Annotated in this window: 44 protein-coding genes, 10 tRNA genes, 3 rRNA genes and 1 riboswitch (1 of these 58 running past the window's edge); of the genes, 39 read left to right on the plus strand and 18 right to left on the minus strand. The window is 45.4% G+C overall.

Annotated features, from left to right (window positions below):
* Positions 1-100 precede the first annotated feature (100 nt).
* From dnaA to JKJ11_RS00025, 5 genes are all read left to right on the plus strand, one after another.
* Positions 101-1,507: a chromosomal replication initiator protein DnaA gene (gene dnaA / locus JKJ11_RS00005; protein ID WP_038224178.1), complete on the plus strand. Its 1,407-nt coding sequence runs from the start codon at positions 101-103 to the stop codon at positions 1,505-1,507.
* A gap of 87 nt (positions 1,508-1,594) precedes the next feature.
* Positions 1,595-2,695: a DNA polymerase III subunit beta gene (gene dnaN / locus JKJ11_RS00010; RefSeq protein ID WP_031493149.1), complete on the plus strand. Its 1,101-nt coding sequence runs from the start codon at positions 1,595-1,597 to the stop codon at positions 2,693-2,695.
* 15 nt (positions 2,696-2,710) lie between these two features.
* Positions 2,711-3,793, plus strand: a complete 1,083-nt coding sequence (gene recF / locus JKJ11_RS00015; protein WP_252038592.1) for a DNA replication/repair protein RecF — start codon at positions 2,711-2,713, stop codon at positions 3,791-3,793.
* 12 nt (positions 3,794-3,805) lie between these two features.
* Positions 3,806-6,223 (plus strand): DNA topoisomerase (ATP-hydrolyzing) subunit B, encoded by a 2,418-nt coding sequence (gyrB, locus tag JKJ11_RS00020; RefSeq protein WP_006075096.1) that lies wholly within the window; start codon positions 3,806-3,808, stop codon positions 6,221-6,223.
* A 344-nt stretch (positions 6,224-6,567) separates the two neighbouring features.
* Entirely contained in the window at positions 6,568-7,002 is a 435-nt protein-coding gene (locus JKJ11_RS00025; RefSeq protein ID WP_006075097.1) for an Hsp20 family protein, read from the plus strand.
* Positions 7,003-7,068: 66 nt separating this feature from the next.
* Here the strand turns inward: JKJ11_RS00025 and JKJ11_RS00030 are convergent, their stop codons facing one another.
* The 3 genes from JKJ11_RS00030 to glyQ form a co-directional block, all read right to left on the minus strand.
* Positions 7,069-8,319, minus strand: a complete 1,251-nt coding sequence (locus JKJ11_RS00030) for a valine--pyruvate transaminase (protein ID WP_252038593.1) — start codon at positions 8,317-8,319, stop codon at positions 7,069-7,071.
* 175 nt (positions 8,320-8,494) lie between these two features.
* Positions 8,495-10,561 (minus strand): glycine--tRNA ligase subunit beta, encoded by a 2,067-nt coding sequence (gene glyS, locus JKJ11_RS00035; RefSeq protein ID WP_006075099.1) that lies wholly within the window; start codon positions 10,559-10,561, stop codon positions 8,495-8,497.
* Positions 10,562-10,579: 18 nt separating this feature from the next.
* Positions 10,580-11,488 carry a glycine--tRNA ligase subunit alpha gene (glyQ, locus tag JKJ11_RS00040; RefSeq protein ID WP_006075100.1) on the minus strand — a complete coding sequence of 303 codons (909 nt, stop codon included), beginning with the start codon at positions 11,486-11,488 and terminating at the stop codon, positions 10,580-10,582.
* 199 nt (positions 11,489-11,687) lie between these two features.
* A riboswitch (yybP-ykoY riboswitch) is annotated at positions 11,688-11,799 on the plus strand.
* Positions 11,800-11,891: 92 nt separating this feature from the next.
* Between glyQ and JKJ11_RS00045 the strand changes: the two genes are divergently transcribed.
* Together JKJ11_RS00045 and JKJ11_RS00050 are read left to right on the plus strand one after the other, a co-directional pair.
* Positions 11,892-12,446: a TMEM165/GDT1 family protein gene (locus JKJ11_RS00045; protein ID WP_006075101.1), complete on the plus strand. Its 555-nt coding sequence runs from the start codon at positions 11,892-11,894 to the stop codon at positions 12,444-12,446.
* Between the two features lie 141 nt (positions 12,447-12,587).
* On the plus strand, positions 12,588-12,848 hold the full coding sequence (locus JKJ11_RS00050; RefSeq protein WP_006075102.1) for a hypothetical protein: 261 nt from the start codon (positions 12,588-12,590) through the stop codon (positions 12,846-12,848).
* A 35-nt stretch (positions 12,849-12,883) separates the two neighbouring features.
* Here the strand turns inward: JKJ11_RS00050 and tusA are convergent, their stop codons facing one another.
* On the minus strand, positions 12,884-13,132 hold the full coding sequence (gene tusA / locus JKJ11_RS00055; RefSeq protein ID WP_006075103.1) for a sulfurtransferase TusA: 249 nt from the start codon (positions 13,130-13,132) through the stop codon (positions 12,884-12,886).
* A 133-nt stretch (positions 13,133-13,265) separates the two neighbouring features.
* Here tusA and JKJ11_RS00060 point away from each other — a divergent pair, with 133 nt between their 5' ends.
* From JKJ11_RS00060 to JKJ11_RS00075, 4 genes are all read left to right on the plus strand, one after another.
* The gene (locus tag JKJ11_RS00060; RefSeq protein WP_006075104.1) at positions 13,266-13,451 is read left to right on the plus strand and encodes a hypothetical protein; all 186 of its coding nucleotides are present in this window, start codon (positions 13,266-13,268) and stop codon (positions 13,449-13,451) included.
* Between the two features lie 171 nt (positions 13,452-13,622).
* Entirely contained in the window at positions 13,623-14,564 is a 942-nt protein-coding gene (locus JKJ11_RS00065) for a LysR family transcriptional regulator (RefSeq protein ID WP_006075105.1), read from the plus strand.
* A gap of 84 nt (positions 14,565-14,648) precedes the next feature.
* Positions 14,649-15,260 carry a c-type cytochrome gene (locus tag JKJ11_RS00070; protein WP_006075106.1) on the plus strand — a complete coding sequence of 204 codons (612 nt, stop codon included), beginning with the start codon at positions 14,649-14,651 and terminating at the stop codon, positions 15,258-15,260.
* The gene (locus tag JKJ11_RS00075; RefSeq protein ID WP_252038595.1) at positions 15,257-16,183 is read left to right on the plus strand and encodes a c-type cytochrome; all 927 of its coding nucleotides are present in this window, start codon (positions 15,257-15,259) and stop codon (positions 16,181-16,183) included. The genes JKJ11_RS00070 and JKJ11_RS00075 overlap by 4 nt, the downstream gene beginning before the upstream one ends.
* Positions 16,184-16,234: 51 nt before the next feature.
* Here the strand turns inward: JKJ11_RS00075 and acuI are convergent, their stop codons facing one another.
* From acuI to fadB, 3 genes are all read right to left on the minus strand, one after another.
* On the minus strand, positions 16,235-17,215 hold the full coding sequence (gene acuI, locus JKJ11_RS00080; RefSeq protein WP_038224188.1) for an acrylyl-CoA reductase (NADPH): 981 nt from the start codon (positions 17,213-17,215) through the stop codon (positions 16,235-16,237).
* A gap of 151 nt (positions 17,216-17,366) precedes the next feature.
* Entirely contained in the window at positions 17,367-18,530 is a 1,164-nt protein-coding gene (gene fadA / locus JKJ11_RS00085) for an acetyl-CoA C-acyltransferase FadA (protein ID WP_006075109.1), read from the minus strand.
* A 26-nt stretch (positions 18,531-18,556) separates the two neighbouring features.
* A complete protein-coding gene (fadB, locus tag JKJ11_RS00090; RefSeq protein ID WP_252038597.1) occupies positions 18,557-20,725 on the minus strand; it encodes a fatty acid oxidation complex subunit alpha FadB in 2,169 nt (722 codons plus the stop codon).
* Positions 20,726-20,945: 220 nt separating this feature from the next.
* Between fadB and JKJ11_RS00095 the strand changes: the two genes are divergently transcribed.
* From JKJ11_RS00095 to JKJ11_RS00145, 11 genes are all read left to right on the plus strand, one after another.
* Entirely contained in the window at positions 20,946-21,569 is a 624-nt protein-coding gene (locus tag JKJ11_RS00095) for a YigZ family protein (RefSeq protein WP_006075111.1), read from the plus strand.
* Between the two features lie 32 nt (positions 21,570-21,601).
* Entirely contained in the window at positions 21,602-23,059 is a 1,458-nt protein-coding gene (locus JKJ11_RS00100) for a TrkH family potassium uptake protein (RefSeq protein ID WP_006075112.1), read from the plus strand.
* A gap of 28 nt (positions 23,060-23,087) precedes the next feature.
* Positions 23,088-23,618: a menaquinone-dependent protoporphyrinogen IX dehydrogenase gene (gene hemG / locus JKJ11_RS00105; RefSeq protein ID WP_373682918.1), complete on the plus strand. Its 531-nt coding sequence runs from the start codon at positions 23,088-23,090 to the stop codon at positions 23,616-23,618.
* A 463-nt stretch (positions 23,619-24,081) separates the two neighbouring features.
* A 16S ribosomal RNA gene (locus tag JKJ11_RS00110) occupies positions 24,082-25,634 on the plus strand.
* 122 nt (positions 25,635-25,756) lie between these two features.
* Positions 25,757-25,832, plus strand: a tRNA-Glu gene (locus tag JKJ11_RS00115).
* A gap of 2 nt (positions 25,833-25,834) precedes the next feature.
* Positions 25,835-25,910: transfer RNA gene (locus JKJ11_RS00120), tRNA-Lys, on the plus strand.
* A gap of 66 nt (positions 25,911-25,976) precedes the next feature.
* Positions 25,977-26,052: transfer RNA gene (locus JKJ11_RS00125), tRNA-Val, on the plus strand.
* Positions 26,053-26,379: 327 nt separating this feature from the next.
* A 23S ribosomal RNA gene (locus JKJ11_RS00130) occupies positions 26,380-29,266 on the plus strand.
* An 88-nt stretch (positions 29,267-29,354) separates the two neighbouring features.
* Positions 29,355-29,470, plus strand: a 5S ribosomal RNA gene (rrf, locus tag JKJ11_RS00135).
* Together the 16S, 23S and 5S rRNA genes with 5 tRNA genes alongside form the textbook arrangement of a ribosomal RNA operon.
* Before the next feature lie 56 nt (positions 29,471-29,526).
* Positions 29,527-29,603 (plus strand) — tRNA-Asp (locus JKJ11_RS00140).
* A gap of 89 nt (positions 29,604-29,692) precedes the next feature.
* A tRNA-Trp gene (locus tag JKJ11_RS00145) sits at positions 29,693-29,769 on the plus strand.
* 270 nt (positions 29,770-30,039) lie between these two features.
* Here the strand turns inward: JKJ11_RS00145 and ilvY are convergent.
* Positions 30,040-30,930: an HTH-type transcriptional activator IlvY gene (ilvY, locus tag JKJ11_RS00150; RefSeq protein ID WP_038223308.1), complete on the minus strand. Its 891-nt coding sequence runs from the start codon at positions 30,928-30,930 to the stop codon at positions 30,040-30,042.
* 145 nt (positions 30,931-31,075) lie between these two features.
* Here ilvY and ilvC point away from each other — a divergent pair, with 145 nt between their 5' ends.
* Positions 31,076-32,560, plus strand: coding sequence for a ketol-acid reductoisomerase (gene ilvC, locus JKJ11_RS00155; protein WP_252038598.1), 1,485 nt, complete (start codon positions 31,076-31,078; stop codon positions 32,558-32,560).
* A 122-nt stretch (positions 32,561-32,682) separates the two neighbouring features.
* Here the strand turns inward: ilvC and ubiK are convergent, their stop codons facing one another.
* The 4 genes from ubiK to JKJ11_RS00175 form a co-directional block, all read right to left on the minus strand.
* Positions 32,683-32,934: a ubiquinone biosynthesis accessory factor UbiK gene (gene ubiK / locus JKJ11_RS00160; RefSeq protein ID WP_006075379.1), complete on the minus strand. Its 252-nt coding sequence runs from the start codon at positions 32,932-32,934 to the stop codon at positions 32,683-32,685.
* Between the two features lie 113 nt (positions 32,935-33,047).
* The gene (locus tag JKJ11_RS00165) at positions 33,048-36,164 is read right to left on the minus strand and encodes a multidrug efflux RND transporter permease subunit (RefSeq protein WP_031493888.1); all 3,117 of its coding nucleotides are present in this window, start codon (positions 36,162-36,164) and stop codon (positions 33,048-33,050) included.
* An 11-nt stretch (positions 36,165-36,175) separates the two neighbouring features.
* Positions 36,176-37,282 carry an efflux RND transporter periplasmic adaptor subunit gene (locus JKJ11_RS00170; protein ID WP_006075383.1) on the minus strand — a complete coding sequence of 369 codons (1,107 nt, stop codon included), beginning with the start codon at positions 37,280-37,282 and terminating at the stop codon, positions 36,176-36,178.
* A gap of 18 nt (positions 37,283-37,300) precedes the next feature.
* Positions 37,301-37,882 carry a TetR/AcrR family transcriptional regulator gene (locus JKJ11_RS00175; protein ID WP_198558546.1) on the minus strand — a complete coding sequence of 194 codons (582 nt, stop codon included), beginning with the start codon at positions 37,880-37,882 and terminating at the stop codon, positions 37,301-37,303.
* Between the two features lie 177 nt (positions 37,883-38,059).
* Between JKJ11_RS00175 and rep the strand changes: the two genes are divergently transcribed.
* The gene (rep, locus tag JKJ11_RS00180; protein ID WP_038228634.1) at positions 38,060-40,078 is read left to right on the plus strand and encodes a DNA helicase Rep; all 2,019 of its coding nucleotides are present in this window, start codon (positions 38,060-38,062) and stop codon (positions 40,076-40,078) included.
* A 53-nt stretch (positions 40,079-40,131) separates the two neighbouring features.
* On the opposite strand, the gene JKJ11_RS00185 is transcribed toward rep, so the two are convergent.
* Positions 40,132-40,545, minus strand: a complete 414-nt coding sequence (locus JKJ11_RS00185; RefSeq protein WP_031493886.1) for a c-type cytochrome — start codon at positions 40,543-40,545, stop codon at positions 40,132-40,134.
* A gap of 295 nt (positions 40,546-40,840) precedes the next feature.
* Here JKJ11_RS00185 and JKJ11_RS00190 point away from each other — a divergent pair.
* The 5 genes from JKJ11_RS00190 (at position 40,841) to JKJ11_RS00210 (ending at position 41,419) form a co-directional block, all read left to right on the plus strand.
* Positions 40,841-40,917: transfer RNA gene (locus JKJ11_RS00190), tRNA-Arg, on the plus strand.
* A gap of 29 nt (positions 40,918-40,946) precedes the next feature.
* A tRNA-His gene (locus tag JKJ11_RS00195) sits at positions 40,947-41,022 on the plus strand.
* Between the two features lie 68 nt (positions 41,023-41,090).
* Positions 41,091-41,167: transfer RNA gene (locus JKJ11_RS00200), tRNA-Pro, on the plus strand.
* 44 nt (positions 41,168-41,211) lie between these two features.
* Positions 41,212-41,287, plus strand: a tRNA-His gene (locus JKJ11_RS00205).
* Positions 41,288-41,342: 55 nt separating this feature from the next.
* Positions 41,343-41,419 (plus strand) — tRNA-Pro (locus tag JKJ11_RS00210).
* 275 nt (positions 41,420-41,694) lie between these two features.
* Here JKJ11_RS00210 and JKJ11_RS00215 read toward each other — a convergent pair.
* A complete protein-coding gene (locus JKJ11_RS00215) occupies positions 41,695-42,282 on the minus strand; it encodes a porin family protein (RefSeq protein WP_252038599.1) in 588 nt (195 codons plus the stop codon).
* Positions 42,283-42,399: 117 nt separating this feature from the next.
* A complete protein-coding gene (locus JKJ11_RS00220; protein WP_124940475.1) occupies positions 42,400-43,254 on the minus strand; it encodes a LysR family transcriptional regulator in 855 nt (284 codons plus the stop codon).
* Positions 43,255-43,413: 159 nt separating this feature from the next.
* Between JKJ11_RS00220 and JKJ11_RS00225 the strand changes: the two genes are divergently transcribed.
* The 10 genes from JKJ11_RS00225 (at position 43,414) to JKJ11_RS00270 (ending at position 54,462) form a co-directional block, all read left to right on the plus strand.
* Positions 43,414-44,292 carry a LysR family transcriptional regulator gene (locus tag JKJ11_RS00225; RefSeq protein WP_252038601.1) on the plus strand — a complete coding sequence of 293 codons (879 nt, stop codon included), beginning with the start codon at positions 43,414-43,416 and terminating at the stop codon, positions 44,290-44,292.
* Between the two features lies 1 nt (position 44,293).
* Complete coding sequence (locus JKJ11_RS00230) at positions 44,294-45,121, plus strand: LysR family transcriptional regulator (RefSeq protein ID WP_252038603.1); 828 nt, start codon at positions 44,294-44,296, stop codon at positions 45,119-45,121.
* 17 nt (positions 45,122-45,138) lie between these two features.
* Positions 45,139-45,681, plus strand: coding sequence for a hypothetical protein (locus JKJ11_RS00235; RefSeq protein WP_252038605.1), 543 nt, complete (start codon positions 45,139-45,141; stop codon positions 45,679-45,681).
* Positions 45,682-45,741: 60 nt separating this feature from the next.
* The gene (locus tag JKJ11_RS00240; RefSeq protein WP_006072058.1) at positions 45,742-46,767 is read left to right on the plus strand and encodes a dimethylarginine dimethylaminohydrolase family protein; all 1,026 of its coding nucleotides are present in this window, start codon (positions 45,742-45,744) and stop codon (positions 46,765-46,767) included.
* A 60-nt stretch (positions 46,768-46,827) separates the two neighbouring features.
* Positions 46,828-47,346: a transporter suffix domain-containing protein gene (locus JKJ11_RS00245; RefSeq protein WP_031494526.1), complete on the plus strand. Its 519-nt coding sequence runs from the start codon at positions 46,828-46,830 to the stop codon at positions 47,344-47,346.
* A 662-nt stretch (positions 47,347-48,008) separates the two neighbouring features.
* Positions 48,009-49,727 (plus strand): dipeptide ABC transporter ATP-binding protein, encoded by a 1,719-nt coding sequence (locus tag JKJ11_RS00250; RefSeq protein WP_006072061.1) that lies wholly within the window; start codon positions 48,009-48,011, stop codon positions 49,725-49,727.
* An 85-nt stretch (positions 49,728-49,812) separates the two neighbouring features.
* Complete coding sequence (locus JKJ11_RS00255) at positions 49,813-51,366, plus strand: ABC transporter substrate-binding protein (protein WP_006072063.1); 1,554 nt, start codon at positions 49,813-49,815, stop codon at positions 51,364-51,366.
* A gap of 144 nt (positions 51,367-51,510) precedes the next feature.
* On the plus strand, positions 51,511-52,488 hold the full coding sequence (locus JKJ11_RS00260; protein ID WP_006072065.1) for an ABC transporter permease: 978 nt from the start codon (positions 51,511-51,513) through the stop codon (positions 52,486-52,488).
* A gap of 2 nt (positions 52,489-52,490) precedes the next feature.
* Entirely contained in the window at positions 52,491-53,435 is a 945-nt protein-coding gene (locus tag JKJ11_RS00265; RefSeq protein WP_006072067.1) for an ABC transporter permease, read from the plus strand.
* A 115-nt stretch (positions 53,436-53,550) separates the two neighbouring features.
* Positions 53,551-54,462 (plus strand): SPOR domain-containing protein, encoded by a 912-nt coding sequence (locus tag JKJ11_RS00270; RefSeq protein WP_252038606.1) that lies wholly within the window; start codon positions 53,551-53,553, stop codon positions 54,460-54,462.
* 3 nt (positions 54,463-54,465) lie between these two features.
* Here the strand turns inward: JKJ11_RS00270 and JKJ11_RS00275 are convergent, their stop codons facing one another.
* From JKJ11_RS00275 to gorA, 3 genes are all read right to left on the minus strand, one after another.
* A complete protein-coding gene (locus JKJ11_RS00275) occupies positions 54,466-55,482 on the minus strand; it encodes an acyltransferase (protein WP_171393516.1) in 1,017 nt (338 codons plus the stop codon).
* A 115-nt stretch (positions 55,483-55,597) separates the two neighbouring features.
* Positions 55,598-57,076, minus strand: a complete 1,479-nt coding sequence (locus tag JKJ11_RS00280; RefSeq protein ID WP_503060904.1) for a glycoside hydrolase family 19 protein — start codon at positions 57,074-57,076, stop codon at positions 55,598-55,600.
* 287 nt (positions 57,077-57,363) lie between these two features.
* Positions 57,364-57,671: the 3' end of a glutathione-disulfide reductase gene (gene gorA / locus JKJ11_RS00285; protein ID WP_006072074.1), read on the minus strand. It continues 1,048 nt past the right edge of the window; 308 of the gene's 1,356 nt are visible here — the last part of the coding sequence; its start codon lies beyond the right edge, outside the window; its stop codon occupies positions 57,364-57,366.

The following is a 57,671-nucleotide window of genomic DNA, read 5'->3' on the forward strand; positions in this document are numbered from 1 at the left end:
ATCTTATTCACTGGATCACTGATCATTTACTGGCGATCTTGGTTATCAACAGGTAAAATTACCAATCTTTTCCAATTCAAATAAATAGAGTGAGAGCACCGTGTCATCTTCGCTTTGGTTGCAATGTTCGCAACGACTACAAGAAGAGCTACCCGCTACCGAATTCAGCATGTGGGTCAGACCATTACAAGCTGAACTTAATGACAACACCCTAACTCTATTTGCGCCTAATCGCTTTGTATTAGATTGGGTACGTGACAGATACTTAAACAGCATCAACCGTTTACTCAAAGAGTATTGCGGTAATGACGTACCTAACTTACGATTTGAAGTGGGTAGTAAACCGGTTTCTGCGCCACCAGCGCCTAAGCCTGTTAAGACGGCCGCTGATGTAGCGGCAGAATCTTCAGCACCAGCACAGCTGCAAGCACGTCAGCCTGTGCATAAAACGTGGGACGATGAAGCAGAAGTCTCAGATATCAATCATCGCTCGAACGTTAATATCAAGCATAAATTCAATAATTTCGTTGAAGGTAAGTCGAACCAACTTGGCTTAGCTGCTGCACGTCAAGTTGCGGATAACCCTGGTGCGGCATACAACCCGCTGTTTTTGTACGGCGGTACTGGTCTGGGTAAAACCCACTTGTTGCATGCGGTAGGCAATGCGATTGTTGATAACAAGCCGAACGCGAAAGTTGTGTACATGCACTCTGAACGTTTTGTTCAAGACATGGTAAAAGCACTACAAAACAATGCGATTGAAGAGTTTAAACGTTACTATCGTAGCGTTGATGCATTGCTTATCGATGATATTCAGTTCTTTGCAAATAAAGAACGTTCTCAAGAAGAATTCTTTCATACCTTTAATGCTCTATTAGAAGGTAACCAACAGATCATCCTTACCTCTGATCGCTACCCTAAAGAGATAAATGGGGTAGAGGATCGTCTAAAATCCCGTTTCGGTTGGGGTTTGACGGTTGCGATCGAGCCACCAGAGCTTGAAACCCGCGTGGCAATTTTGATGAAGAAAGCAGAAGATCATCAAATTCACCTTGCTGATGAGGTGGCGTTCTTTATTGCTAAGCGTTTACGTTCTAATGTTCGTGAGTTGGAAGGGGCACTTAACCGTGTTATCGCCAACGCGAACTTTACTGGCCGTCCTATCACTATCGACTTTGTTCGAGAGGCGCTGCGCGATCTATTAGCACTACAAGAGAAGCTAGTCACTATAGACAACATTCAAAAGACCGTTGCTGAGTACTACAAGATTAAAGTGGCTGACTTATTGTCCAAACGTCGCTCTCGTTCGGTTGCGCGTCCTCGCCAGTTGGCGATGGCTTTGGCGAAAGAGCTTACCAACCACAGTCTTCCAGAAATTGGCGATGCATTTGGTGGTCGTGACCACACGACAGTGCTTCATGCTTGTCGTAAGATTGCTCAACTACGCGAAGAAAGTCACGATATTAAAGAAGACTATTCGAACTTAATTCGTACGCTTTCTTCATAATAATGGCATAATCGCTATAATTAGCATTCAAGTTATTGTATTTCGCATATAAGTGGCATGGATTGCCAGCTTTACGAAGAGTTATCTATGAAATTTACTATCGAACGTCATCACTTATTAAAGCCGTTACAACAAGTCTCTGGTGCACTGGGTGGACGACCAACATTACCTATTTTGGGCAATTTGCTGTTGAAGGTTGAAGAAGGGGTGCTTTCTCTTACTGCAACCGACTTAGAAGTTGAGCTAGTAAGTAAAGTGACGCTAGAGAGTGAGTTTGAAGCGGGTAGTGTGACGGTACCTTCACGCAAGTTCCTAGATATTTGTCGTGGACTGCCGGATGACTCTACTATCACTATCGTGTTAGAAGGCGATCGTGTACAAGTACGTTCTGGACGCAGTCGTTTCTCGCTATCGACTTTACCAGCCAGTGATTTCCCAAATATTGAAGATTGGCAACAAGAAGTGGCGGTGACCGTTACTCAAGCTGAACTTAAATCACTGATAGAAAAAACACAATTTTCAATGGCGAACCAAGACGTTCGTTATTATCTCAACGGTATGCTGTTTGAGTTAGACCAAAACACGCTTCGTTCTGTTGCCACTGATGGCCACCGTATGGCTGTTGCTTTGGTGTCACTTGAAGGCAGCTTTGATAACAAACAAATTATCGTACCGCGTAAAGGTGTGCAGGAACTGTCTAAGTTATTAGATGCTCCTGAGCAACCTGTGACGCTGCAAATTGGCAGCTCTAATATCCGTGCGGAAGTGAATAACTTTGTCTTTACTTCTAAGCTCGTTGATGGTCGTTTCCCGGATTATCGCCGTGTTTTGCCGCAAAATACCGATAAAACATTGGAAGCCAATTGCGACGAACTACGACAAGCATTCTCACGCGCCGCCATTCTTTCCAATGAGAAGTTCCGTGGTGTGCGAGTTAATCTCGACCAAAATGAAATGCGCATTACCGCGAATAACCCTGAACAGGAAGAAGCGGAAGAAATGTTAGACGTCGAATTCCAAGGCGATGCATTAGAAATTGGTTTCAATGTGTCATACGTTTTGGATGTACTGAACACGCTTCGTTGCGATCAGGTTCGTATTTCTATGTCGAATGCCAATGCGAGTGCGTTGATTGAAAATAGCGAAGATGACAGTGCCATGTATGTGGTGATGCCGATTCGTCTCTAAGCTAGGCATGATGTTATGCCGCTTACGCGCTTAATCGTACAGCAATTTCGTAATATTAAAGCCTGTGATATAGAACTATCTACAGGCTTTAACTTTATTATTGGCCCCAATGGCAGTGGCAAAACCAGCGTATTGGAAGCCATATATTTGCTCGGTCATGGACGCTCTTTTAAGAGTTCTTTGACAGGACGAGTCATTCAAAATGACTGCCAAGAACTGTTCGTTCATGGCCGTTTTTTGAACTCGGATCAATTTGAGATACCCGTTGGCATTAATAAGCAGCGTGATGGCTCAACTGAGGTTAAAATAGGCGGTCAATCTGGGCAAAAATTGGCTCAGCTTGCCAAGGTGTTACCGCTGCAACTAATTCACCCTGAAGGGTTTGAATTACTGACGGATGGACCTAAGTTTCGTCGCGCTTTTATCGATTGGGGTGTGTTTCACTCTGAACCAGGCTTTCATGAAGCTTGGGGACGATTTAAGCGTTTAAGTAAGCAGCGTAATGCTCTGCTTAAGACTGCAACCAGTTATCGAGAACTGAGCTATTGGGATCGTGATTTGGCCCAACTGGCAGAACAAATTGATGATTGGCGTCGGTGTTATGTCGAACAGATGCAACCTCTTGCTGAGGAAATGTGTCAGTCGTTTTTGCCCGAGTTTGAAATCAAACTTGGCTACTACCGTGGTTGGGAAAAAGATGCGCCCTATGCTGAGCTATTAGAGCGCAACTTTGAACGAGACCAGAGCTTAGGGTACACCTTTAGTGGACCTAATAAAGCCGACTTAAGAATTAAAGTGAACAACACACCAGTTGAGGATGTGTTGTCTCGAGGTCAGCTAAAACTGATGATGTGTGCATTGCGTTTAGCGCAGGGACAGCATCTCGCCGAGTTGACCGGTAAGCAGTGCATTTATTTAATAGATGACTTTGCTTCCGAATTAGATAGCCTTCGTCGTAAACGCCTAGCGGATTACCTAAAACAGACGAATGCTCAAGTTTTTGTAAGTTCTATTACCCAAAGCCAAGTCGCCGATATGATTGACGAAAATGGCAAGATGTTTCATGTGGAACATGGCACAATAGAACCAGGTAAATAGTGAGAGAAACTCATGTCAGAAAATTACGATTCATCGAGTATTAAGGTACTAAAGGGTCTGGATGCGGTACGTAAGCGTCCGGGAATGTACATTGGTGACACGGACGATGGAACCGGTCTGCACCACATGGTTTTTGAGGTGGTTGATAACTCAATTGATGAAGCGTTGGCTGGTCACTGTAACGACATTATTGTGACAATCCATGAGGACAACTCTGTTTCTGTTAGCGATGATGGTCGTGGTATCCCGACTGAAATGCACCCAGAAGAGCAGGTTTCTGCTGCAGAAGTTATCATGACGGTACTTCACGCGGGTGGTAAGTTTGATGACAACTCGTACAAAGTATCGGGTGGTCTGCACGGTGTAGGTGTTTCGGTAGTAAACGCATTGTCGAAAAAAGTGACGCTAACCATTCATCGTGGCGGTCAAATTCATACGCAAACCTATCACCATGGTGAGCCAGAAGCGCCACTTACAGTCATTGGTGATACGGATAAAACGGGTACGGAAATCCGTTTCTGGCCAAGTGAAGAAACCTTCACTAACATTGAATTCCATTACGATATCTTAGCAAAACGTCTTCGTGAGCTATCGTTCCTAAACTCTGGTGTATCTATCAAGCTGATTGATAAGCGCGAAGAAGACAAAATGGATCACTTCATGTTTGAAGGCGGTATCCAAGCGTTTGTTGAGCACCTAAACACCAATAAAACACCAATCATCCAAAAAATCTTCCACTTCGATAACGAACGTGATGATGGTATTACTGTCGAAGTGGCGATGCAGTGGAACGATGGTTACCAAGAAAACATCTATTGCTTTACCAACAACATCCCTCAACGTGATGGTGGTACTCACCTTGCTGGCTTCCGTGCGGCGTTAACGCGTACGCTGAACACGTTTATGGATAAAGAAGGCTTTTCTAAGAAAGCGAAAACTGCGACATCAGGTGATGATGCGCGTGAAGGTCTAACCGCTATCGTTTCGGTGAAAGTGCCTGATCCTAAGTTCTCAAGCCAAACCAAAGACAAGTTGGTTTCATCGGAAGTGAAATCAGCGGTTGAGTCTGCGATGGGTGAGAAACTGTCTGAGTTCCTTGTTGAGAACCCAGGTGAAGCGAAGATTGTTTGTACCAAGATCATCGACGCTGCTCGTGCTCGTGACGCAGCACGTAAAGCTCGTGAGATGACGCGTCGTAAAGGTGCACTAGATTTAGCCGGTCTACCAGGCAAACTGGCAGACTGCCAAGAGAAAGACCCAGCGCTTTCTGAACTATACATAGTGGAGGGTGACTCTGCAGGCGGTAGTGCTAAGCAGGGTCGTAACCGTAAGAACCAAGCGATTCTTCCACTTAAAGGTAAAATCCTTAATGTAGAAAAAGCGCGCTTCGATAAGATGCTTTCTTCACAAGAAGTGGCAACGCTTATCACGGCACTTGGCTGTGGTATTGGTCGTGATGAATATAACCCAGACAAACTGCGTTATCACAACATCATTATCATGACCGATGCGGACGTGGATGGTTCTCACATTCGTACGCTGCTATTAACGTTCTTCTACCGTCAAATGCCAGAGCTTATTGAGCGTGGCTACGTATATATTGCTCAGCCACCACTTTACAAAGTGAAGAAAGGCAAGCAAGAGCAGTATATTAAAGATGAAGATGCCATGAACCAGTATCAAGTATCTCTGGCTCTAGATAACGCGGCACTGCATGTTAATTCTGAAGCACCTGCACTGGCTGGCGAAGCACTTGAGAAGCTAGTTCAGCAATACAACGCTGCAGTTAAAACGGTTGATCGCATGAGTCGTCGTTATCCACATGCTATGGTTGGCGAGTTCATGTATGTACCACGTCTAACGGCTGAGCAATGTCATGACGCTGCGGCGGTGGAAGCATGGTCTAAACAGCTTGTTGAGCAGCTAAACAACAAAGAAGTGGGCGCAAGCCAATACAGCTTTGAAGTAGAACAGCACGCTGAACTGGGTGTAAACCTACCTAAAGTTGTGGTTCGTACCCATGGTGTGACTCATGAGCACGTTATCAGTGTTGATCTACTCAACTCGAAAGAGTATCGCCAATTGGCAGATACGTCAGAAGCGTTAGACGGTCTGATTGAAGAGGGTGCTTACATCAAACGTGGTGAGCGTACTCAAGAAGTTACAAACTTCGTTGATGCTCTTGAGTGGTTAATCAAAGAGTCACGTCGTGGTTTAAGCCTACAACGCTATAAAGGTCTTGGTGAGATGAACCCTGATCAGCTGTGGGAAACAACCATGGATCCAGAGACTCGTCGTATGATGCAGGTGACGATTGAAGACGCGGTTGGCGCTGATCAACTGTTTACCACGTTGATGGGTGACCAAGTAGAACCTCGTCGTAACTTCATCGAAGAAAACGCACTGAAAGTTGCCAACCTAGACGTATAGACGGGTTGTTCTGCTAAATAAAAACGCTGCCTTAGGGTGGCGTTTTTTATTACTCGCGTATTCTTATTGTTGCTAGTGAGTGTTCGATTATAGAAAAAAGAGTAGGGCTCTCTTGAATATGGAGTGTATCGTCCCTATATAAGGTAATGAAGAGGATGCCAACTTATGGGCCTCAGAAATAGCTGATCCCTTATTGCTCAAGAGAGGATAACGGTGGCAGCACACTATTTAGATTGATTCCAACTTATGTCCCGTTTATAGACAAACATCAGGGAATAAGCCATGAATCCCCTTAGATCTTATGAATAAAGAGCTAAGACTATTGCTTAACTGAGGATAGTATTATGAGAACTGTAGATTTCACTCCTTTATACCGCAACGCAATCGGCTTCGATCGTCTATTTAATATGATGGAAGCGAACACCGCGAAAAATGCTTCAGGCGGTTACCCTCCGTATAACATCGAACAACAAGACGAGAACCACTTCCGTATCACTATGGCTGTGGCTGGCTTTGCTGAAGAGCAGCTCGATCTTACTCAAAAAGAGAACCTATTGATTGTTAAGGGCGAGCGTAAAGCTGAAGAAGGTAAAAACTATGTTTACCAAGGCATCGCAGAGCGCGATTTTGAGCGTAAGTTCCAACTAGCAGACTATGTGAAAGTGGTCGGTGCAAGCATGGAGAATGGTTTGCTTCACGTTGACCTAGAACGTGAAATACCAGAAGCGATGAAACCGCGTAAAATTGAGATCGGTGGTAATAAACTGATCGAAGGCTAATATTTGCCTTGAAACAATACTCGGAAATAAAGAGTGAAAGAGCGCCATAAGGCGCTCTTTTTAGTGTTAGGCTTCTGCGTAGGCTCTTGCTACCTCTTCTGCAATGATAGCGATGCCTTGCTGCATCTTGTCATCGTCTTGCACGTAGTTCATGCGCAAACACTGATGAGCATGATCCCATTCGTCTTCTTGACCAATAAAGAAGTATTCACCAGGAACAATTAATACACCACGGTCTTTCAGTCGTTGGTAAAGCTCCATGGTAGTAATCGGTAATTCATCAAACCAAAGCCATAAGAAAATTGCACCCTCTGGTTTGTGAATTCTAAAACGTGGGTCGGTTATGGCTGATTGCAGTAGTTCTACCGCACGCAATGATTTCTGTTGATAGAAAGGCTTAATGACATTCGAGCTTAAATCCAGCAGATCACCTTTTTCAATCATATGATTGGCAAGCGCAGGGCCAAAGCTCCCAGGAGCAAGACTAATGATGCCATTCATATTGGTCATCGCTTGCGTGACTTCTTCACTCGCAATGACAATGCCGCAGCGTAAGCCAGGTAACCCTAGTTTGGATAAACTCATACATAGGATGGTGTTTTCATTCCAAAATGGCTCTACATCTTCAAAAATGATGTTTGGGAATGGCAGACCATAAGCATTATCAATAATCAGTGGGATATTGTTAGCACGAGCCAGTTTATCGAGCTTGTGGATCTCTTCGTCAGTTAGCACGTTACCCGTCGGGTTGGTTGGACGCGACGCACAGATAGCGGCAACAGAGTCATCGATTTTCAGGTGCTCAAAATCCACATGATATTTGAATAAACCACCGTCGAGTAATTCAATTTCTGGGTGATAAGAGACGAAGATATTTTCGTCAATGCCCGCATCGCCATAGCCAATGTACTCGGGAGCAATAGGCAATAGAATCTTCTTGTGCGAGCCATCGGATTGCTTACCTGCAAGCAAATTGAACAAATAGAAAAAGCCGCTTTGACTACCATTGGTTAGGCTGATGTTCTTTTCTGTGATTGCCCAGCCATAGGTTTCACGCAGCAGCTTAGCAAGCGCTTTAACAAAGGCATCTTTACCTTGTGGGCCATCGTAGTTAGCCATAGCTGCGACGAGATCGCCGTTGGCAAGCATATCTGCACTGGCTTGGTGAAAGTACTCGAGCATTGCTGGAATAGCGGCTGGGTTGCCACCTCCGAGCATAATGGCACCTGGAGTGCGGAGGCCATCATTGAGATCATCCATTAATTGGGTAATACCTGAGTAACGATTAAATTTTTCACCAAACTTAGAAAATTGCATTGCTGTACCTAGTTCATTGTGTTCACTTGTTATATTTTTTCGGTTTTTTATCCTGCTGATGGCAAGATTAATGTTTGAACATACATTAATGAAACTGTGAGGCAAAGCACTATTTGTGGTGGGAATAAAAAAAAGCCCAGTTAGGTAACTGGGCTTTTGCTGTTTTTCTAGAAAATTACTTTTGAATCAGTGATATATCAGCAATTTGCAAGAATAGGTTACGTAGGTTGTTCAGCAGTGTTAGGCGGTTTTTCTTCAACGCTTCATCGTCTGCCATTACCATTACGTTGTCGAAGAAAGCATCAACCGGTTCACGAAGATCTGCTAGCTTGCTTAGCGCTTCTTGGTAGTTACCTGTAGCGAAAGCAGGCTCTAGTGCTTCTGTCATGACTTCTACATTTTCTGCCAGTACTTTTTCTGCATCTTCTTGTAGAAGTGCAAGGTCGATATCGGCGGCGAGTTCACCATCAAACTTCGCTAGGATATTGCCCACACGCTTGTTTGCTGCAGCAAGTGATTCTGCCGCTTCCAGTTCGCGGAAGTGAGATACTGCTTTCACACGCTGGTCAAAGTCTGCAGGTTTAGTCGGACGACGTGCTAACACCGCCTGGATAATGTCTACGCTGAAGCCTTCGTCTTTGTACCATGCATTGAAACGACCAAGCATAAACTCAAGTACGTCTTCTTCAACATTTGCATTGGTTAGCTTGTCGCCAAATAGTGACTTCGCTTTTGCGATAAGATCTGTAAGGTCTAAGCTGTAGCCGTTTTCTACGATGATACGCAACACACCTAGCGATGCACGACGAAGTGCAAATGGGTCAGAGCCCTTAGGTGCTTGACCAATACCGAAGATACCAACAATAGTATCTAGCTTGTCTGCCATCGCGACAGCGGATGAGATACCAGTGCTTGGTAGGTCATCGCCTGCAAAACGAGGCATGTATTGTTCGTATAGTGCTAGCGCTACTTGCTCATCTTCACCGTCGTGCGTGGCATAATGCATCCCCATCACACCTTGAGTATCAGTAAATTCAAATACCATAGATGTCATTAGGTCACATTTAGCCAATAGGCCTGCACGCTTAGACTTTTCAACATCAGCATCGATTTGCTCAGCGATGTAGCCAGCAAGTTCAGTGATGCGATCCGTCTTGTCTTTGATAGTACCAAGCTGCTTCTGGAAGATAGCTTGCTCTAGTTCAGGTAGACGGTCGATAAGCGGGCGCTTGCGATCTGTATTAAAGAAGAACTCGGCATCGGCTAGGCGAGGACGCACAACCTTCTCGTTACCTTCGATAACGTAGCGAGGCTCTTTCGATTCGATATTAGAAACGAAGATGAAGTTTGGTAGTAGCTTCTTGTTCTCGTCATAAACTGGGAAGTATTTTTGGTCACCCTTCATGGTGTAAACCAACGCTTCAGAAGGTACTTTTAGGAATTCTTCTTCAAACTTCGCAGTGAGTACTACTGGCCATTCAACCAGGGACGTCACTTCTTCTACTAAGTCATCTTCGAGATCAGCTACACCGCCAACCGCTGCCGCTGCTTTTTGAGAGTCCGCTAGGATGATGGCTTTACGTGCGTCATAATCAGCCATCACTTTACCGCGTTCTTCGAGGATCGCTGGGTATTGCTCTGCTGATTCGATAGTGAACTCTTGCTCACCCATAAAGCGGTGACCACGGATAGTTCGATCAGACGCTACGCCTAGGATTTCGCCTTCTATAAGGTCAGAACCCATTAGCATCGTCAGCGTTTTAACTGGGCGGATAAATTGAGTGGTTTTATCACCCCAACGCATTGGCTTAGCGATAGGTAGATTAGCGAGTGCTTTGGCTGCAAGTTCAACGATGATCTCAGACGTTGCCTGACCTTTCACCTCTTGTTTGAATAGCAGCCATTCACCTTTGTCAGTCACTAGACGTTCTGCTTGGTCAACAGTAATACCGTTACCACGAGCCCAGCCTTGTGCTGCTTTAGTTGCATTGCCATCAGCATCAAATGCTACCGATACTGCTGGGCCGCGCTTTTCAACCACTTTGTCAGCTTGACCTTCAGCCAGCGCTGAAACCTTAAGTGCTAAGCGACGAGGTGCGGCATACCACTTCACACCTTCGTGTGCTAGGTCTGCATCTTTAAGTTCAGACTCAAAGTTTGCTGCAAATGCTTCAGCAAGAGTGCGAAGTTGTGTTGGTGGTAGCTCTTCAGTACCTAGTTCAATTAGAAATTCTTTTGCCATGTTTACTGTCTCCTCGCCTTATTTCTTACACATTGGGAAGCCAAGTGCTTCACGTGATGCGTAGTATGCTTCTGCTACTGACTTAGTCAGGTTGCGGATGCGAAGAATGTAACGTTGGCGCTCTGTTACAGAGATAGCTTTGCGAGCATCAAGCAAGTTGAACGCGTGAGCGGCTTTTAGAATGCGCTCGTAAGCTGGAAGAGGAAGAGGTTTCTCTAGTTCCAGTAGCTCCTTAGTTTCTTTCTCACATTGATCGAAATATGAGAATAGGAAGTCTACGTCAGCGTGCTCGAAGTTGTATGTAGATTGCTCAACTTCGTTTTGGTGGAAGATATCACCATAAGTCACTTTGCTTCCGTCTGGTGCAATGTTCCAAACTAGGTCGTAAACAGAGTCTACTTCTTGGATATACATAGCAAGGCGCTCGATACCATAAGTGATCTCGCCGGTTACTGGCTTACACTCAAGACCACCCACTTGCTGGAAATAAGTAAACTGAGTGACTTCCATACCGTTTAGCCATACTTCCCAACCAAGACCCCAAGCACCGAGTGTCGGGTTTTCCCAGTTGTCTTCTACGAAGCGAATGTCATGCACTAGTGGGTCGATACCAAGTACTTCTAGTGAGCCTAGATATAACTCCTGAATGTTGTCTGGAGATGGCTTTAGCGCTACCTGAAATTGATAGTAGTGCTGTAGTCGGTTCGGGTTTTCACCATAGCGGCCGTCAGTCGGACGACGAGATGGTTGGACATAAGCTGTCGACATTGGCTCAGGGCCAAGTGCGCGCAAACATGTCATTGGGTGAGAGGTGCCCGCACCTACTTCCATATCTAGAGGTTGTACAATGGTACAGCCATTTTGTGCCCAATAATCCTGCAGCGCGAGGATCATTCCCTGGAAGGTTTTGATATCGTATTTTTGCATAGTCAATTCGCGCGATTCTTTATCTGAAAAAGGTAAAAATAACGATCAAGTATACCCAGTAATTCCTTGGGGGAGTAGGGGTAAAAGTGGTTAATTAATCGTCATTATGCGAAAAAAGGTCAGTTTTTTGCATTTCTCGCTCAACTGCGGCTTAAGGGACAGTGTTATTGTTGAATTTGATGGTTAGTGTGATTACAATACCGCCATCTTTGGGGAGTAGCTTATTCGGACTCTAGCAAGAGTCAGAATTCGTTCGTCAACATAATTGGTGCAAAATCACCATGGCGTTCGAGACTTGTGCCAACAAGTTTAGCAAGACCTTAGATAAACATCGTGAACCGGGGTGGGGTGCGAGGTTTATCTATAGGTTAAAAACTATAATCCCTGCCCCTTAGAGCATGTCGTGAGCGTTTTAGCTATTTCAATTACTACTGTCGCCTTAGCTGAGATTGGGGATAAAACCCAACTTCTCTCATTGCTGTTAGCCAGTCGTTACCGTAAACCTATTCCCATTATTGCAGCCATTTTTCTGGCAACGATAGCCAACCATGCACTTGCTGCTTGGTTAGGAGTTGTCGTCGCCGATTACCTTTCGCCTCAAGTTCTGAAGTGGGTTGTTGTCGTAAGTTTTGTAGCCATGGCCGGATGGGTACTGATTCCCGATAAACTGGATGAAGAGGAAAGCATCTCCAACAAAGGACCATTTGTGGCCAGTTTCATTGCGTTTTTTATCGCAGAGATTGGTGACAAAACTCAAATTGCGACATCGATATTAGGGGCGCAGTATGCCGATGCCTTAATGCTGGTGGTTCTAGGAACCACTATTGGTATGTTGTTGGCGAATGTTCCGGTAGTACTGATAGGAAAGTTGTCAGCGGATAAATTGCCATTAGATTGGATTCGCCGGGTTACCGCCATTCTGTTTGTATTATTAGCAATTGGTGCGGCTATTTTTTAATAACAATATCAACTAGCTAACTGTGATTTATCCAAGATCAAACTCTGGCACGAATCTAGTGAATTTCGTGATGAGTGACATATTAGTGTCACAATTGTCATGCTACTTTAATCATGTGGATCCTAGCGAGAGGGCAATACTATGCTTACACGTTACACAGGAATGACCGCGAAAAGTCAGAGTTCTTTATTTACGTTCGGTTTTGTTTTAACGGTTCTTGGAATGGTGCTCACCGACATGTGGACACCTATGGTTGTCGGTGCCATTGTGATGGCTGGACTCTCTGTAGAGTCGTGGATTAGGGTGCAACACCTCATTCCCATGCACAATGAAATACGTGCGATGCAAAAGCAGATTAAGCAGTTGCAATCGGAAGTCCGAACGCTTGAATATGATGAATAGTAAAAAGGCTGCATGATGCAGCCTTTTTTGATTCTTTACGCGAGACCTTTCTTGATTAAGTAAAGGTAAGGTATAGATTCTGTTTGCGAGCCAAGTAATTGGTGATCCATAAAACGACAAAAGCTTGGGATGTCTCTCGTAGTAGAAGGATCGTCAGCTTTCACTAACAACACTTCTCCTTGTTCCATTTTACGAATTGTCTTCCTGACCATCATCACTGGCTCTGGACAGCGCAAGCCTTCTGCTTCTAATGTTTGCGTTGCTAGGTCTGTATTGATTGTCATGGTGTGCTCTGATCTATAAAAAACAGCTCAAATTCTACTTATGAAGAAAAAATATGCAATAACTCTTGGCAAATGGATTTTTTTGTTTTAACTTTATTTAACAAGTTGGTAACAAAGAAGCAAAGGAGTAGCTATGTTAACCGCTTTAGATAGATTGACGATTTATTCAGTGCTTTGCTTTATTGCGTTCTGTGCCCTGGTATTAAAGACTTCAGCAGAGCCGAGCTTTGTTCCTTTAATTGGATTAAGCGCCTCAATCCTAGGGATTTGGATTGAGATGAGACGCTGGCAAGATGTTTCAGAAGAACAAGAAAGTTAACATTTTATAAACATCTGGCTAATTTAGATTTCTAACACTATACGACATTCCGACACTATCCCCATTTTCTTGGGCTTCCCCGCTGTCAAAGGCGGGATTTTTTTTATCTGGCGCTAGGTAAAGATATTCGGGCTCGGTGTACACTATAAAAGAACCCGTTAGGAAGTGTTTATGGAACTCGAAGAAATCTATCGTCGTGACTTGAATCTGTTGGTTGCGTTAAAAGTGTTGGTCGAAGAAGGCAGTGTTAGTCAAGCAGCTGTGCGCTTGAACCTTAGCCAGTCAGCGACCAGTCGTGTTTTAGGTCGGCTCAGAGATTTATTGGGCGATCCTCTGTTTACCCGTCAAGGGCAACGGATCATTCCTACCAGTAAAGCATTGGAGATCTGCAAACAAATTGATGCGCCGTTAGAATCATTCCGCCAACTGTTAACACCGAGTGAGTTCAATCCATATTACTGCAATGAGCGTTTTCTTATCGCTACTACTGACTACGCTATGCAGACCATACTTCCTTATGCCTTACCTATGGTGTATCAGCAGGCGCCTAACATTTCGCTAGAGTTTGCCCCACTGCAACACGAGAGCCTTTTTAAACAGCTGAGTACCGATAAGGTAGATATGGCTATCTGTCGACCATCAGGTTCTGTCTCACCTTTGCATCAAGATATATTAGGGCCTGTAGGGGTTTCATGTTTAGTGTCTAAACAGCATCCTCTTGCGGAAAAGCCACTATTACTCGAAGACTATATTAATGCGCCACACGCCATGATTGCGATAAGCGATGGCGTAAAATCATTACTTGATGCTGCATTGGTTAATCAGAATCCAAGAAGAATGGTGTTACGGGCTTATCACCTTGAAGCTGCATTGGCGATTGTTGATTCCATGCCTCTTATTATTACCGTTCCTGCCGATTTAGCGTATTTGGTTGCAGAGCGATATGACTTAGTAATTAAGCCATTGCCATTTACGTTCACACCATTTGATTATTCGTTGATTTGGCACTCACGCTGCGATACTTCTGAGTCCCAGCAATGGTTGCGCAAAGTGTTGAAACAAGAATGTGGAAAATTGATTACTAAAAGAATTGAAGATGTAGGGTTAGGCTAGCAGTCGGTTGAATTGATACCTTCATTTCCTTGTATTCACTAATCTTTATCCTAGTTTGACTTAAAAACAACAAAGGAATGAGCAATGAATATTAAAAGGATTATCGTCGGGCTAGCTGCTATAAGCCTTACTCATACTGCTCTCGCCAATAACATCATGGAGGCGTGTATCGACTGTCATGGTTCTGATGGTGTTGGTAGAGAAAACACCATCCCTAACCTTCGAGGGCAGCCTAAAGCCTACTTAGAGGCTCAAGTCCTTGCGTTTAAATCTGGTCATCGAACTAGCAGCTTTATGGAGCCTATCGTTCACGACGTTGCAGATGATCAGCTGGTACTCGCTGCTGATTTCTATGCCTCCATTCCCGTTGATACTCCTGAAACCTTGCAATGGCGAGGTGATAAGTGGCCTGCTGATATGCCATTGGGTGAACGAATCGCATACAGTGGTAAATGGAATAGCAATGTACCAGCTTGTGTCAGTTGCCACGGACCTAATGGGGTGGGGGTTGCACCAAGTTTTCCTATGCTTATAGGGCAAAATAAAGACTACTTAATCAATCAACTCAACGCTTGGAAAAATGATCAACGCCCTCCGGGTTTGTTGGGGACGATGGTAACTATTTCTAAAGCACTCAGTGAAGAAGAAATCGAAGCTGTTGCGGAATACTTCTCATCGCAAGGAGGTTCTTTATGAAAACTCATTATCTAATCGCTTTGCTTGCTGGTTTTACTTTCGTTGCCTTTGCTGATCAATATAAAGAGCTTCACCCCATAGAGCCTGGTAGGACGTTGAACGAAGGTGAAACCCTTCATCAAGTATCTCATTGGGATAACTTACCAAAGGGTGAATTGGGGGAGTCGATAAAGCGTGGATATTCATTGTTTATGAATACCCAGCAATTGAAACCGACGGGAAGAGTGAATAATGGTATGAACTGCACCAATTGCCATCTTGGAGGGGGGAGTGTAGCCAATGCGGCACCTATGTGGGCTGCGTTTGTGTCTTACCCTGCCTATCGTTCTAAAAATAAACGAGTAAATACGTTTGAAGATCGATTGCAAGGTTGTTTTCTTTATTCTATGAACGCAAAAGATGGTCAACCCCCAGAGGTATTAAGTCAGGAAATATTGGACCTTAATGCTTACTCTTATTGGTTGTCGTTTGGGGTCTCTGTTGATAACAAGTTGCCTGGAAGAGGATTTGGAAAACTAGAGAAACCTGTGAAGGCACCTAGTTACAAGCGTGGTGAAAAAGCTTATCAAAAAGAATGTTCTGTATGCCATGGTGAAAACGGACAAGGACGACAGGTGGGTGGACGTTATGTCTTTCCTGCTCTTTGGGGGCCGGATAGTTTTAACTGGGGAGCAGGAATGCATCGAGTAAATACTGCTGCTACGTTCATAAAACACAACATGCCTTTGGGGCAAGGTGGAACATTAACAGATCAGCAAGCTTGGGATATCGCGTTGTTTATGGACAGCCATGAACGACCACAGGATCCACGCTTTGATGGTGATATTAAGTCGACGAAAGAAACTTTTCATAATCATAATGGAGAGTACGGTAATCCAAGCCCTGCTAATGATAAGCAAATACTCGGTACTAATGCGTATTAAATACAAAAGGCTCTCATCATGAGAGCCTTTTCAATAATATGTTAGCTAAGATTAGATCTTAATTGTCACACGGCCAGTGATAGCGCCATTAGTGATATCTTCTGCTGCTTGAATCGCTTCTTCCAACGCCACTGTTTTACTCGCTTGTGCGTAGTATGATTCTGGAAGTAAAGTTGCCAATTGTTCCCATGCTTTGATACGTTTCTCGCGAGGACACATTACTGAGTCAATACCCTGTAGGCGGACATTACGTAGAATGAATGGCATAACGGTTGTTGGCAAATCAAAACCACCTGCCAGACCACATGCTGCGACCACACCGTTATAGTTCATTTGAGCCAATACTTTCGCGAGAAGTTTGCTACCTACAGTGTCAACCGCTGCAGCCCAAACTTGACGCTCAAGTGGCTTAGCTGGTTCTTCAAGTTCACTACGTTCAACAATACGAGAAGCGCCAAGAGAAGTGAGTAATTCACCATTTTCTGAAGCACGGCCTGTGACTGCTGCGACTTTGTAGCCGAGTTGGTTTAGTAGCGTTACTGATACACTACCGACACCACCACTTGCGCCGGTTACCAGTACTTCACCATCTTCTGGTTTGATGCCAGCATCAACAATCGCTTGCACGCAAAGCATAGCCGTGAAGCCAGCAGTACCGATAGCCATGACCTTTTCTGCATCTAGGCCAGCAGGCATTGGCACCAACCAATCACCGTTTAGACTTGCTTTCTCTGCCATGCCACCCCAGTGATTCTCACCGACCCCCCAGCCAGTGAGAACCACTTCGTCGCCTTCCTTATAACGAGGGTCATCAGATTGAGACACTACGCCAGAAAGATCGATACCCGGTACCATTGGGAAATTGCGAATAATTTTGCCTTTACCTGTAATCGCCAACCCATCTTTGTAGTTCAAAGATGAATATTTTACATCTATTTTTACATTACCTTCTGGAAGCTGAGACTCATCTACTTGAGAAATAGTAGCGATTGTTTTTTTATCTTCTTGGTTAAGTAACAGTGCTTTGAACATGGTTATCTCCAATGAGTTGACGTGTTATCTGCTGCAAAGTGTAGGCGACAAATAGGTAAAAAAAAAATGAAACTTGAACATTTGATGTATGCATTTTATGCATAAATAAAAACAGCTCCGCAAGCGGAGCTGTTTTTACATTCAGATGGGGTTATGGACGTTCGAATATGGTTGCAATGCCTTGACCCAAACCAATACACATGGTCGCTAGACCGATCTTGGCATCTTTGCTTTCCATAATATTGATAAGGGTGGTGGAAATACGAGAGCCTGAGCAGCCCAATGGGTGTCCAAGCGCGATAGCACCACCGTTAAGGTTTACTTTCTCGTCAACCACATCTAATAGACCCAGATCCTTCGCACATGGCAGTGATTGAGCAGCAAATGCTTCATTAAGTTCAACAATATCAATATCATCCATCGTCAAACCTGCACGCTTCAGTGCTTTTTGAGTCGCAGGTACTGGACCATAACCCATAATAGAAGGATCGCAACCAGCAATGGCCATTGAGCGGATTTTTGCACGAATAGGTAAACCTAGCTCGTTAGCTTTATCTTCACTCATTATCAACATGGCAGAAGCACCATCAGATAGCGCAGATGAAGTGCCGGCGGTGACGGTGCCGTTTGCAGGGTCAAATACAGGACGTAGCTTAGATAGACCTTCCACGTTAGTTTCCGGACGAATAACTTCATCGTAATCTAAAGTAAAGAGAGAGCCGTCTTCTGCGTGACCTTCTGTTGGTAGAATTTCGTTTTTGAAGCGTCCTTCTATGGTTGCGGCTTGTGCACGTTGGTGACTGCGGGCAGCAAACTCATCTTGTTGTTCGCGGCTAATTCCATGGAGTTTACCTAGCATCTCAGCTGTTAAACCCATCATGCCTGCTGCTTTTGCAACGTTCTTTGACAACTGTGGATGAAAGTCAACGCCATGAGTCATTGGGACATGACCCATGTGTTCTACACCACCGATAAGACAGATTTCCGCATCGCCTACCATAATAGAGCGTGCCGCGTCATGCAGAGCTTGCATTGATGAACCACACAAACGGTTAACGGTAACCGCACCAATTTCAATAGGTAAACCCGCGAGCAGTGCTGCATTACGTGCCACGTTAAAACCTTGCTCTAATGTTTGCTGTACACAGCCCCAATAGATATCTTCAATTTCTTCAGGTTTGACTTGTGGGTTGCGAGCCAAAATTCCTTTCATAAGATGCGCTGATAGATCTTCAGCACGTTGATGTCTAAATGCACCACCTTTGGAACGACCCATCGGTGTGCGAAGACAATCAACAACGACAACATTTTTCATTTTGATATTCCTCTTCCAATGGGTAATTACAGTGAGCCAGTTTGCTGCAGTTCATAGAAGCGCTTACCAGAGCTTACCATGTCTACTAGCGACTGAGGGACTTTGTACATTGCACCCAATGACTCGTATTGTTTTGCCATTGCTACGTAGTTATCGATACCAATGCTATCTAGGTAACGGAATACACCACCGCGGAATGGAGGGAAGCCCAATCCATATACTAGAGCCATGTCGGCTTCTTGTGGTGTTGCAATGATGCCCTCTTCAAGACACAGTGCTACTTCGTTGATCATTGGAATCATCATACGTTGAATGATGGTGTCGTCGTCGAACGCTTGGCTTGGTTTGCAAACCGGTTCTAGTAAGCTAGTGATGTCTTCACTTGGTGCTTTCTTCGGTCGACCACGCTTGTCTGTAGTGTACGCGTAGAAGCCAGAGCCATTCTTCTGACCGTAGCGAGTGTTACTAAAAAGAACATCGATTGCATCGCGCTCTTCTTTCGCCATACGCTCAGGGAAACCTTCTGCCATGACAGCTTGAGCGTGGTGAGCGGTATCGATACCAACAACATCGAGAAGATAAGCAGGCCCCATAGGCCAACCAAACTTGCGCTCCATGACTTTATCAATCTGAATAAAGTCAGCACCATCACTTAATAGCTGACTAAAGCCGCCAAAGTAAGGGAAGAGTACGCGGTTAACAAAGAACCCTGGGCAATCATTAACGACGATTGGCGATTTACCCATTTTTGCTGCGTAAGCCACAACACGATTAATGGTTTCTTCTGACGTGTGCTCACCACGGATGATTTCGACCAGTGGCATACGGTGTACTGGATTAAAGAAGTGCATACCACAGAAGTTTTCTGGGCGCTTGAGTGACTTCGCAAGTACATTAATAGGAATCGTCGACGTATTCGATGCAATGACAGTATTCTCACCGACCAATCCTTCGACTTCGCTCAATACCGACGCCTTGATCTTTGGATTCTCTACGACAGCCTCGACAATCACATCGCTCTGTTCGATGCCAGCGTAATGAAGGCTTGGAGTGATAGATGCCAATACGCCAGCCATCTTAAAGCCATCAATACGACCACGTTGCAAGCGTTTGTTCAGCAGTTTGGATGCTTCAGTCATGCCAAGCTCTAAAGAAGCCTGAGCAATATCTTTCATGATTACGGGTACGCCTTTAAGCGCAGACTGATAAGCAATTCCGCCACCCATGATGCCAGCACCTAGCACGGCAGCACGTTCGGTGTCTTTACCTGACTTCGCGGCTTTCTTAGCAAGACCCTTAATGTATTGGTCGTTAAGGAAGATACCAACTAGCGCGTTGGCTACATCAGAGCCAGCTAGTTGAATAAAGTAATTTGCTTCAATATCAAGAGCTTGATCTCGGCCAGAGCGAGCTGCTTCTTCAATGGCTTTTACTGCAGCCATTGGTGCTGGATAATGTGGGCCTGCTTTTTGAGCAACAAGACCTTTAGCCATAGTGAAGCTCATCATCGCTTCAAGCTTGCTCAGTGTCAGTGGAGACACTTTCGCTTGGCGGCGTGCTTTCCAATCGATTTTCTCATTGATGGCTAATTGAATCGTGTTAAGTGCAGATTCATACAGTGCATCGGTTTCGACGATTGCGTCGAGTAAACCAAGCTTTAACGCTTCACCTGAGCGACATGCTTTACCTTGTGTGATGATTTCCATTGCGCTATCGGCACCAATGAGGCGTGGTAGGCGCACGGTGCCGCCAAAGCCAGGCATAATGCCAAGTTTTGTCTCTGGAAGGCCGATGCTGGTGGTTTTGTCACCAATTCTAAAATCTGTTGCTAATACACACTCACAACCGCCACCAAGCGTGTGACCTTTTAGGGCTGAAAGTGTCGGAACGGGTAGATCTTCTAACTTGTTGAAGATGCTATTTGCAAAACCAAGCCACTCTTTGAGTTCTGCTTTTGGTTTGGCAAACAATCCCAAGAATTCCGTGATATCGGCGCCAACGATAAATGCGCTTTTATCTGTAGTGAGGATTAGACCCTTTAAATCATTCCATGCTGCAAGAGCATCAAGTGCTTTGTCTAGGGCTTCAAGAGTAGCCAGATCAAGTTTATTGACCGACTGGGGAGAGCTAAAACACAGTTCGGCGATGCCGTTGTGTACTTCCTTTACCTGTAGGGTTTCAGATTGGTAAATCATTGTCATTCTCCGTGACAGACAATCCGTGATTGTGCGAAAGCGGTAGTTATTGTTTTTGCTTCTGGTTAGACCAGTTGTCTAATATTGAACCGCATTGAATTTAATTTCAATACATTTTTTAAACAACTGTTTAACATTATGACCGTGGTCCAATCTTGGAGTCAATCCTATTCACCCGTGATAGAATACCCTTTTTAGGCTACAGATCTCATAAATCCTAATGAACTCAACTGCATACTTGATACCAGAGCACTCTGTGATTTTTGAAGAAGAAATCAAAAAGAGTGTCTTCATCACACAAATTGCCCATACACCAAGTATCGAAAGTGCCAAAGCGTTTATCGATGATGTGAAGAAAGAACACAGTAGTGCCAGACATAACTGTTGGGGCTTTGTAGCCGGTCGTCCAGAAAATTCAATGATGTGGGGCTTTAGTGATGATGGTGAACCATCTGGCACTGCAGGAAAGCCTATTTTGGCACAGTTAAGCGGTTCCGGGATTGGGGAATTGGCGGCTGTTGTTACCCGTTATTCTGGTGGAATCAAGCTAGGAACAGGCGGATTAGTGAAAGCTTATGGTGGAGGAGTTCAACAAGCACTTAAGCTAATTCAAACAATAGAAAAAAAAATCACCACACAATTACGACTAGAGTTAGACTATGCATTTGTAGCCACAGCTCAGTCTGAACTTAGTAAGTGTTCTGCAGTAGAAGTGGAATCTCACTATAGCGATAAGGTTATTCTTATTGTAGAAGTTGAGGTGAATAAGGTTGATGCACTCACGCAAAGCATAATTAATAAAAGTGGAGCCAAGGCAATGGTTTCTCCAGTAGAACACAACTAGGACGTAACGAAGCGTAGCTTCATTCAACATATATGCAATTTCGATCCATAATCCGCATTGTCGGGCTTCTTTTAGCGCTGTTCAGTGTGTCAATGCTTGCGCCAGCTCTTGTCGCGCTCATCTATCGTGATGGTGCGGGTGTACCTTTTGTTACGACCTTTTTTGTCTTATTAGTTTGTGGTGGCTTTTTCTGGTTTCCCAACCGACGCCACAAACACGAGCTCAAAGCTCGTGATGGCTTCCTTATTGTGGTTTTGTTTTGGACAGTAATCGGCAGCGCCGGCGCCTTACCGTTCCTTATATCCGATTTTCCTAATGTGTCGATAACCGATGCATTCTTTGAATCATTCTCCGCCTTAACCACTACCGGTGCGACGGTTATTGTTGGTTTAGATGAGCTACCTAAAGCGATATTGTTTTACCGTCAATTACTACAGTGGTTTGGGGGTATGGGGATCATTGTACTCGCCGTCGCTATTTTACCGGTGCTAGGCATCGGTGGTATGCAGTTATATCGGGCCGAAATCCCTGGTCCGGTGAAAGACAGCAAAATGACGCCTCGAATTGCTGAGACAGCAAAGGCGCTTTGGTACATCTACTTAAGCTTGACTATCGCTTGTGCAGCGGCATTTTGGGTAGCAGGTATGACACCGTTCGATGCGATAGCTCATAGTTTCTCAACCATTGCGATTGGTGGTTTCTCCACTCATGATGCGAGCATGGGCTACTTTGATAGTCATGCTATTAATATGATTACCGTGGTATTCCTGCTTATATCGGCCTGTAATTACTCTTTGCACTTTGCTGCATTTGCTTCAGGTGGCGTACATCCGAAGTATTATTGGAAAGATCCCGAGTTTAGAGCCTTCATCTTTATACAGGTGGTGTTATTCCTGATCTGCTTCCTTATTTTATTGAAGCATCACTCCTATAACTCGGTATACGATGCGTTTGATCAGGCACTGTTCCAGTCAGTATCTATTTCGACGACGGCGGGCTTTACCACTACTGGATTCTCGGAATGGCCATTGTTTTTACCCGTGTTGCTACTGTTCTCTTCTTTTATTGGTGGATGTGCAGGCTCAACGGGTGGTGGTATGAAGGTAATTCGTATTTTATTACTTACTCTGCAAGGTGCTCGTGAGATGAAACGTCTTGTACACCCAAGAGCGGTATATACCATCAAAGTGGGTGGGACAGCACTGTCTCAGCGTGTAGTAGACGCCGTATGGGGATTTTTCTCGGCTTACGCACTGGTGTTTGTGGTCTGTATGTTAGCGTTAATTGCTACTGGTATGGATGAGCTTAGTGCGTTCTCCGCAGTTGCGGCTACGTTGAACAACCTCGGTCCAGGTCTTGGAGAAGTAGCTGTCCACTTTGGTGAAGTCAATGATAGCGCTAAGTGGGTGCTCATCGTTTCGATGCTATTTGGCCGACTTGAAGTGTTTACCCTTCTTATTCTATTAACTCCTGCATTTTGGCGTAGTTAACCAGCCTGCTTATTAAGGTAAAGGAAACATCGTGGAAAAAGTTCTCTATCTCTATTCTTCTCGTGAAGGACAAACGACAAAAATCATTACGCGTATTGCTGAGCAATTAGGTGATGATGCCGCCACTATCGTCAATCTACACCAAGACATGAACATTAATCTTGATGAGTTCGATAAAGTGCTTATCGGGGCATCAATCCGATATGGTCATTTAAATAAGAAACTCTATCAGTTTTTAAATGCCAACAGTGCAAAGTTAGCGTCAATGAAAGCCGCATTCTTTTGCGTCAATCTGACCGCAAGAAAAGAAGAACAAGGAAAAGATACGCCGGAAGGCAGTGCTTATATAAAGACGTTCTTGAAAAAGTCACCTTGGCAACCGGAGTTAATAGGTGTGTTTGCCGGCGCATTGTATTACCCACGTTATAATCCTTTTGACCGCTTTATGATTAAACTGATTATGACGATGACCGGCGGAGAAACAGATACTTCAAAGGAAGTGGAATACACTAACTGGGATAAAGTCAGCTTGTTTGCGGATAAATTTGCTCAGCTATAATAAGAAAATGTCGATTTTTGCGTCGTTTTGAGCTGTTTTTAATCGAACGATAAAAAAATGCGAAAAACTTCAAAAAAAGGGTTGCCAAGAAGATTTCGATCTCTATAATGCCCCCTCGCTGACACGGGAACGCAGACGAAAGTTCGCATCCGGTCAGAAGGTCTCAAGCTTCTAAGAAGCTTAGCAAAATAAGTTGAAAAAAGTGGTTGACACGACAACTTATCTCGCTAAAATGGCCGTCCGTTTTGAGCAAAGCTCAAAACAAGCTCTTTAACAATATAAACCTATCAATCTGTGTGGGCACTCGTTGATGATAATCAAATTAGATATTTCTCTTAATAAAGAGCGGTATCAAATTAGGTTTCAATGAAACGAAGTGACCATTGAATCGAAAGATTCAGCACAGTCAATTCAAACATTACTTTATGTAATGTTCAGTATTCATTGAGCCGAACAAAATCTTAAATTGAAGAGTTTGATCATGGCTCAGATTGAACGCTGGCGGCAGGCCTAACACATGCAAGTCGAGCGGAAACGAGTTAACTGACCCTTCGGGTGACGTTAACGGCGTCGAGCGGCGGACGGGTGAGTAATGCCTGGGAAATTGCCCTGATGTGGGGGATAACCATTGGAAACGATGGCTAATACCGCATAATAGCTTCGGCTCAAAGAGGGGGACCTTCGGGCCTCTCGCGTCAGGATATGCCCAGGTGGGATTAGCTAGTTGGTGAGGTAATGGCTCACCAAGGCGACGATCCCTAGCTGGTCTGAGAGGATGATCAGCCACACTGGAACTGAGACACGGTCCAGACTCCTACGGGAGGCAGCAGTGGGGAATATTGCACAATGGGCGCAAGCCTGATGCAGCCATGCCGCGTGTGTGAAGAAGGCCTTCGGGTTGTAAAGCACTTTCAGCAGTGAGGAAGGCGGGTACGTTAATAGCGTGCTCGTTTGACGTTAGCTGCAGAAGAAGCACCGGCTAACTCCGTGCCAGCAGCCGCGGTAATACGGAGGGTGCGAGCGTTAATCGGAATTACTGGGCGTAAAGCGCATGCAGGTGGTTCGTTAAGTCAGATGTGAAAGCCCGGGGCTCAACCTCGGAACTGCATTTGAAACTGGCGGACTAGAGTACTGTAGAGGGGGGTAGAATTTCAGGTGTAGCGGTGAAATGCGTAGAGATCTGAAGGAATACCGGTGGCGAAGGCGGCCCCCTGGACAGATACTGACACTCAGATGCGAAAGCGTGGGGAGCAAACAGGATTAGATACCCTGGTAGTCCACGCCGTAAACGATGTCTACTTGGAGGTTGTGGCCTTGAGCCGTGGCTTTCGGAGCTAACGCGTTAAGTAGACCGCCTGGGGAGTACGGTCGCAAGATTAAAACTCAAATGAATTGACGGGGGCCCGCACAAGCGGTGGAGCATGTGGTTTAATTCGATGCAACGCGAAGAACCTTACCTACTCTTGACATCCAGAGAAGCCAGCGGAGACGCAGGTGTGCCTTCGGGAGCTCTGAGACAGGTGCTGCATGGCTGTCGTCAGCTCGTGTTGTGAAATGTTGGGTTAAGTCCCGCAACGAGCGCAACCCTTATCCTTGTTTGCCAGCGAGTAATGTCGGGAACTCCAGGGAGACTGCCGGTGATAAACCGGAGGAAGGTGGGGACGACGTCAAGTCATCATGGCCCTTACGAGTAGGGCTACACACGTGCTACAATGGCGCATACAGAGGGCAGCCAACTTGCGAAAGTGAGCGAATCCCAAAAAGTGCGTCGTAGTCCGGATTGGAGTCTGCAACTCGACTCCATGAAGTCGGAATCGCTAGTAATCGTAGATCAGAATGCTACGGTGAATACGTTCCCGGGCCTTGTACACACCGCCCGTCACACCATGGGAGTGGGCTGCAAAAGAAGTGGGTAGTTTAACCTTCGGGAGGACGCTCACCACTTTGTGGTTCATGACTGGGGTGAAGTCGTAACAAGGTAGCCCTAGGGGAACCTGGGGCTGGATCACCTCCTTATACGAAAGATTATTGCGATGAGTGTTCACACAGATTGATTAGGTTTGTAAAGATAAAGAGATTTTGTTTTTGCTGAAAAGCGAAAGCAGAAAATAGTAAGTGCCCAACACTTACTGCTTAGTGTCCCGTTCGTCTAGAGGCCTAGGACACCGCCCTTTCACGGCGGTAACAGGGGTTCGACTCCCCTACGGGATACCATTGGGTCGTTAGCTCAGTTGGTAGAGCAGTTGACTTTTAATCAATTGGTCGCAGGTTCGAATCCTGCACGACCCACCATTCTTTTCCACGAAGGAATGGCCTTTGTTTTACTTTTATAAAGTAAAAACAATAGGAAACTTATGTGGGCGATTAGCTCAGTTGGGAGAGCACCTCCCTTACAAGGAGGGGGTCACTGGTTCGAGCCCGGTATCGCCCACCATTCTCTAAGTAATTTTGGATTAAGATTTTCCAAACCACTTCATTAAAACGTACGTGGTTGGAATTTTTGCCGCCGAGATTCCTTAGAAAATGCATTAAGTTTGCATTGCTCTTTAACAATTTGGAAAGCTGACAGATAACAATTTGATTAATTGTTATCTATTAAAAGTTCTCAAATCCTAATCGAAAGATTAGGTACCAACACACATTCAAGTGTTCTTGGGAATTACGAAAGTAATTCATATTTGAGTCCGGCAAAATCGAGTCTGCACATGTATAAAAATGCAGACAACTTTGGTTACGTAACAAAGACCCTTTGGGGTTGTATGGTTAAGTGACTAAGCGTACACGGTGGATGCCTTGGCAGTCAGAGGCGATGAAAGGCGTATTAACTTGCGATAAGCTCAGATTAGGTAGTAAAAACCTGTGAGTCTGAGATTCCTGAATGGGGAAACCCAACTGCATAAGCAGTTATCGCTGAGTGAATACATAGCTCAGCGAGGCGAACCGGGGGAACTGAAACATCTAAGTACCCCGAGGAAGAGAAATCAACCGAGATTCCGAAAGTAGCGGCGAGCGAAATTGGATTAGCCCTTAAGCTTTTAATGAGACAGGTGAAGGCTCTGGAAAGTGCCGCGATACAGGGTGATAGCCCCGTAACCGACATCTCATCATCAGTGAAATCGAGTAGGGCGGGACACGTGATATCCTGTCTGAATATGGGGGGACCATCCTCCAAGGCTAAATACTACTGACTGACCGATAGTGAACCAGTACCGTGAGGGAAAGGCGAAAAGAACCCCTGTGAGGGGAGTGAAATAGAACCTGAAACCGTGTACGTACAAGCAGTAGGAGCACCTTCGTGGTGTGACTGCGTACCTTTTGTATAATGGGTCAGCGACTTATATTCAGTGGCAAGGTTAACCGTTTAGGGGAGCCGTAGGGAAACCGAGTCTTAACTGGGCGTTCAGTCTCTGGATATAGACCCGAAACCAGGTGATCTAGCCATGGGCAGGTTGAAGGTTGAGTAACATCAACTGGAGGACCGAACCGACTAATGTTGAAAAATTAGCGGATGACTTGTGGCTAGGGGTGAAAGGCCAATCAAACCTGGAGATAGCTGGTTCTCCCCGAAATCTATTTAGGTAGAGCCTCGGATGAATACTACTGGGGGTAGAGCACTGTTAAGGCTAGGGGGTCATCCCGACTTACCAACCCTTTGCAAACTCCGAATACCAGTAAGTACTATCCGGGAGACACACGGCGGGTGCTAACGTCCGTCGTGGAGAGGGAAACAACCCAGACCGCCAGCTAAGGTCCCAAAGTATAGCTAAGTGGGAAACGATGTGGGAAGGCTTAGACAGCTAGGATGTTGGCTTAGAAGCAGCCATCATTTAAAGAAAGCGTAATAGCTCACTAGTCGAGTCGGCCTGCGCGGAAGATGTAACGGGGCTAAGCTATACACCGAAGCTGCGGCAATGTGTTTACACATTGGGTAGGGGAGCGTTCTGTAAGCCGTTGAAGGTGAACTGTAAGGTTTGCTGGAGGTATCAGAAGTGCGAATGCTGACATGAGTAACGATAAAGGGGGTGAAAAACCTCCTCGCCGGAAGACCAAGGGTTCCTGTCCAACGTTAATCGGGGCAGGGTAAGTCGACCCCTAAGGCGAGGCCGAAAGGCGTAGTCGATGGGAAACGGGTTAATATTCCCGTACTTCTTACAATTGCGATGGGGGGACGGAGAAGGCTAGGTGGGCCTGGCGACGGTTGTCCAGGTTCAAGTGCGTAGGCTTAAGGTTTAGGTAAATCCGGACCTTTTTAAGGCTGAGACACGATGTCGAGCTACTACGGTAGTGAAGTCATTGATGCCATGCTTCCAGGAAAAGCCTCTAAGCTTCAGATTGTAAGGAATCGTACCCCAAACCGACACAGGTGGTCGGGTAGAGAATACCAAGGCGCTTGAGAGAACTCGGGTGAAGGAACTAGGCAAAATGGTACCGTAACTTCGGGAGAAGGTACGCTCTTAGTGGTGAAGTCCCTCGCGGATGGAGCTACCGAGAGTCGCAGATACCAGGTGGCTGCAACTGTTTATTAAAAACACAGCACTGTGCAAAATCGCAAGATGACGTATACGGTGTGACGCCTGCCCGGTGCCGGAAGGTTAATTGATGGGGTTAGTTTTCGGACGAAGCTCTTGATCGAAGCCCCGGTAAACGGCGGCCGTAACTATAACGGTCCTAAGGTAGCGAAATTCCTTGTCGGGTAAGTTCCGACCTGCACGAATGGCGTAATGATGGCCACGCTGTCTCCACCCGAGACTCAGTGAAATTGAAATCGCTGTGAAGATGCAGTGTACCCGCGGCTAGACGGAAAGACCCCGTGAACCTTTACTACAGCTTGGCACTGAACATTGAGCCTACATGTGTAGGATAGGTGGGAGCCTTTGAAGCAAGCACGCCAGTGTTTGTGGAGGCAATCTTGAAATACCACCCTTGTATGTTTGATGTTCTAACTTGGTTCCCTAATCGGGAATGAGGACAGTGCCTGGTGGGTAGTTTGACTGGGGCGGTCTCCTCCCAAAGAGTAACGGAGGAGCACGAAGGTGGGCTAATCACGGTTGGACATCGTGAGGTTAGTGCAATGGCATAAGCCCGCTTGACTGCGAGAATGACAATTCGAGCAGGTGCGAAAGCAGGTCATAGTGATCCGGTGGTTCTGAATGGAAGGGCCATCGCTCAACGGATAAAAGGTACTCCGGGGATAACAGGCTGATACCGCCCAAGAGTTCATATCGACGGCGGTGTTTGGCACCTCGATGTCGGCTCATCACATCCTGGGGCTGAAGTCGGTCCCAAGGGTATGGCTGTTCGCCATTTAAAGTGGTACGCGAGCTGGGTTTAGAACGTCGTGAGACAGTTCGGTCCCTATCTGCCGTGGGCGTTGGAAGATTGAAGGGAGCTGCTCCTAGTACGAGAGGACCGGAGTGGACGAACCTCTGGTGTTCGGGTTGTGTCGCCAGACGCATTGCCCGGTAGCTAAGTTCGGAATCGATAACCGCTGAAAGCATCTAAGCGGGAAGCGAGCCCTGAGATGAGTCTTCCCTGGCACTTTAAGTGTCCTAAAGGGTTGTTCGAGACTAGAACGTTGATAGGCAGGGTGTGTAAGCGTTGTGAGGCGTTGAGCTAACCTGTACTAATTGCCCGTGAGGCTTAACCATACAACACCCAAAGGGTTTTGATGGACTCAAAGCAAGAACTTTGAATGTGTATATAGACTTTTAAACAGTTTTCCGAATTAAGAATTTGCTTGGCGACCATAGCGTTGTGGACCCACCTGACTCCATGCCGAACTCAGAAGTGAAACGCAATAGCGCCGATGGTAGTGTGGGGCTTCCCCATGTGAGAGTAGGACATCGCCAGGCTTTGAACAACATCTGTTTAAAGCACGATTTAGATAAGACTTTAAATAGACCACTGCGGAGTGGTAGTTCAGTTGGTTAGAATACCGGCCTGTCACGCCGGGGGTCGCGGGTTCGAGTCCCGTCCACTCCGCCACTTATTAAAAAGCCTCGCTTATTGCGAGGCTTTTTTGAATCTAACATGTTGATTTAAGCGATTAAATAGCATAGATTAGATAGCACTTTAGGGGTGTAGCTCCAATTGGCAGAGCAGCGGATTCCAAATCCGCGTGTTGGGAGTTCGAATCTCTCCACCCCTGCCATATTTAAAGGCTCTGACTTAGGTCGGAGCCTTTTTTGTTTTCGCTTTTTCAAAGCGATGTGTTGGGAGCTGGATCGCCAGCCCGGTCAAATCTCTCCACCCCTGCCATATTCAAAGGCTCTGACTTAGGTCGGAGCCTTTTTTGTTTTCGCTTTTTCAAAGCGATGTGTTGGGAGCTGGGTCGCCAGCCCGGTCAAATCTCTCCACCCCTGCCATATTTGAAGGCTCTGACTTAGGTCAGAGCCTTTTTCGTTTTTGATGATTATTAATGCTAAGGCTGGATATACACTTTCTCAGCCACTTTCCAGAAAGCTGAGAGCAATTGATTCTCTAGATTAGAGCGTTTACATACCACGCCAAGTTTGAATGGTTTAATAGGCTCTAGTTTTAGGCGTTGAATTTTATCTCGAACTGGGCTGTTTACGATAACCACTTCCGGAGCAATTCCAACGCCACATCCCAGTGCAACCATACTTACAATTGCCTCATGTCCTGATACTTGAGCGTATATATTGGGTTTAATGCGCATTTTTTTAAACCACGCATTTGCTCGCTCTCGTGCTGTTCCTGCTTCGGGGACAATGAATGGGATCTTGTTCCAATCAGGCAGCCCTTCGGCTAATTCCAAGCCAAAACTACTAACACCAACAGGGGCTATTACAGAGAGTGGTATGTCACTGATCGGCTCAAACTCTAATCGAGCAGGTAACAGCTCTGGTAATGCTGAGATGGCTATATCGGTTTCATCGCTGAGGACTTTATCTATAGCTTGTGCAGGATCGCCAGTAGAGAGTTCGAACTCTATATAAGGGTAAAGCAATCTAAACTCGGCAAGTAACTCTGGGAGGTGGCTGTAGCTCGCGGTAACGGAACAAAACAGTCGAAGCTTACCTCTCAGCTCATTCTCTCCATGTTGGCTTTCTGATTGGAACTGCTGCCATTCACTAACGATATTTACAGCAATAGGGAGCAGTTTTTTTCCTGCTGGCGTGAGTTCGACAGAACGGTTGTCACGCAAGAACAAGTTTTGATGAGTATCTTGTTCAAGCTTTTGGATCTGTCTACTGAGGGCTGACGCACTGATATGCATTGCCGTTGCGGTTTTATTGAAGCTTTTACTCTCACACAAATGGATAAAAGCTTGGAGACTTTTAATATTCATAGTACTAAAGATATCTGTTGTTGCATTATTTGCAATGACAAATTGTGAATATATCACTTTAAGCAATTTCGACTCTGCATTAGTATGAACTCATTCGATGATAACCATCGACACTACGGATAGAATTCAACAGGAGAGCCCCACTATGGCTAACTATTTCAATACTCTTAACTTGCGTGAGCAATTGGACCAACTAGGTCGTTGTCGTTTTATGGATCGTTCTGAATTTGCTTCAGAAGCGGATTATCTAAAAGGTAAGAAAGTAGTCATTGTTGGTTGTGGTGCTCAAGGCCTAAACCAAGGCTTGAACATGCGTGATTCTGGCCTAGACGTGTCGTACGCACTTCGTCAGGCAGCAATCGATGAGCAGCGTCAATCGTTCAAAAACGCAAAAGATAACGGATTCGTTGTTGGTAGCTACGAAGACCTAATCCCTCAAGCTGACCTAGTTGTTAACCTAACTCCAGACAAACAGCACACTAACGTGGTAGAAACGGTAATGCCGCTAATGAAAGAAGGCGCATCTCTAGGTTACTCTCACGGCTTCAACATCGTTGAAGAAGGTATGCAAATCCGTAAAGACCTAACGGTTGTAATGGTTGCACCTAAGTGTCCAGGTACTGAGGTTCGTGAAGAGTACAAGCGTGGCTTTGGTGTTCCGACTCTTATCGCTGTTCACCCAGAGAACGATCCTCAAGGCGATGGTCTTGAAATCGCTAAAGCATGGGCAGCAGCAACAGGCGGCCACCGTGCTGGTGTTCTAGAGTCTTCATTCGTTGCTGAAGTTAAATCTGACCTAATGGGTGAGCAAACTATTCTTTGTGGCATGCTACAAGCAGGTTCAATCGTATGTTACGAGAAAATGATTGCTGACGGTATCGACCCAAGCTACGCAGGTAAACTACTTCAGTTCGGTTGGGAAACTATCACTGAAGCACTGAAATTCGGTGGCATCACGCACATGATGGACCGTCTATCTAACCCTGCGAAAGTGAAAGCGTTTGACTTGTCTGAAGAGCTAAAAGACCTAATGCGTCCGCTTTACAACAAGCACATGGATGACATCATCCAAGGTGAGTTCTCAAGCACTATGATGGCTGACTGGGCAAATGATGACGTAAACCTATTAGACTGGCGTGCAGAGACAGCTGAAACAGCATTCGAAAACTACCCTGCGTCTGATGTGGAAATCTCAGAGCAAGAGTACTTCGACAACGGTATCCTAATGGTGGCTATGGTTCGCGCAGGTGTTGAGCTAGCGTTTGAAGCAATGACGGCATCTGGCATCATTGATGAGTCTGCATACTACGAGTCTCTACATGAGCTACCACTAATTGCAAACACGATTGCACGTAAGCGTCTATACGAAATGAACGTAGTAATCTCAGATACAGCTGAGTACGGTAACTACCTATTCGCTAACGTAGCAACACCACTGCTTCGCGAGAAGTTCATGCCATCAGTAGGTACTGACGTAATCGGTAAAGGTCTAGGTGAGACATCTAATCAAGTCGATAACGGCAAACTAATCGAAGTAAACGATGTTATCCGCAATCACCCTGTAGAGTACATCGGTGAAGAGCTACGTGGCTACATGACAGACATGAAGCGTATCGCTGTAGGTGGCTAAGCCGACCAAATAAAAATCAGATAATAAAGTAAACACAACATAGCAAAGGGGGCTACCAATTGGTAAGCCCCCTTTTTTTGTCTATGCAATTTGGCAATTTGCGAATACCGCAAAAAAAGCGATTACTTATCCGCTAGCTTTTGCTCTAGATCTGCTAGTTTTTGTTCCATCTCTGTCAGCTTTTGACGAGTGCGCAGTAGCACTTGAGTTTGCACATCAAACTCTTCACGGCTAACGACGTCAAGCTTATTCAATTGGCCTTGAATGACTTGGCGTACTTTCTGATCAACATCCGCACCAAGTTCTTTCACTGGTTGAGGCATTGAGTCGTGAATTTGCTTAGCAATCTGTTCAAGTTTCTTTGGATCAAACATGTCTGGTAACTCCTTAAGTGATACTTCTTATTCTATGTAATCCGATAAAGAAAGTCGTTATTTGAGCTAATAAAAAAGGCCACATTGTGGCCTTTTTCTAATTAGTCTTCACCTTAAGAGCGATTTTCTCGACAAGCTGCTGAAGCTGCGTCAACTCGAGCTATCTTCTCTAGGTCTTTGTCTTCAACAAAGACTGGTAGAGGTTTGTGCTTCTCTGCTAGGTAAGTATAAATTACCGGAAGAACAAACAGAGTAAACAGAGTACCAATAGCAAGACCCGCTACGATTACGATACCGATACTAAAGCGCTGAGCTGCACCAGCACCTGTGGCGTACATCAGTGGGATTAGACCTGCAATCATCGCCGCGGTTGTCATCAAGATAGGGCGAAGACGAACTTTCGCCGCTTCCATAACTGCTTCCATTCGGCTCTTCTTGTGGTTTAGCTGCTCTTCTTTTGCTACTTCACAGATAAGGATACCGTGCTTGGTGATAAGGCCGACCAAGGTAATTAGACCCACCTGTGAGTAGATGTTCATGGTGGCTGCACCCCATGCCAGAGCAATCAGAGCACCACATATCGCCAGTGGTACCGATACCATGATAACGAATGGGTCTTTGATGGACTCGAACTGGATAGCCAGTACCAAGAAGATAATCGCCAGAGCTAGACCAAACGTTGCGTAAAGCGCGCTTCCTTCAGTTACGTATTGACGAGCTTCACCCATATAATCATGGTTGTAGCCACTTGGTAGCTTGTTCTCTGCTGTTGATTCAAACCAAGCAATCGCATCACCCATTGCTACACCTGGAGCTGGAACAGCACCAACAGTGGCTGAGTTTAGCTGGTTGAAGTGAGGTAGAGAGCGAGGCTCTGCCACAACATCAATAGAGATTAAGCTGCCTAGCGGGATAGCTTGGCCATCATCAGAACGAACAAAGTACATGTTCATCGATTCTGGGTTTAGACGATATTTACGCTCAACCTGAGGGATAACCTCATAAGAACGACCATTGAGGTCGATACGGTTAACATAACCATCTGCCATCATCGCACTCAGCGTGATACCAATATCTTGCATGGTCACGCCATAAGCGCCCGCCATATCTTTGTCGATATTGATTTTCATCGTCGCTGAATCGTAGTTCAGATCCAGTGTTGAATAAACAAACTGAGCATTCTTTTGTACGTCAGTCCAGATATCAGTCGCAATCGTAAACAAGCTTTCGAAGCTGTTAGGTGTGGTAATAACAAACTGAATCGGAAGGCCCGAACCTGCGCCTGGTAGCTCTGGCATCTGGAATGCTGTTACTGCCATACCAGGTACATCAGCCACAAGCCCACCTACGCGGTTAGCAACTTCCGCTTGGCTCGCTTCACGCTGGCTCCAAGGAACCATAGAAGCAATACCAAAAGCTTGGTTTGAGTTAGGCACACCAGTGAACACCTGAGCGAACGCCACTTCTGGCTGATCAGTTAGGATTTTGTTTACGTCGTTCATGGTGTTTTGCAGGTAGTCTAAGTTTGCGTTAGACGGTCCTGTACCCATTAACATCACCACGCCTTTATCTTCCGATGGAGCCAGTTCACTTGGAATGAACTTAAACAGCATAGGTAGAGAAGCAAACACGATGACGGCAAACGCAATGATCACAGGACGGCGCTGCATTACCGCGCCAAGCATTTTTTCATAACGTGATGTCATGCCGTCTAGTACGTGATGTACTTTTTGCTCAAAGCGGTTTGGTGTCTCGTTGGCTTTAAGCAGCTTCGAACACATCATCGGTGATAGCGTTAATGCGATAATGCCTGATACAAATACCGACCCCGCCAACGTTAATGCGAACTCCTTAAATAACGAACCCGTGATACCACCCATTAACGCGATTGGCGCATATACGGCACCAAGCGTCAGCGTCATCGCAATAACTGGTACCGCAATTTCACGTGTACCAATAATGGCAGCGCGGAATGGGGATTCACCAAGCTTGATATGACGGTCAACGTTCTCAAGAACAACGATCGCATCATCTACTACCAGACCGATAGCCAGTACCATAGCCAGTAGTGTCATTAGGTTCCAAGAGAAACCAATCGCCTGCATTACCATTGCCACACCGATCAACGATAGTGGAATTGTCACGATAGGGATCAGTACTGCACGGAAAGAGCCTAAGAACAGAGTGATAACCACAAGTACGATAAGTGCTGCTTCAAGAATGGTCTTAATAACCTCTTGAATCGATTCGTTGATCGCAACCGTAGAGTCATACATCACGTTCATTTTGATGTTGCTAGGCAGGTTCTTCTCAAGTTGTGGAAGAAGCTGAAGTACATCTGCAGCAATGTTGATCGGGTTAGCACTAGGGGCCGCATTGATCGCAGCTACTACGGCTTCTTGACCATTAGCACTTGCACGGTAAACGTCATGGCTCTTCTCTAACGTTACTTTAGCGATATCACCTAAGCGAATCACTTGTCCATCTTTAGAGCTCACTACAAGGTGTTTCAGCTCTTCAGTGTTTGAGACCTGAGTATCGGCACTGCCGTTGTACAGCACGAACTCACCCGTAGCCTGACCAGTTGCTGACTGGTAGTTGTTGGCATTGAGGACATTCATGATGTCAGAGGCTGTCATTTTAAGCGCGGCCATTTTTAGTGGATCTAGCCATACGCGAAGCGCGTATTTCATGCCACCATACATGTCGACCTTAGATACACCGTTTACGGTGAACAGCTGCGGGTTAATTACACGCTCTAAATAGTCGGTAATCTGGCTCGAAGCTAGCTCGTCACTGGTAAAGCCGATATAAAGTACCGCCGTTGTTGAGCCAGTAGACATAGTCACCGTTGGGTCTTCTGCTTCTTTAGGAAGCTGAGAACGAACAGAGTTGGTTTTAGCCAATATGTCTGAAAGCGCCGCATTAGGGTCGGTATTTAGCTTCATGTTCACAGTGATGGTCGACTGACCAAGGACTGACTGTGACGTCATGTAGTCGATATTATCGGCCTGAGCAACGGCCTGCTCCAATGGCTGGGTAATAAAGCCCTGGATTAGGTCAGCACTCGCGCCGTAATAACTCGTGGTTACGGTAACCACGGTATTCGTCATTTCTGGGTATTCACGTACCTGCATTTTGAACACAGCTTGCAGACCAAGCAGTGCTATCAAAAAGCTGATCGATACCGCAAGAACAGGACGTTTTATGAAAACATCAGTAAAACGCATTTTGCCTCCAATTACAGCATCGGTGTCTCAGCCGGTGGTACTGTCGCATCGCTTTCTACCACTTTGACCTTGACGTCGTTACTTAGGCGAACTTGACCAGATGTAACGATGACATCATCTGCTTTCACGCCTTCTAGAATATGAGCGATATCGCCTGTGCGTTCACCCACTTTAACTACTTGCTGTTTAACGCGTTTCACACCATCAACATCTTCAACGACATAAACATTGTCGCCATATAGGGTGAATGTAATCGCCGTTTGTGGAAGGGTTACTTGGTTCTCAAGTTTAGGTAGGATGATATTTGCACGTGCAAACATACCGCTACGCAGCTTACCGTCGTTGTTTGGAATGTCCGCTTGAACTTGAATCAAACCACTTTGGATACTTACCGCAGGTTCAATCGCACTGATAGAGCCCTTAAACGCTTGGTTTGGGTACGCATCAACGAAGATGTCTACATCTTGACCAATAGAAATACGAGAGAAGTCAGTTTGTGGAACCGTAAAGCGCAGTTTCATTAGGCTAGTATCTTCTAAGCGTACAATATGATCGCTTGGTTGAAGGTATTGACCCAAGAACACGTTACGAATACCAACAACACCACCAAATGGCGCTTTGATTTCACGACGGTCAATTTGAGCTTTCAAGCTTTCAATATCAGCAGATAGAGAGAAGTAACTAGCTTCTGCTTCATCATAAGATTCTTTTGAAATTGAACCTTTCTTATAAAGACCTTGGTAGCGCTTGTACTTTGCTTTTGCTGCAGGAAGGCGAGCTTCTGAGCTTTTAAGGTTGGCTTTCTCTACATCAGAATCAAGAGAAACAAGGAGTTGACCTTTTTCTACTTGAGAGCCTGACGCGAATGAGATATTGCTGATAACGCCACTGGTTTCAGAAGTTAACGTCACACCTTGGTTTGGTTCCACAAAACCAATAGCTTCGATAACCGGTACCCAATCAACAGGTTTTACTGTTGTTACGGTGACTGGAAACTCAGGCTCCGGGCGGTTTGCTAAATATTCAGCGATTTTCTGTTGCTTAAACAGATTGAAACCTATCACGCTGCCAAATAGCAGAACGGCGATAAGTAGCATGAAAAATGTCCACTTTTTCATTCTAACGAGAACTCCACATTAGTGTTTTATTATTGCATCCCAACTGGCTTCGATAGCTGCATCTAGCGCATCGTCATCCAGTTGATATAGACCCAGAGCATGCTTACGTGCAAGCGATACACTTGCTTCTAAGCTTAGTCCAGATAGGATTTCATTATCGAGGTTTTTAAAAACCCCTTGCTTCTTTCCTTCTGTGAATAGGTTGTCAACTTGGGCAAACATTTTTCGTTCTTGTTCCCTAGTTGTATAACAATTTTTCGAAGGAATAGAGTCATATTGAGCACGAGTTTTCAACGAATCGATGTTTGAAGCTGCGACGTGCCAGATATTGAGCCACATCTTACGATACTGCTCTTTCAATGGTTGGTCGGCTCCTACACCTGCTTGAACGGCTTTGGCCATGCGTGATACCACGTAAAGCCTCAATTCTTCTAACAGATGGTCTTTGTCATCGAAATATCGATATATTGTGCCAGCTGCAACACCGGCCTCATTGGCCAGTTTCTGCATTGATACGCCTTGAATCCCTTTTTCCGCCACCATTTTTTGTGCCGCTTCGAGGATTTGTAGTCGTTTATCACTGGTATTCATAGTCGTCATAGCCATCCGATAGATAGTGAATGAACGTTCATTCATTATAAAACAATTGAGGTATATTTACGCAACTTATTTTTAATCACTATTCTATAAAAGTTAAAAAATCCTACGGAGCGTGGCATTGTCAGCATTAGCAGTCTATTATGTGCGCGTTACAATTCGTGAGTAGTGAGCACACCAATGAAGCTAAATCCGCAGCAAGATATGGCGGTAAAATACGTCTCTGGTCCATGTCTGGTTCTTGCCGGTGCCGGGTCGGGCAAAACCCGCGTGATAACTAATAAGATAGCGTATCTAGTACAAAGCTGTGGTTATAAAGCGAGAAATATTGCTGCCGTAACGTTTACCAACAAAGCTGCACGTGAAATGAAAGAGCGTGTAGGACAAACCTTAGGTAAAAATGAATCCAAAGGTCTTATGGTTTCCACCTTTCATACCATGGGACTCAATATCATACGTCGCGAGTATAAGGCGCTTGGGCTCAAAGCTGGTTTCTCCCTGTTTGATGATCAGGACCAAATGGCGCTACTCAAAGAGTTGACCGAACAACAACTCGATGGCGATAAAGACCTGCTGCGTTCATTGCTTGGCGCTATTTCTAACTGGAAGAACGACATGCTGACTCCAGAGCAGGTAAAAGGCTCAGCTCGTTCAGAGCAAGAGCAGCTATTTGCGCACTGCTATGAAATGTATCAAGTACAAATGAAAGCGTATAACGCGCTCGACTTTGATGACTTAATTGCTCTGCCCGTTATTCTGCTAAAAACCAATGAAGAAGTTCGTACTCGTTGGCAAAAGCGAATTCAGTACCTGCTGGTCGATGAGTACCAAGATACCAACACTAGCCAATACGAATTGGTTAAGTTGCTGGTGGGAGAGCGTGCACGTTTTACTGTCGTAGGTGATGATGATCAATCAATCTACTCGTGGCGCGGCGCAAAGCCTCAAAACCTGATTCTCCTGAACAAAGACTTCCCAAGCCTCAAAGTTGTGATGCTTGAACAGAACTATCGTTCAACCAGTCGTATCTTGCGTGCGGCCAACATCTTGATTGCTAACAACCCGCACGTGTTTGAGAAGTCGTTATTCTCAGAGATCCCTGACGGTGAAAAGCTCAAAGTACTCAAAGCCAAAAATGAAGATCATGAAGCGGAGCGCGTGACGGGTGAATTAATTGCGCATCGATTCGTGAATCGAACTGAATATCGCGATTACGCTATCTTATATAGAGGCAACCACCAATCACGACTTATCGAAAAAGTCTTAATGCAAAACCGTGTGCCTTACAAAATTTCCGGCGGTACTTCATTTTTTGGTCGTGCTGAAATCAAAGACATCATGGCCTACCTGCGAGTTTTGGTAAATCCTGATGACGATAATGCTTTCTTACGTATCGTTAATACGCCTCGTCGTGAGATTGGTCCTGCTACGTTGGAAAAACTGGGTAGCTACGCCAATATGCGTGGAAAAAGTTTGTTCGAAGCTAGCTTTGAGTTGGGTTTGGAGCAGCACTTATCGGGGCGTGGCTTAGAGAACTTACGACGATTCACGCAGTGGGTTGTGACCATAGCTGATAACGCAGAGCGCGGTAATACCGTTGAAGCTGTGCGTTCATTAGTTCGCGACATCAACTATGAAGATTGGCTCTATGAGACCTCTTCCAGTGCTAAAGCCGCAGAAATGCGCATGAAGAACGTTTCTGATCTCTACTCATGGATTGTCGCAGATTTAGAAGGCGATAATTATGATAAGGAAGAGAAGTCATTAAAAGAGGTCGTTCAACGGCTCACGCTTCGAGATATGATGGAGCGCGGAGAAGATGAGGACGACAGTGATGCTGTTCAGCTAATGACACTGCATGCCTCGAAAGGTCTTGAGTTCCCTTATGTTTATCTTATTGGTTCTGAGGAAGGCATCCTGCCACATCAAACCAGCATAGATGAAGATAACGTAGAAGAAGAAAGGCGACTAATGTATGTAGGCATTACTCGTGCCCAAAAAGAACTCACCTTTACTATATGTAAAGAGCGAAGACAGTATGGCGAGCTGATTAAGCCAGAACATAGTCGATTCTTAGATGAATTGCCGTTTGATGATGTCGAATGGGAACAAGCAAAAAAAGCGGTGTCTGCAGAAGAACGAATGCAAAAAGGTCAGGCACACATTGCTAATATTCGGGCAATGTTTAATAAGAAGTAAAAATAAACAAGGGGGCTGAATCAGCCCCCTTGTCGATCATTGAGTTCGTGACACTATAGTCCGGCAATCATATGCTCGATAGCATCAACGATTTCTTGATCAGAACAGTCCATACAAGAGCCTTTTGCTGGCATCGCGTTGAAGCCATTAATTGCATGGTCTTTAAGAACGTCTTTACCTTGAGCAATACGAGGTCCCCAATCGGCAGCGTCACCCGTTTTAGGTGCGCCACTAACGCCAATGGAGTGACAGGCAGTACAGAAGGTGTTGTAAACGGTAGCGCCATCACGTGGACCGGTAGGTTCAGCAACCACAGGCTCACTACCTGCTAAGTAAACATCACCCACTGGTTTAATACGCTCTGCGATAGCGTCATATTCTTCTTGGCTCACATCCGCTGCGAAAGAGGCAGTAGAAAAAGTTAGTGCAGCGAACAACACTGTTAAGATTCGACGAGACATATCCATTAAACTCACTTTACTATCCAACAAGGTAGCAAGTCGGTGCTTGCTATTCATTTATACGATTTATTCTGCTTGCTGACTTAACGACTGTTAAATCAATGTAAACATTGGGTGATTATATCCTGTTAACTTGTTGCAATAAACCACAACTTTTCAGCTTCACGGGGTGAATCACATCGTAAAGCCACTATTTATTGCTTCAAAGTGCTGAAAAAGACAACAAACGAGAAAAAAAGTTGAAAAAGTACTTTACGACATAGTGTGATATACGTATTATTCCCATCCGCCGATAGGGCATGCGCCCGTAGCTCAGCTGGATAGAGCGTTGGCCTCCGGAGCCAAAGGTCGAAGGTTCGAATCCTTTCGGGCGCGCCATCCGGATAAAATATTGGCAAAACATAATGGTGGCTATAGCTCAGTTGGTAGAGCCCTGGATTGTGATTCCGGTGGTCGCGAGTTCGAATCTCGTTAGCCACCCCATTATTTTGGTGACTTCGGTTTCCAGTTTTGATTTAATCGAAACGAAAACGTTCTGAAAAGAACATTGTCGGTGAATAGCGCAGCTTGGTAGCGCATCTGGTTTGGGACCAGAGGGTCGGGGGTTCGAATCCCTCTTCACCGACCACTATTTCAGTTATCGTTATAAACGGTAACAAAACAAAATTTGTGGTGGCTATAGCTCAGTTGGTAGAGCCCTGGATTGTGATTCCGGTGGTCGCGAGTTCGAATCTCGTTAGCCACCCCATTTATTTTGGTAGCATTTGCTCCCCTTTACGAGTTAACTCGTAATAAAACATCGTCGGTGAATAGCGCAGCTTGGTAGCGCATCTGGTTTGGGACCAGAGGGTCGGGGGTTCGAATCCCTCTTCACCGACCACCATTTAAAAGCCTCGTCGAAAGACGAGGCTTTTTTTCGTCTGAAATCTGGTTTATTGAACCGAAAGTTGGTGACAATGCGCAATAAGCTTTCGTCTTTAGTAGCTTTGTTTGTTAAATATCTAGCTCAAGTAAGTCTTGTCATGTGATGACGCTTTTTGCATTTTGGGATGGTGATAAATAGAGTGAAAGGTAAAGGTAGCAAAGAGAAAGTTTGATGCTAAGTTGGAGTGGGCAAGTTGCATCCTTGCAAACTTGGTTAAGTTGTAGAGAGAATTAGAATTTGTAAGCTAGACCTAGGTTGATAGAGTGCGCATCAAACTGTTTGTGGTTAGACAGTTTCATTAGCTCTAAGTTTGCGCCTAGTGAGTTGGTAAAGTTGTATTGAGCTCCAACACCGTATGAGAAGGAATTGATGGTCTTTTTGTTGTCATTTTCCTTAAAACCAGCTTGTTTTAGGCGGATGTTATTTACACCAGCTAAGCCATACAGCTCAATGCTGTCTGATACATTGAATTTGATCTTTCCGTAAAGTCCGGTTTGACTGCCAACTTCTAAACCTTGACCACTTTTCTCTACCTTGCCACTGTCGCGACTGTGACGCATTTCCGCCCCAAACATTGAGTTAAAGTCGTAACCAGCTTTAAGGCCAAGTGAGCGAAAGTTACTTTTAACTTTTGTTTCGGTCATGTTTTTACCTGGTTCGATAGGTTGACGCGTAGGTGGCGCGTCGTTGTTTGATGCTGACATTACCCCCATATACGTTCCCACATAAAATCCAGAATCGTTTGACGCCAAAGCCGGAGCCGAGATTGCGCCGACAAGTGCGATGACAGTTGCAGTTTTCAAAGTTGCTTTTTTCATATTTTCCTCATTTAAAGTTTGGTCTTGTGACCTTATTGTGTGTTTCGAAGCGCATAGTAATCAGGAGCGCGTTTTTGTAAAAATCAGACTCTGTCGATGTTTATGACAGAGGCGGCGCTAGTGCGAGACGTGCTGACGAAGAACGTTATAGAGTACTTCTCGTATTCCATTAGCACAGTGTGAATCGCGGTAGCCAAGGCCAAACTTACTTCGCTGAATGGCTTCACGGTGATTGATGATGACGAGCTCATTGTTGTTCAACTCATGTTTAATTGAGTCTTGATCGATACAAATCCATCCAATGCCATCTTTGGCGAGTTGTCTTGCGGTTGCCACGTTGTTGACCGACATGGTGTCGAACTTGTAACTACCCCATAAAGATTCATTATGCTGCGTAATAGCGATAGCCAAATGCTGGCTGAGCTGTTCTGTAGAGACTTCATCGAGTTGGGCGATAGAATGTTGAGGTGCGCAGACTGAAACGAATTGGCGCTGTGTGACATTCATAAACTCCCAGTGACCAATCCCGCTATAGGGATAGTGACTAATAATAAAGTCGTAATCGGTTGACGCTATGAGGTCATCACAAGGCGAAAATTCAATCTGCAGATCCATTTCAGCATCAATGTCGCGCAGCTGGTGGATAAGATGAGAAACAATTTTCGGGTCGATAAATGTCGTGATCCCAAGTCGGATGCAGCCTGCGCCCGAACCGTTTATTTTCTCGACGTGAGACGCTAACTTTTCAGACAGCTGTAGAATGGATGATGCTTTATCCAAGAGCGCTTGACCTTGTTCTGTTAACACGGGTTTGTGCCCAGCACGATCAAACAGCTCGATCCCCCAATCCAACTCAAGATTGGCGATCCACTGACTTACTTGGACTCGACCTTTGTTCATCGCTTTCGCAGCTGCGGAAATGGAGCCGAGCTCGGTAGTAATAACAAATGCTTTGATGGCATTGATATTCATAAAAACCTCATATAGACATTGGGTGAATGTGCTTGTCTTATCCCGCATTCCCTACATGATGTTGCAAGCCAAAACCAGTGCTTTCCCTAAAACGTGAGGCCATGTTAAATATCTTTGATAAACTAATATCTAGAGCTAATGGTTTAAAAAGGTTATCACTTGGCATCAATTGAGCAGTTAGAGAGCTTTGTCGCTGTTGCGAAAACAGGATCGGTGGTAGCGGCGGCTGAAAAGCTTGGCAAGACTCACGGCCCGGTAAGTCTGGCGATACAGAACTTGGAAAGCCGCTGGGGTGAGTTGTTTGTCGTTGGCTCGGGCAAGAAACAGTTGTCGGAAAAAGGGGAGGCGATACTCCCTTGGGCAGAGGCCGTAATTGCTAGCTACTATGAGCTTAAAAATACAGTGGTCGTTGAGTCGCCAACACAGATGACTCTCGGTGTTGATATCGCTTTACCTCGAGTCTGGCAACAAGAAATCTTAGCTTCTATCATCAATTTGGATATCAGTATTAGAGTCAATTGCTTGCCTAGTGATGAATTGATTGCTGCCTTTAATGCTCAGCGCCTAGATTGGATAGTGACACTGGTTGATTTACCTTGGCCCGAAACGCCAAACTTTTTTTCACTTGGTACTGTGGATAGTCATTTGATTACCAGTAGTGAAGGGTTGTTAGGATCTAGCAACCAGCCGTCAATCGTATTCGACAGTGGGCACCTTCTGACACTGCCTCAACTCTCTATCTCTCATGTTATGCGAACTTCCGCTCCAATATATAGGCGATTCGATTTCCCTTGTCCTTGGCAAATTCAAGTCACTGATCATCAGCAAATAGCCGCCATTCTCTCGGAGTTACCAAGTCATACGTCTGCGGTGCGCAACAATATTGAACTAACGGACACCATGAAAATCGTAACAGAACCACACCTCAAGGCGACTTGGGGGGTATTAGTTTTCTGGGGAGAGCATTTAACAGGGAGTCAAGCGTTGCAATGTTTGACAGACTGGGCGATGAACAAGTCAACGGAAGGTAGACAATAGGATGACTCTTGATCAAATCAAAACCTTTGTTGCCATTGCCCATCATGGCAGCATGAGAAAAGCGGCACGAGCACTTGGCAAAAGTCAGCCAGCGCTTACGGCAACGGTGAGTCGTTTGGAAGCTTCTCTTGGTTATGAGCTGTTTATTAGAGGTACTCGGCCGCTTAAACTGTCCTCTTTTGGTCTGAAATTTCTGCCGCGAGCAATGGAGTTTGATGATGTGCTGGCCCTTACTCACACGTTCTCCAGTAAAGAGAATGTCAAAAAGCTGCGGGTTTGTTTTGATTACGGCATCGCACTGGATGAAGTAAATCAGCTCTCTCAACTTATCATTGCTGACAATTCGCTTCGAAGCGTAGATTTGTTTCGCACTGATACTGCAACCATTCATCAGCTACTGATAAAACAGCAATGTGATTTAGCATTGACTCAACCATTACCGCATTTAGCTCCTTTTCTTGAAGCTCAACATGTTGGAGAGCGCCAGTTTGTCGAGGTACAGGCACCGTTACAGATAAACAAACAGCATCGGGTTATGTCTGTTCACGATGAAAGCGGACAGCCGCTGTGGATCAACGATACGGACCAACACGAAGACCTTATTTCATTTAACCGACCGGCTGATATGCTTGAGGCCTTGATAAATTTTTATGGCAAAGGCTGGCTACCAAAAGGTGAGGTAACTAGGGCTTTGAGTGAAGGTAAAGTAGAACTGACGGAAAAGCCTAGCTATCAAAAGCGATTTAGCTTGGTATGGCAGCAGCAGTTAAAAGCAGAAGCCAAGTTGATCAATCGCCTAGCTCGTTATAGTCAGTTGAACGGAACCTAGTTGGTAACCAGAGTAGTATGGATTTACGTTCAGAGTTTAAGTTTCTTGCTGAACTTAACTCGACTACGCTACCGTTCGGAAAAATACGTGCAAAGGTGATAGAAATGGGCTGTTTACGAAAGCTCTCCTTCATGTTGGTGTTAATCGCCGCTCCTTCCTTACGTGCAGCAGACTATGTCGCTGAATTGCAACTCAATGTTGTGAACATATTTAGTGGTGATGTCACTATTGGGTTGCGAGAAAGCAAGTTGATTAAAAAAGACAAGCATACCCGCGTGTTGCTGGTCAGCGAGTCGTCAGTGGAAAACAATATTGCCGACTTGCATTACACCATTATCGAGCAAAGTAATAGTGAGCCGTTAAAATCGAATCAGCTGCAATTGCCCAGTATGTCAACTTATATTGGTAGTGAAGCGGGTGTTGAGGTTGAGGGGTTGGTTTCCTATCGAGTTGTGGTCAGGGCGCATTATCCTCCTGTTTCAGTTGCCTTCTTATATCCGCCCAAAGTGAAAGCCTTTCACTGCGCAGAGTGTTTTTTGCTCTTTAGCCGACTGGGTTAACCTCAAAGTGTTCATCGGAGAAAGGACTCTCTTTTTCTAACCCATTTGAGGAGTAATCCTATGTCGAAAATCACAACACAAAACCAAGTTTATGTACCAGCTGCAACAAAGCACAGTTATGGGGAGTTCAACCTTTATGGGAAGCTTCTAGAGGTGATTGTGGGTTATAGCCAGAACTTCCGCCTGCCAGTACTAACAGAAGAGGTAAAAGCAACTTATCAGAGTGTACTTCAGCCCGACTTATATGATCTCTGTGAAAAAGCGGGAGGACAGTTACTTTCTCATGCTTCTCCGCCATTTTCTGCGGCTTTAGAGCGTGAGAATGATGCGTTGGTCAAGGCGTTTCAGAGCTTTGGCGTAAAGGTTCACCAGGCTAGGGAAGTGCCTGAAGAAGAGATAACCGCGTGCCAAAGAACGAATGTCTTTACCCAAATTTTCGCTGCAGAACCTATTTGGGTTGTAGGTCGAAATGTTTTGGAGAATGTTTGGGCAAGCGATATGGGCTGGGCTTCTATTGCGCCAGTGCGAGAACTCCATCAGCCATTTATTGATGGTGATAACCACATTTTACATTACACGGCACCAAGGCCGACGCTAAGTCGAGATTATATTTATGAGGGGGGAGATGTACTCAACTTAGGCGATGGAAGAGTACTGGTGGCAACAGGCCCTTCATCAACTAACGCTCGTGGCGCTGAATGGGTTAAGCGCATGCTAGAACATGATGGTTACCAAGTATGCATAACAGAAGTGGAGGATACAGGAATCCATCATTTGTTCGCCGTTATGTGTGTAGCCGGCCCTAAACTTGTTATCGCCTATCGAGATGCCTTTCCAAAGGGCTTACCTGAATTTATGGATGACTTTGATGTGGTATGGGCAAACAGAGAAGAAGCGCTGGCAACCGGGCCTTGTGCAGTGATGCTTGATGAAAACCACATCTTAATGCCAGAAGAGACCCCAGCCCTCAATCGAAAACTGGAAGCAAAAGGGCTAACGGTTGTGACCGTTCCATTTGCTCATCACGCGAAGCTTTGTGGTGGAATACGCTGTAAGACCTCAGTGCTCCGCAGGGACATACACTAGTCGCTTTCCCCTTCTATCCTCCCCTTATTCTTATATGAGGGGTAACAGGGTGTTCGATAAATGAAATTAGATTTTGGCGTTTTGTTCCGCTCAGTATTAGCTTATTTGCGAGTTAGCTTGGGCATGGTGGCACTGTTGCTCGCTTTATCAAGTCCGTTACTAATTCCCTTGATTAGTTCAATGGAGATTTGCAGCAGTAAAAAAGCGCTACTTAGCGGTGCAATGATTTTTGGTGTACCTGAAGTGGCGACTATTGTCGCTCTGTGCTTGTTAGGCAAGGAGCGCCTGCAGCAAATCAGAAATTGGTTTGTCAGACATTTACTGAAGCTCAAACCTAGCCGGCACTCGACAAGGCTTAGCTACTATATGGGATTACTACTGATGGTAGTGGCAGGCCCTGTTATGAATATTGTGCTGTTTTACTTTCCAACCTTTGGAGTGGGCTGGATAGAGTATCGAAAGGTAATAGCACTGGCTTGCGATATCACCTTTGTAGCGGCGATATTTATCGCGGGCGAACAATTGTGGAGGAAAATAGAAGCTATTTTCCGTTTTGAACCGACAACTACACCTCACTAAAACGTAATTATGGCGCTTGATGGGTGATTTGACTGTTAAGTGCCATTGCTACGGCTAAATCTTCAGTGGTTCGTCTATGAAAACTTCCATTGAATAACATTTCCCCCATTCTTCATGAGTAAGAATTGGAGCTAAATTCTACCGATCGAACGATGGCCAGTATTTTGTTCAGTATGCAGGGTTGTGACTTGTTGTAAATCACAATAGCGGAAAATACTGTGTAATCGAATTATCAAAGTGATCAGTGTATTAAATGTGATGAAGATCTAGAGTTTGGTGCTGCACTCTGTCATGTTACAAAATTTATGTTTCTATAGTGTTAAAACTACATCAGAATAAATATGCGGGTGGCATTAGTCATAAATATTGCCGATAACGTGAAGTTCGGCGTTTTATATTCGTTGTCTAGCACGAATTTCTGAGTGTACATCAACTTTTCATGCCACTTGTATCACTACTATATGTACTTAAACTGCATATATATTTATTTATACTGCTTTAGATTTGCTCAATTTCGAATTTTTATCCTATTTTTGTTGCTTTTCTGTGAAAGATTTGCCAAATTGATGCCCTTATAAATAGTCAGCAGAAAATGCTGCCTAAGAATGGATTCAATTTTTCAGACAGGGGCAGAAAGCTGCCAAAGCAGTAGAGGTCTGGTAATGTCACTATTAGAAGTAAAAGATCTTCGTATCGAATACCCATCACGCCATGGGGTACATGCCGCGGTTAAATCTTTGTCGTTCAATATTGAACGCGGCGAAATAGTTGGTGTGGTTGGGGAGTCCGGCGCGGGCAAGTCAACGGTAGGTAACGCTGTTATCGATTTGCTTTCACCTCCTGGCGTTATTGCTGGTGGTGAGGTTTTCCTAGATGGAGAAAAAGTCTCTGGTCTAACACCAGAAGCGATGCGCAAAGTTCGTGGCTCGAAAATCGGGTTTATATTCCAAGACCCAATGACCTCTCTCAACCCACTATTCACTGTTGAGCAACAATTAAAAGAAACCATCCATGCCAATATGAAGGTATCGGATGATGAAGCGTATCAACGCGCGCTCAATCTTATGAATCAAGTGGGTATCCCACAACCAGAAAACCGCTTGAAGCAATATCCTCACCAATTCTCTGGTGGTATGCGTCAGCGTGTGGTGATCGCTATCGCGCTTGCCGGCGAACCGGACCTGATCATTGCGGATGAACCTACGACAGCACTTGATGTATCGATTCAGGATCAAATTTTAGGTTTGATTCGCGACCTGTGCATCAAGAACAATGTTGGTTGTATGTTGGTGACGCACGATATGGGTGTGGTTTCTAACGTAACGGATCGCGTAGCGGTAATGTACCGTGGTGACTTGGTAGAGTTTGGGCCAACGGCAAAAGTACTGGGTGAACCTGATCACCCATACACACGTAGCCTGATTTCTGCAGTACCGCGTTCAGACATGAAACTCGATCGTTTCCCTCTTGTGAGCTACATAGAAGAAGCACATGAGATGGAACCGTTGGATGTTAAGAACCACTGGTTGGGTCAAAGCCAAGATCACCGTGATTATACTGGTCCGCTTCTTAACGTAGAAAACGTCAACCTACGCTTCGTTACTAAAGATTCGCTATTTGAAAGCCGACGTGAGTATGTTCAAGCATCAAACAACGTTAGCTTTGAAGTACATGAAGGTGAAACGTTTGGATTAGTGGGTGAATCGGGATCGGGTAAATCGACCATTGCACGTGTGATTGCAGGTCTCTATGCCCCTAACTCTGGCAAAGTCACGTTTGAAGGTATTGACCTTACGTCGCTGAAGTCTGAGAAAGAGCGTCGCCCGATGCGTCGCCAGATGCAGATGGTGTTCCAGAACCCGTACACGTCGATGAACCCTCGTATGAAAATCTACGACATCATTGCAGAGCCGATTCGATTCCATAAACTGACGGCAAACGAAAGCGAAACTAAGCAAATCGTCGAAGACCTGCTTGAGCACGTAGGCCTAGGAAAAATGGCGGGAGTGAAGTACCCACATGAATTCTCAGGTGGTCAGCGTCAGCGTATTTCTATCGCACGTGCACTAGCAACGCGTCCTCGTTTGTTGATTTGTGATGAACCAACGTCGGCACTTGATGTATCGGTTCAGGCTCAAATACTTAACCTACTCAAAGATCTACAACAAGAACTTAATCTGACCATGCTGTTCATCAGTCATGACTTGCCGGTAATTCGTCAAATGTGTGACCGAGTGGGCGTGATGCAAATGGGTACTCTATTGGAAGTGGCACCGACGGAGCAGTTGTTTACTGATCCGCAGCATGAATACAGTCAGCACCTAATTTCCTTAATGCCTGAATTCAAAGGCTTAAGAGATGATGTAGCAAAAACGGCGTAAGCCATACAATTCCCTATTGGGACTCGATAACAGAAGCAAACACAACAACAAGGGATCCGGATCCCCGCATGAAGGAGTTATGCAAATGAGAACCATGAAAAGCAAATTAGCAGTGGCGCTAATGGCAGCGGGCCTAAGTTTTAATACTCTGGCAGCAGATATCAAAGTTGGCTATGCAGCTGACCCAGTATCTCTAGACCCGCATGAGCAGTTGTCTGGTGGCACATTGCAAATGTCACACATGGTATTTGACCCACTCGTTCGTTTCACCCAAGAAATGGACTTCGAACCTCGTCTAGCTGAAAGCTGGGAACGTGTGAATGACACGACGGTTCGTTTTAAGCTACGTGAAGGCGTTAAGTTCCACTCTGGTAATGACCTAACAGCAGACGATGTTGTTTGGACATTTAACCGTCTTCAAAGCTCTCCTGACTTTAAAGCTATCTTCGACCCGTATGAGAAAATCGTTAAGGTTGATGACTACACGTTTGACCTAGTGACTAAAGGTCCTTACCCACTTGTACTGCAAACAGCGACGTACATCTTCCCTATGGATAGCAAGTTTTACTCAGGTAAAACGGCAGATGGCAAAGACAAATCTGAGCTAGTTAAGCACGGTAACTCTTTTGCATCGACGCATGTTTCTGGTACTGGTCCATTCATCGTAACGGCTCGTGAGCAAGGCGTTAAGGTTGAATTTGAGCGTTTCGCTGATTACTGGGACAAAGAATCTAAAGGTAACGTAGACAAGCTAACACTAGTACCAATCAAAGAAGATGCAACGCGTGTAGCAGCACTTCTTTCTGGCGGTGTTGACATGATTCACCCAGTTGCGCCAAACGACCACAAGCGTGTAGCTAGCGCTGAAGGTGTTGATCTAGTGACGCTACCTGGTACGCGTATCATCACATTCCAAATGAACCAAGAAAGCAACGAAGCACTGAAAGATGTTCGCGTTCGTCAGGCGATTGTTCACGCAATCAACAACGAAGGTATCGTGAAGAAAATCATGAAAGGCTTCGCAACAGCTGCTGGCCAGCAAAGCCCAGCAGGCTACGTTGGTCACAACGATGCGCTTGTTCCACGTTACGACGTGAAAAAAGCGAAAGAGTTGATGAAAGAAGCTGGCTATGAAAATGGCTTCACGCTAACGATGATGGCACCTAACAACCGTTATGTGAACGACGCGAAAGTAGCGCAAGCAGCGGCAGCGATGCTGTCTAAGATCGGCATCAAAGTAGATCTTAAGACAATGCCTAAAGCGCAATACTGGCCAGAGTTTGATGTGTGTGCAGCAGACATGATGATGATTGGTTGGCACTCAGATACTGAAGATTCAGCGAACTTCAACGAGTTCCTAACAATGACTCGTAACGAAGAAACGGGTCGTGGTCAGTACAACTGTGGTCACTACTCAAACCCAGAAATGGATGCGATTGTTGAAGCAGCAAACGTAGAAACGGATCCTGCTAAGCGTGCTGAAATGCTGAAAGGCGTTGAGGCGACACTATACAACGACGCAGCATTCGTACCGCTACACTGGCAAAGTGAAGCGTGGGGCGCGAAGTCTAACGTGAAAGCAGCAGCAATTGTTAACCCAATGGTAATGCCTTACTTTGGCGACCTAGTGGTTGAATAATCACAAGTGATTGTGATGTAGGAGGGGAGTGTTCCCCTCCTCAATTCTCTCTACTCAGCTCAGTTTATTTCAGTCGGATTGAGCGGTTATTAAGACTGAATGTTTCTCTCTCAATGAGATCTATGGATAGTTAAGGGGCAAGGAATGTTTTCGTTTCTGGTCAAGCGCCTGTTTCAGGCACTGATAGTGATGTTTGTGATCAGTTTGGTGGCGTTTGCCATTCAGGATAACCTGGGTGACCCGCTGCGTGAGCTTGTAGGTCAGTCGGTTTCGGAAGCAGAGCGTCAAGCACTGCGTGATGAGTTGGGCCTCAACGATCCTTTCGTAACAAAATACACTCGTTTTATTGGTGCAGCGCTGCAAGGCGATCTTGGCACTTCATACTTTTTCAAACGTCCTGCCGTTGAGGTTATTCTCGATAAGCTGGTGGCAACACTAGAGCTGGTATTCGGCGCGACGCTTATTATTATTTGTTTATCGATACCACTCGGTGTGTACTCGGCAATTCACCCAAAGAGTTTCTTTACCAAGCTGGTGATGGCCGGCAGTAGTATTGGTATCTCGATTCCGGTTTTCCTAACGGCGATCATGCTGATGTATGTATTCTCTATTGAGTTAGGCTGGCTACCGTCTTTCGGGCGTGGTGAAACTGCGAACGTGCTCGGTTGGGAGTCTGGATTCTTCACAATCGATGGTATTAAGCACCTTATCTTGCCATGTATCGCATTGGCATCGATTATGTTGCCACTTTTCATTCGCTTGGTTCGTTCTGAAATGTTAGAAGTACTGAGCTCCGAATACATCAAGTTTGCGAAAGCAAAAGGGCTACCTCTTAAAAAAATCTACTATCAACATGCCCTTAAAAACACGATGTTACCTGTTTTGACCGTTGGTGGTGTTCAGATCGGTACTATGGTGGCGTATACCATCCTGACTGAAACCGTCTTCCAGTGGCCTGGCACAGGCTTCCTTTTCCTTGAAGCGATTAACCGTGTAGATACACCATTGATTACCGCTTACGTTATTTTCGTTGGCCTTATCTTCGTGGTGACGAACACTATCGTTGACTTGTTGTACGGCTTGATTAACCCAACCGTAAACTTAACTGGAAAAGGAGCATAACCATGAGCCAAGCAAATGTAGCTGCTGCTCCTTCAGCGTGGGAGCGTTTTAAAAACTCGGACTTCTTGTATTACTTCAAGCGCGATAAAGTCGCTATGGCAAGTTTTACGGTCTTCATGATGTTCTTGGTGTTAGCACTAGCTGCGCCTGTCATCGCCCCTACTGACCCATATGATTTATCGTCTATCGATATTATGGACTCGGAGCTACCGCCATCTTGGATGGAAGACGGTGACGAGAACTTCGTATTAGGCACCGATGACCAAGGTCGTGATATTTTATCCACCATTCTTTATGGTTCTCGACTGTCTCTGACCATTGGTTTTCTAGCGGTAGGTTTACAGTTATTCCTAGGTATTGTGATTGGTCTATCAGCGGGTTACTTCGGTGGTCGTATCGATAGCTTCTTGATGCGTTTTGCTGATGTTCAGTTGTCGTTTTCAACCATGATGGTTGCGATCATTGTCTCTGCTATCTTTAAGGCCAGCTTCGGCACAGAGTTCTATAGCCAATATGCCGTGACCATGCTGGTCGTGATAATTGGTGTGGCGGAATGGCCGCAGTATGCACGTACTATCCGTGCCTCGGTTCTTGCAGAGAAAAAGAAAGAGTATGTAGAAGCAGCGCGAGTGATGGGCTTTAGAGCACCACGTATCATGTTCCGTCATATTCTGCCTAACTGTTTGTCGCCAATTTTGGTTATCTCAACGGTACAGGTTGCGAATGCAATCATGTCCGAAGCGGCGCTGTCGTTCTTAGGTCTTGGTCTGCCAGTAGACCAGCCATCATTGGGCTCTTTGATCAGTATCGGTTTTAACTACATTTTCTCTGGTTCGTGGTGGATTACCGTGTTCCCAGGCATTGTTCTGATTACCTTAGTGTTGGTTATTAACCTACTAGGTGACTGGCTACGTGATGTATTCAACCCGAAAATCTACAAAGGGTGATCCAGAGTGATTGATTTTTAATCCCGATCGTCACTACACTAAGAGTCGCAGATAATTGCGGCTCTTTTTATTTGTGCCGCTGATAACAATAGCCAAGAGTGTTCAGAGGATGTTTATGAGCTCTTTAAATGGTGTAAAGGGATTAGGTTGTTTTTCGTTTAGTGCTTTGTTGGGCACCTTGTTGTTAACCAGTAGTGTGGTTCCTTTACCAGTTTATGCTGAGGATGCGTTGTGTGACGCTTCCCAGCCCTCCACCAATGAACTGCCGGTTTTAGATGAATCTTGTCCGATTGGAGATGGGATTTGGAGCAATGAAGTTCCCGTAAGCGCAACATCGCTTTATTGGATTCAGTGCGGCATTCTTGATGCACCCATGGCACTGACTCAAGCGAAAACCTTGTACGCCAAAATCACCACCGATGTGTGGATGCTGCCTCAGAAAAATAGCTATCGTTGTCTGATTGGTCCATACAGCGATGCTGAGATCGCCAAGCAAGAGCTTGTTCAAGTCAAAGCCTTATCTGGTTATCGTGATGCTTTTATCCGCCAAGTGGAACGCAACGCTTCTGCCAACGCACCTCAACGTACTGCCAAAGTGACGCAGCAAGTTCCCGCTAAAACGGCTAAGCCGCTGGCATCCAAGCCAGTAAGGAAAGCTGAGAAGATAACGCCTCTTGCGACCAGCGCTAAGGCTTCATTGGGTGTTCGGTTAAATGCGGAAGTTAATGGACAGCGTTATAGCGTGCCTTATATCGCTAATAGTAGTCATCAGTTCTATATGGAACATGATAAAGCGTGGAACCGCTTGAGTTATCAGTCTGCCATAAAGGTATGCAGTGACCTTGATATGCATTTGGCGAGTAATGAAGACTGGCAAGCCTTGGTAAAATCACAAGTGATGCAGAAAAATCGCTGGCCACTACAAATGCCGTATTGGGGAGATGGTCAGAAAGGGCTGTTTACTAATGGCAAAGTATCACCGTTAAAAGGCAATACTTTGCTCAATGTAGTGTGTGTGGGTAAATAACCTTTAAGGCAATAACCAACGAGTCTTACTGCTGAGTGACAACAACCAACTGGTTGCTAATGCCAAACTGCCGCTGACAATAACCCAAAATGGAATCATATAGATTGGGTGACCTTGATGTAGGCCGAGTTCGTTCATCGGCCACAGGAATAGCGGGTGAAGAATATAAATACCCAAGCTGTATTTACTAATAAAGCTCACCACTTTCTTTGCTCCTGGCCAAAGCTTGTCGGCGTAGGCTTTGCAAACGATAAATATCATACTGGCCGCTAGGACGGTATTTAGAGTCTTGTAAGAGAACCAGCGTCCAACATAATAACGACCTTCGTCAATACTTCCTTGAACTACCATATAACTGCTCAGCGCCATCGCGCCAACACCCAGAATAATGGACACAGTAACCACGCCTCGGCTCGCTGGCAGCTTCTGATACAGGATATAGCCCAGAGGTAATAAGCCCATATAAAGCCAGAACTGCTCGCTCCAAGGACCATCAACTCTTAATAAGAACAACAGCGTAGTGAGTAACCAAAGGCCGGTAAATGCGTAAAGTGCGCTGTCATCAAACTTGCGAACGAACACCTGCAAGAACGGGATCGCCACATAAAGCGGAATAAAGTAGTAAAAGAACCCAAGATGGTAATAGGTCTGATGGTGATAGCTCTCAGACAAGACTTCTTTAACCGTATTGCCGTTAAAGCCTTCAATGGTCCATCCGGATAAGTAAGCGTAGAAAAGTGACCATGCGATAAATGGAATCAGCACTTTACCGAGACGACGAGACAGATAATATTTCATATCAAACGGTCGCTTGTCGTTGAGCATGAGGGCGCCGGTTATCAAAATAAACACCGGGACTGCCCAGCGACTGAATCCATTAAAGGTGATAGCGGTAATCCATTCGCCCATAGGGATCTGTCCGAGTTCATGACGGTAAGGGCCTAGCGCATGAATAATGATGACAGCGAGTGCCGCCACACAGCGCATGGCATCGAAGAAAAATATGTGCTTTTTATCCATTAATAACTCCTTACAGTCTTTAGAAACTATAAGAAATATAATCAGATGCGGGAAGAGTGCTTAGATAAAAGTTGTGTAAAAACTGCTCCATATAGAGCAGCTTTTACTGGTTTGATCACACAGAAGGGCAAACGACTTCACCCCAGAACCAGTTTGATTGTGTGGGTGACTCCCAAACACCAGGGTTGTTCTTAGCAATAAAACACTTTCCTTGGTAGCTTACGGTATCGCCATTGCTGACAGATGTACTACCCGGAACCCAAGTAACTAGATTAATTTCAGGTGGCGTGGTGGCGCTTCCACCACTATTCCCGTCGCCAGTCCCTCCATTGCCGTTATCTGTTGAGGGAAGAGTGTCCACAATTCGCACTTCTGGCCAATTGCCGTGGGAGCCATAAAAGTTGGTGACGCATTTTTCATAGTCACCGGGTACGAGAGCAGAGTAAGCAGTTTGGTAGCCGACCAAGTTACATTCAAAAGAGACGCCTTCAGGACGGTCAGCATGATAAGCCCAACTAGCTTCCCAGTTAGTGTAAAGTACATCTGTTGCGCCGTTTAAGTTCAAGCTGCCATAAGGGGTTTGTTGCCAACACGTATTGGTCTCGTCGGCTTCAATGGGAATCTGATAGTGTGCAGCGAGCCCTTCCCAGTAACGAATTCGGTTAACTGGCTGCCCTTTGTTTTTATTCTGCTCCCCACATTCAATACCACCATTGATGATGTTGATGGTGGTACCAAACCCATAGCCAATACCAGCCTCTACTTCTCGCTGAGATGGGACCCAAGTTCTATCAATAACATGCAACATGGCGGGCTTTGGTGCTTGTGGCGTTAAGAAAAACCAGATAGCAGAGGCGAGGTTTAACCACGAGTCAGCCACAAGCGCTGGGTTATCGAGTAACACCGTTGCATCACCATCAAACATCACTTCAGAAAAAGGACCGTAGTTGAAGTGGTAAGAGAGTTGTTTAGCGCCACGACCAAAATAGCCTTGGTTGGCGGCGCAAGGCCAACGTTTGTTTTGCCAATCATTCTGACCACACCCCGTGGTATAGCCTGGCTGTCCTTCGGACCAACCCATTTCGCGCACATGAACCAGTGCTTGCTGCCATTCTTCGAGAGCTAAAGGGTTATCCCAAGAGTTATCCTTGGCGATGTGACCTCCGGTTTCCTGGGCAAAATGGGCGAAGGCGGTCACGATGGAATGCTTACAAATAGCATCGGCATCTCGATTGTCGCTATAGTCACCACAAAACGCTGGAAATTTACCAATAGCCTGTAAAAAGCGCTGATAGGTGTACTCTGGCGCAGCCATATGAGTGAGAAAGTCCCATTCATCACGTGGGAAGACTCGCTCAGCCCGTTTTACGTTACTTGGGTTGGTTGCTAAGCCTGCATCAATCGAATCCACGACAGAGTTTGAGGCTGTCTGCAATGCCTCAGCCCACACTCTGTACATGGGGTTGCTAGTTTTGCTTGCTTCACTATTTTGTATGTCGCTACGGGCAATAATATACCCGGTTGGATTTTGTGGATCAGGGTGCGGGTTTACCGCAAGGGTAGGTAAGCTTAAGCAGGTAGTGCTTGCTGCCATAAGCCATCGAGAGGTTTTCATCTGACGTTCCTTTTCAATATTATTTATCTTCGCTAGATAGATTCACCTGTAGTGAGGAGACGTTACTTTCTAGCGCAACAAACTATAGAAAAGGCCATGGAAGAGTGAGCGTGAAACCCATGAATTTCGTGCTTGATGCTTTCTCTATGCGAGGCATTTCAAACCTTACTTGAGTGACTAAGGTGAAACTCTCGTTGAAGTGTGTAATGGCTCTAAAACTAAAAAGCCCAGCATCTCAGCTGGGCTTTGAAAATAGAGTGTATGCGTTAGCGCATCGTCACGAATTCCTCAGAACCCGTTGGGTGAATTGCCACGACAGAGTCGAAGTCTGCTTTGGTCGCGCCCATCTTCATCGCAACGCCAAAACCTTGAATCATTTCATCAACAGTAAAGCCGATGCCGTGCAAGCCAACAACCGTCTCTTCTGGGCCAGCACAAACTAGTTTCATCTTACATGGCTGGCGATGCTTGGTTACTGCTGTGTACATAGCAGTGAAGCCAGAGGTGTAGACTTTGATGTTATCTTTGCCGTACTTCTCTTCCGCTTGTTGTGTGGTTAGGCCGATGGTGCCGA

This window comes from Vibrio sp. SCSIO 43133, assembly GCF_023716845.1.
In the GTDB taxonomy this organism is placed as follows: domain Bacteria; phylum Pseudomonadota; class Gammaproteobacteria; order Enterobacterales; family Vibrionaceae; genus Vibrio; species Vibrio mediterranei.

Excerpts from the sequence above, each read along its gene's own strand:
- JKJ11_RS00265 (WP_006072067.1), top strand. The coding sequence starts at position 52,491 with ATGAGCCAAGCAAATGTAGCTGCTGCTCCTTCAGCGTGGGAGCGTTTT.
- JKJ11_RS00075 (WP_252038595.1), top strand. The coding sequence starts at position 15,257 with ATGAAAACTCATTATCTAATCGCTTTGCTTGCTGGTTTTACTTTCGTT.
- JKJ11_RS00100 (WP_006075112.1), top strand. The coding sequence starts at position 21,602 with ATGCAATTTCGATCCATAATCCGCATTGTCGGGCTTCTTTTAGCGCTG.
- JKJ11_RS00255 (WP_006072063.1), top strand. The coding sequence starts at position 49,813 with ATGAGAACCATGAAAAGCAAATTAGCAGTGGCGCTAATGGCAGCGGGC.
- JKJ11_RS00050 (WP_006075102.1), top strand. The coding sequence starts at position 12,588 with ATGCTTACACGTTACACAGGAATGACCGCGAAAAGTCAGAGTTCTTTA.
- JKJ11_RS00240 (WP_006072058.1), top strand. The coding sequence starts at position 45,742 with ATGTCGAAAATCACAACACAAAACCAAGTTTATGTACCAGCTGCAACA.
- ubiK (WP_006075379.1), bottom strand. The coding sequence starts at position 32,934 with ATGTTTGATCCAAAGAAACTTGAACAGATTGCTAAGCAAATTCACGAC.
- gyrB (WP_006075096.1), top strand. The coding sequence starts at position 3,806 with ATGTCAGAAAATTACGATTCATCGAGTATTAAGGTACTAAAGGGTCTG.
- glyQ (WP_006075100.1), bottom strand. The coding sequence starts at position 11,488 with ATGCAAAAATACGATATCAAAACCTTCCAGGGAATGATCCTCGCGCTG.
- dnaN (WP_031493149.1), top strand. The coding sequence starts at position 1,595 with ATGAAATTTACTATCGAACGTCATCACTTATTAAAGCCGTTACAACAA.
- JKJ11_RS00185 (WP_031493886.1), bottom strand. The coding sequence starts at position 40,545 with ATGGATATGTCTCGTCGAATCTTAACAGTGTTGTTCGCTGCACTAACT.
- fadA (WP_006075109.1), bottom strand. The coding sequence starts at position 18,530 with ATGAAAAATGTTGTCGTTGTTGATTGTCTTCGCACACCGATGGGTCGT.
- JKJ11_RS00260 (WP_006072065.1), top strand. The coding sequence starts at position 51,511 with ATGTTTTCGTTTCTGGTCAAGCGCCTGTTTCAGGCACTGATAGTGATG.
- ilvY (WP_038223308.1), bottom strand. The coding sequence starts at position 30,930 with ATGAATATTAAAAGTCTCCAAGCTTTTATCCATTTGTGTGAGAGTAAA.
- JKJ11_RS00280 (WP_503060904.1), bottom strand. The coding sequence starts at position 57,076 with ATGGCAGCAAGCACTACCTGCTTAAGCTTACCTACCCTTGCGGTAAAC.
- ilvC (WP_252038598.1), top strand. The coding sequence starts at position 31,076 with ATGGCTAACTATTTCAATACTCTTAACTTGCGTGAGCAATTGGACCAA.
- JKJ11_RS00275 (WP_171393516.1), bottom strand. The coding sequence starts at position 55,482 with ATGGATAAAAAGCACATATTTTTCTTCGATGCCATGCGCTGTGTGGCG.
- JKJ11_RS00230 (WP_252038603.1), top strand. The coding sequence starts at position 44,294 with ATGACTCTTGATCAAATCAAAACCTTTGTTGCCATTGCCCATCATGGC.
- JKJ11_RS00235 (WP_252038605.1), top strand. The coding sequence starts at position 45,139 with ATGGATTTACGTTCAGAGTTTAAGTTTCTTGCTGAACTTAACTCGACT.
- JKJ11_RS00065 (WP_006075105.1), top strand. The coding sequence starts at position 13,623 with ATGGAACTCGAAGAAATCTATCGTCGTGACTTGAATCTGTTGGTTGCG.
- JKJ11_RS00060 (WP_006075104.1), top strand. The coding sequence starts at position 13,266 with ATGTTAACCGCTTTAGATAGATTGACGATTTATTCAGTGCTTTGCTTT.
- tusA (WP_006075103.1), bottom strand. The coding sequence starts at position 13,132 with ATGACAATCAATACAGACCTAGCAACGCAAACATTAGAAGCAGAAGGC.
- JKJ11_RS00030 (WP_252038593.1), bottom strand. The coding sequence starts at position 8,319 with ATGCAATTTTCTAAGTTTGGTGAAAAATTTAATCGTTACTCAGGTATT.
- JKJ11_RS00025 (WP_006075097.1), top strand. The coding sequence starts at position 6,568 with ATGAGAACTGTAGATTTCACTCCTTTATACCGCAACGCAATCGGCTTC.
- JKJ11_RS00165 (WP_031493888.1), bottom strand. The coding sequence starts at position 36,164 with ATGCGTTTTACTGATGTTTTCATAAAACGTCCTGTTCTTGCGGTATCG.
- rep (WP_038228634.1), top strand. The coding sequence starts at position 38,060 with ATGAAGCTAAATCCGCAGCAAGATATGGCGGTAAAATACGTCTCTGGT.
- acuI (WP_038224188.1), bottom strand. The coding sequence starts at position 17,215 with ATGTTCAAAGCACTGTTACTTAACCAAGAAGATAAAAAAACAATCGCT.
- recF (WP_252038592.1), top strand. The coding sequence starts at position 2,711 with ATGCCGCTTACGCGCTTAATCGTACAGCAATTTCGTAATATTAAAGCC.
- JKJ11_RS00245 (WP_031494526.1), top strand. The coding sequence starts at position 46,828 with ATGAAATTAGATTTTGGCGTTTTGTTCCGCTCAGTATTAGCTTATTTG.
- JKJ11_RS00070 (WP_006075106.1), top strand. The coding sequence starts at position 14,649 with ATGAATATTAAAAGGATTATCGTCGGGCTAGCTGCTATAAGCCTTACT.
- JKJ11_RS00250 (WP_006072061.1), top strand. The coding sequence starts at position 48,009 with ATGTCACTATTAGAAGTAAAAGATCTTCGTATCGAATACCCATCACGC.
- JKJ11_RS00270 (WP_252038606.1), top strand. The coding sequence starts at position 53,551 with ATGAGCTCTTTAAATGGTGTAAAGGGATTAGGTTGTTTTTCGTTTAGT.
- JKJ11_RS00220 (WP_124940475.1), bottom strand. The coding sequence starts at position 43,254 with ATGAATATCAATGCCATCAAAGCATTTGTTATTACTACCGAGCTCGGC.
- fadB (WP_252038597.1), bottom strand. The coding sequence starts at position 20,725 with ATGATTTACCAATCTGAAACCCTACAGGTAAAGGAAGTACACAACGGC.
- glyS (WP_006075099.1), bottom strand. The coding sequence starts at position 10,561 with ATGGCAAAAGAATTTCTAATTGAACTAGGTACTGAAGAGCTACCACCA.
- JKJ11_RS00095 (WP_006075111.1), top strand. The coding sequence starts at position 20,946 with ATGAACTCAACTGCATACTTGATACCAGAGCACTCTGTGATTTTTGAA.
- JKJ11_RS00175 (WP_198558546.1), bottom strand. The coding sequence starts at position 37,882 with ATGACGACTATGAATACCAGTGATAAACGACTACAAATCCTCGAAGCG.
- JKJ11_RS00215 (WP_252038599.1), bottom strand. The coding sequence starts at position 42,282 with ATGAAAAAAGCAACTTTGAAAACTGCAACTGTCATCGCACTTGTCGGC.
- JKJ11_RS00170 (WP_006075383.1), bottom strand. The coding sequence starts at position 37,282 with ATGAAAAAGTGGACATTTTTCATGCTACTTATCGCCGTTCTGCTATTT.